The 57,671-nt window shown below is 72.4% G+C and carries 46 protein-coding genes and 2 pseudogenes (2 of these 48 only partly in view); 27 read left to right on the plus strand and 21 right to left on the minus strand.

The genetic code is table 11. The features are described from left to right. From ACFWBB_RS00250 to ACFWBB_RS00275, 6 genes are all read left to right on the plus strand, one after another. Positions 1 to 197, plus strand: the final stretch of a protein-coding gene (locus tag ACFWBB_RS00250) for an ROK family transcriptional regulator (protein WP_385264744.1). Its footprint begins 937 nt before the window's first position; only the last 197 of its 1,134 coding nucleotides appear in the window; its start codon lies off the left edge, out of view; the stop codon is at positions 195 to 197. Between the two features lie 277 nt (positions 198 to 474). Then, positions 475 to 1,797, plus strand: a complete 1,323-nt coding sequence (locus ACFWBB_RS00255) for an extracellular solute-binding protein (RefSeq protein WP_385264746.1) — start codon at positions 475 to 477, stop codon at positions 1,795 to 1,797. Positions 1,798 to 1,919: 122 nt separating this feature from the next. Continuing rightward, a complete protein-coding gene (locus ACFWBB_RS00260; protein WP_385264749.1) occupies positions 1,920 to 2,831 on the plus strand; it encodes a carbohydrate ABC transporter permease in 912 nt (303 codons plus the stop codon). After that, complete coding sequence (locus ACFWBB_RS00265) at positions 2,828 to 3,730, plus strand: carbohydrate ABC transporter permease (RefSeq protein ID WP_385264752.1); 903 nt, start codon at positions 2,828 to 2,830, stop codon at positions 3,728 to 3,730. The genes ACFWBB_RS00260 and ACFWBB_RS00265 overlap by 4 nt, the downstream gene beginning before the upstream one ends. A 2-nt stretch (positions 3,731 to 3,732) precedes the next feature. Further along, entirely contained in the window at positions 3,733 to 5,451 is a 1,719-nt protein-coding gene (locus tag ACFWBB_RS00270; protein WP_385264754.1) for a hypothetical protein, read from the plus strand. Between the two features lie 70 nt (positions 5,452 to 5,521). Beyond that, positions 5,522 to 7,354, plus strand: a complete 1,833-nt coding sequence (locus ACFWBB_RS00275) for a hypothetical protein (protein WP_385264757.1) — start codon at positions 5,522 to 5,524, stop codon at positions 7,352 to 7,354. 254 nt (positions 7,355 to 7,608) lie between these two features. Here ACFWBB_RS00275 and ACFWBB_RS00280 read toward each other — a convergent pair whose 3' ends face one another. After that, positions 7,609 to 8,250 carry a nucleoside/nucleotide kinase family protein gene (locus tag ACFWBB_RS00280; RefSeq protein WP_385264759.1) on the minus strand — a complete coding sequence of 214 codons (642 nt, stop codon included), beginning with the start codon at positions 8,248 to 8,250 and terminating at the stop codon, positions 7,609 to 7,611. An 84-nt stretch (positions 8,251 to 8,334) separates the two neighbouring features. Between ACFWBB_RS00280 and ACFWBB_RS00285 the strand changes: the two genes are divergently transcribed. From ACFWBB_RS00285 to prcB, 4 genes are all read left to right on the plus strand, one after another. Then, the gene (locus ACFWBB_RS00285) at positions 8,335 to 8,730 is read left to right on the plus strand and encodes a nuclear transport factor 2 family protein (RefSeq protein ID WP_385264761.1); all 396 of its coding nucleotides are present in this window, start codon (positions 8,335 to 8,337) and stop codon (positions 8,728 to 8,730) included. A 70-nt stretch (positions 8,731 to 8,800) separates the two neighbouring features. Continuing rightward, on the plus strand, positions 8,801 to 9,571 hold the full coding sequence (locus ACFWBB_RS00290) for a beta-phosphoglucomutase family hydrolase (RefSeq protein WP_385264763.1): 771 nt from the start codon (positions 8,801 to 8,803) through the stop codon (positions 9,569 to 9,571). After that, positions 9,568 to 11,910 carry a glycoside hydrolase family 65 protein gene (locus ACFWBB_RS00295; RefSeq protein ID WP_385264766.1) on the plus strand — a complete coding sequence of 781 codons (2,343 nt, stop codon included), beginning with the start codon at positions 9,568 to 9,570 and terminating at the stop codon, positions 11,908 to 11,910. The genes ACFWBB_RS00290 and ACFWBB_RS00295 overlap by 4 nt, the downstream gene beginning before the upstream one ends. A gap of 90 nt (positions 11,911 to 12,000) precedes the next feature. Next, a complete protein-coding gene (prcB, locus tag ACFWBB_RS00300; RefSeq protein WP_385264769.1) occupies positions 12,001 to 12,855 on the plus strand; it encodes a proteasome subunit beta in 855 nt (284 codons plus the stop codon). A 388-nt stretch (positions 12,856 to 13,243) separates the two neighbouring features. Here the strand turns inward: prcB and ACFWBB_RS00305 are convergent, their stop codons facing one another. Both ACFWBB_RS00305 and ACFWBB_RS00310 read right to left on the minus strand, forming a co-directional pair. Then, positions 13,244 to 14,203 carry a hypothetical protein gene (locus ACFWBB_RS00305; RefSeq protein ID WP_385264772.1) on the minus strand — a complete coding sequence of 320 codons (960 nt, stop codon included), beginning with the start codon at positions 14,201 to 14,203 and terminating at the stop codon, positions 13,244 to 13,246. Between the two features lie 11 nt (positions 14,204 to 14,214). Then, positions 14,215 to 15,687 carry an APC family permease gene (locus ACFWBB_RS00310; RefSeq protein WP_385264775.1) on the minus strand — a complete coding sequence of 491 codons (1,473 nt, stop codon included), beginning with the start codon at positions 15,685 to 15,687 and terminating at the stop codon, positions 14,215 to 14,217. 329 nt (positions 15,688 to 16,016) lie between these two features. Here ACFWBB_RS00310 and ACFWBB_RS00315 point away from each other — a divergent pair, with 329 nt between their 5' ends. Continuing rightward, positions 16,017 to 16,481 carry a DUF5709 domain-containing protein gene (locus ACFWBB_RS00315; protein ID WP_385264777.1) on the plus strand — a complete coding sequence of 155 codons (465 nt, stop codon included), beginning with the start codon at positions 16,017 to 16,019 and terminating at the stop codon, positions 16,479 to 16,481. Between the two features lie 56 nt (positions 16,482 to 16,537). On the opposite strand, the gene sthA is transcribed toward ACFWBB_RS00315, so the two are convergent. Continuing rightward, a complete protein-coding gene (gene sthA, locus ACFWBB_RS00320; RefSeq protein WP_385264780.1) occupies positions 16,538 to 17,941 on the minus strand; it encodes a Si-specific NAD(P)(+) transhydrogenase in 1,404 nt (467 codons plus the stop codon). Between the two features lie 91 nt (positions 17,942 to 18,032). Beyond that, positions 18,033 to 18,239: a hypothetical protein gene (locus ACFWBB_RS00325; protein WP_385264782.1), complete on the minus strand. Its 207-nt coding sequence runs from the start codon at positions 18,237 to 18,239 to the stop codon at positions 18,033 to 18,035. 229 nt (positions 18,240 to 18,468) lie between these two features. On the opposite strand from ACFWBB_RS00325, the gene ACFWBB_RS00330 reads away from it, so the two are divergent. After that, positions 18,469 to 20,712 carry an MMPL family transporter gene (locus tag ACFWBB_RS00330; RefSeq protein ID WP_385264785.1) on the plus strand — a complete coding sequence of 748 codons (2,244 nt, stop codon included), beginning with the start codon at positions 18,469 to 18,471 and terminating at the stop codon, positions 20,710 to 20,712. Here the strand turns inward: ACFWBB_RS00330 and ACFWBB_RS00335 are convergent. The 4 genes from ACFWBB_RS00335 to ACFWBB_RS00350 all read right to left on the minus strand — a co-directional run bounded on the left by ACFWBB_RS00335 (position 20,669) and on the right by ACFWBB_RS00350 (position 24,659). Then, on the minus strand, positions 20,669 to 21,760 hold the full coding sequence (locus ACFWBB_RS00335; protein ID WP_385264787.1) for a PP2C family protein-serine/threonine phosphatase: 1,092 nt from the start codon (positions 21,758 to 21,760) through the stop codon (positions 20,669 to 20,671). The genes ACFWBB_RS00330 and ACFWBB_RS00335 overlap by 44 nt on opposite strands. A 243-nt stretch (positions 21,761 to 22,003) precedes the next feature. Further along, positions 22,004 to 22,891, minus strand: coding sequence for a Gfo/Idh/MocA family protein (locus ACFWBB_RS00340; RefSeq protein WP_385264790.1), 888 nt, complete (start codon positions 22,889 to 22,891; stop codon positions 22,004 to 22,006). 115 nt (positions 22,892 to 23,006) lie between these two features. Beyond that, positions 23,007 to 23,207: a hypothetical protein gene (locus ACFWBB_RS00345; RefSeq protein ID WP_385264793.1), complete on the minus strand. Its 201-nt coding sequence runs from the start codon at positions 23,205 to 23,207 to the stop codon at positions 23,007 to 23,009. 84 nt (positions 23,208 to 23,291) lie between these two features. Further along, positions 23,292 to 24,659: a diaminopimelate decarboxylase gene (locus ACFWBB_RS00350; protein ID WP_385264796.1), complete on the minus strand. Its 1,368-nt coding sequence runs from the start codon at positions 24,657 to 24,659 to the stop codon at positions 23,292 to 23,294. Between the two features lie 599 nt (positions 24,660 to 25,258). On the opposite strand from ACFWBB_RS00350, the gene ACFWBB_RS00355 reads away from it, so the two are divergent. The 12 genes and pseudogenes from ACFWBB_RS00355 to ACFWBB_RS00410 all read left to right on the plus strand — a co-directional run bounded on the left by ACFWBB_RS00355 (position 25,259) and on the right by ACFWBB_RS00410 (position 38,889). Next, positions 25,259 to 26,614 (plus strand): helix-turn-helix domain-containing protein, encoded by a 1,356-nt coding sequence (locus tag ACFWBB_RS00355; RefSeq protein WP_385264799.1) that lies wholly within the window; start codon positions 25,259 to 25,261, stop codon positions 26,612 to 26,614. Between the two features lie 451 nt (positions 26,615 to 27,065). Next, a complete protein-coding gene (locus ACFWBB_RS00360; RefSeq protein WP_385264801.1) occupies positions 27,066 to 27,791 on the plus strand; it encodes a hypothetical protein in 726 nt (241 codons plus the stop codon). Positions 27,792 to 27,843: 52 nt separating this feature from the next. Next, entirely contained in the window at positions 27,844 to 30,060 is a 2,217-nt protein-coding gene (locus tag ACFWBB_RS00365) for a glycosyltransferase (RefSeq protein ID WP_385264803.1), read from the plus strand. Then, complete coding sequence (locus tag ACFWBB_RS00370) at positions 30,057 to 31,334, plus strand: acyltransferase (RefSeq protein WP_385264806.1); 1,278 nt, start codon at positions 30,057 to 30,059, stop codon at positions 31,332 to 31,334. The genes ACFWBB_RS00365 and ACFWBB_RS00370 overlap by 4 nt, the downstream gene beginning before the upstream one ends. Positions 31,335 to 32,050: 716 nt before the next feature. Continuing rightward, a complete protein-coding gene (locus tag ACFWBB_RS00375) occupies positions 32,051 to 32,833 on the plus strand; it encodes an ABC transporter ATP-binding protein (RefSeq protein WP_385264808.1) in 783 nt (260 codons plus the stop codon). Positions 32,834 to 32,907: 74 nt separating this feature from the next. Next, positions 32,908 to 33,669, plus strand: a pseudogene (locus tag ACFWBB_RS00380) (ABC transporter ATP-binding protein); the annotation flags it as partial. Between the two features lie 329 nt (positions 33,670 to 33,998). After that, complete coding sequence (locus tag ACFWBB_RS00385; RefSeq protein ID WP_385264811.1) at positions 33,999 to 34,895, plus strand: branched-chain amino acid ABC transporter permease; 897 nt, start codon at positions 33,999 to 34,001, stop codon at positions 34,893 to 34,895. Next, a complete protein-coding gene (locus tag ACFWBB_RS00390; RefSeq protein ID WP_385264813.1) occupies positions 34,888 to 36,006 on the plus strand; it encodes a branched-chain amino acid ABC transporter permease in 1,119 nt (372 codons plus the stop codon). Before ACFWBB_RS00385 ends, ACFWBB_RS00390 begins: the two co-directional genes overlap by 8 nt. Continuing rightward, positions 36,003 to 37,280 (plus strand): ABC transporter substrate-binding protein, encoded by a 1,278-nt coding sequence (locus ACFWBB_RS00395; protein WP_385264816.1) that lies wholly within the window; start codon positions 36,003 to 36,005, stop codon positions 37,278 to 37,280. The genes ACFWBB_RS00390 and ACFWBB_RS00395 overlap by 4 nt, the downstream gene beginning before the upstream one ends. Positions 37,281 to 37,449: 169 nt before the next feature. After that, complete coding sequence (locus ACFWBB_RS00400; RefSeq protein WP_385264819.1) at positions 37,450 to 38,310, plus strand: aldo/keto reductase; 861 nt, start codon at positions 37,450 to 37,452, stop codon at positions 38,308 to 38,310. 91 nt (positions 38,311 to 38,401) lie between these two features. Beyond that, positions 38,402 to 38,536 (plus strand): annotated as a pseudogene (locus ACFWBB_RS00405) (ABC transporter ATP-binding protein); the annotation flags it as partial. A gap of 107 nt (positions 38,537 to 38,643) precedes the next feature. Further along, entirely contained in the window at positions 38,644 to 38,889 is a 246-nt protein-coding gene (locus tag ACFWBB_RS00410) for a DUF5133 domain-containing protein (RefSeq protein ID WP_385264822.1), read from the plus strand. Positions 38,890 to 38,954: 65 nt separating this feature from the next. Here the strand turns inward: ACFWBB_RS00410 and tgmB are convergent, their stop codons facing one another. From tgmB to ACFWBB_RS00450, 8 genes are all read right to left on the minus strand, one after another. Further along, on the minus strand, positions 38,955 to 39,941 hold the full coding sequence (tgmB, locus tag ACFWBB_RS00415; protein ID WP_385264824.1) for an ATP-grasp ribosomal peptide maturase: 987 nt from the start codon (positions 39,939 to 39,941) through the stop codon (positions 38,955 to 38,957). A gap of 16 nt (positions 39,942 to 39,957) precedes the next feature. Continuing rightward, entirely contained in the window at positions 39,958 to 40,149 is a 192-nt protein-coding gene (gene tgmA, locus ACFWBB_RS00420; protein ID WP_385264826.1) for a putative ATP-grasp-modified RiPP, read from the minus strand. Between the two features lie 223 nt (positions 40,150 to 40,372). Beyond that, the gene (locus tag ACFWBB_RS00425; RefSeq protein ID WP_385264828.1) at positions 40,373 to 40,660 is read right to left on the minus strand and encodes a DUF1232 domain-containing protein; all 288 of its coding nucleotides are present in this window, start codon (positions 40,658 to 40,660) and stop codon (positions 40,373 to 40,375) included. 322 nt (positions 40,661 to 40,982) lie between these two features. Continuing rightward, the gene (locus ACFWBB_RS00430; protein ID WP_385264831.1) at positions 40,983 to 43,088 is read right to left on the minus strand and encodes a xanthine dehydrogenase family protein molybdopterin-binding subunit; all 2,106 of its coding nucleotides are present in this window, start codon (positions 43,086 to 43,088) and stop codon (positions 40,983 to 40,985) included. Then, positions 43,085 to 44,080: an FAD binding domain-containing protein gene (locus ACFWBB_RS00435; protein WP_385264833.1), complete on the minus strand. Its 996-nt coding sequence runs from the start codon at positions 44,078 to 44,080 to the stop codon at positions 43,085 to 43,087. Before ACFWBB_RS00435 ends, ACFWBB_RS00430 begins: the two co-directional genes overlap by 4 nt. A gap of 51 nt (positions 44,081 to 44,131) precedes the next feature. Further along, entirely contained in the window at positions 44,132 to 44,695 is a 564-nt protein-coding gene (locus ACFWBB_RS00440) for a (2Fe-2S)-binding protein (RefSeq protein ID WP_385264836.1), read from the minus strand. A 122-nt stretch (positions 44,696 to 44,817) separates the two neighbouring features. Continuing rightward, positions 44,818 to 45,969 carry a hypothetical protein gene (locus ACFWBB_RS00445; RefSeq protein WP_385265547.1) on the minus strand — a complete coding sequence of 384 codons (1,152 nt, stop codon included), beginning with the start codon at positions 45,967 to 45,969 and terminating at the stop codon, positions 44,818 to 44,820. 549 nt (positions 45,970 to 46,518) lie between these two features. Next, positions 46,519 to 46,932 carry a hypothetical protein gene (locus ACFWBB_RS00450; protein ID WP_385264838.1) on the minus strand — a complete coding sequence of 138 codons (414 nt, stop codon included), beginning with the start codon at positions 46,930 to 46,932 and terminating at the stop codon, positions 46,519 to 46,521. Between the two features lie 440 nt (positions 46,933 to 47,372). Between ACFWBB_RS00450 and ACFWBB_RS00455 the strand changes: the two genes are divergently transcribed. Together ACFWBB_RS00455 and ACFWBB_RS00460 are read left to right on the plus strand one after the other, a co-directional pair. Then, positions 47,373 to 47,873, plus strand: coding sequence for a roadblock/LC7 domain-containing protein (locus tag ACFWBB_RS00455; RefSeq protein WP_385264841.1), 501 nt, complete (start codon positions 47,373 to 47,375; stop codon positions 47,871 to 47,873). 1,273 nt (positions 47,874 to 49,146) lie between these two features. Beyond that, positions 49,147 to 50,796, plus strand: coding sequence for a serine/threonine-protein kinase (locus tag ACFWBB_RS00460; RefSeq protein ID WP_385264844.1), 1,650 nt, complete (start codon positions 49,147 to 49,149; stop codon positions 50,794 to 50,796). A 15-nt stretch (positions 50,797 to 50,811) separates the two neighbouring features. Here the strand turns inward: ACFWBB_RS00460 and ACFWBB_RS00465 are convergent, their stop codons facing one another. Next, entirely contained in the window at positions 50,812 to 52,398 is a 1,587-nt protein-coding gene (locus ACFWBB_RS00465; protein ID WP_385264846.1) for a serine hydrolase, read from the minus strand. Between the two features lie 215 nt (positions 52,399 to 52,613). On the opposite strand from ACFWBB_RS00465, the gene ACFWBB_RS00470 reads away from it, so the two are divergent. Then, positions 52,614 to 52,847: a hypothetical protein gene (locus tag ACFWBB_RS00470; protein WP_385264848.1), complete on the plus strand. Its 234-nt coding sequence runs from the start codon at positions 52,614 to 52,616 to the stop codon at positions 52,845 to 52,847. Positions 52,848 to 53,013: 166 nt separating this feature from the next. On the opposite strand, the gene ACFWBB_RS00475 is transcribed toward ACFWBB_RS00470, so the two are convergent. The 3 genes from ACFWBB_RS00475 to ACFWBB_RS00485 form a co-directional block, all read right to left on the minus strand. Then, complete coding sequence (locus ACFWBB_RS00475) at positions 53,014 to 54,378, minus strand: FAD-dependent oxidoreductase (RefSeq protein WP_385264851.1); 1,365 nt, start codon at positions 54,376 to 54,378, stop codon at positions 53,014 to 53,016. A 104-nt stretch (positions 54,379 to 54,482) separates the two neighbouring features. Next, positions 54,483 to 57,230 carry a SpoIIE family protein phosphatase gene (locus ACFWBB_RS00480; RefSeq protein WP_385264853.1) on the minus strand — a complete coding sequence of 916 codons (2,748 nt, stop codon included), beginning with the start codon at positions 57,228 to 57,230 and terminating at the stop codon, positions 54,483 to 54,485. 83 nt (positions 57,231 to 57,313) lie between these two features. Beyond that, on the minus strand, positions 57,314 to 57,671 hold the final stretch of the coding sequence (locus ACFWBB_RS00485) for a SpoIIE family protein phosphatase (RefSeq protein ID WP_385264855.1). 2,237 nt of this gene lie beyond the right edge of the window; the window shows 358 of its 2,595 coding nt (coding positions 2,238-2,595); its start codon lies off the right edge, out of view; it ends in the stop codon at positions 57,314 to 57,316.

Consider the following 57,671-nt stretch of genomic DNA (forward strand, 5'->3'; position numbering starts at 1 on the left):
TGATCGTGCTGGGCGGCAGCACGGGCGCGGATCCGCAACTCCTGCCCGGCGTGCGGGCCGAGCTGGGGCGGCTGAGCTGGCCCACCGAGGTGGTCAGCAGCACGGTCGGGGACACCGGCACCGTCGCGGGTGCCGCACGGCTCGCGGTCGCCCGGGGAGTCCAAACCGTGACCCAGGCCGCGCAAGCTAAGGATTGACGGCTTCCGGCCCGGTCTGCCAATGTCCGGACAAGCGCTTTCTAAGTCGGTCGGGACGCCGACTCCGGATGAGCCTCCCGCTCGTACTCGAAGTACGGCAGCCGCACGAGGGCGTGCTTGTGCGACGACGGCCCTCATGGCCGGGGACCCCATCCGTCAAGGCGACGCGGCCGGGCGAGGCCGCGCCCCCGGAAGGCGAAACTTCCTGCAAGATGCACCCGTGCCGCCTCGATCGGCGCCGTGCTCCGTCCCCTACGACGAAAAAAAGGGATCGAAGATGACCACTGTGGGTGTGCGGCGCTCCCGCCGACTCGGCCGCGGCGGCATAAGCCGCCTGGTTCCCCTCGCTGCCGGGGTCGCGGCAGGTGCCCTGCTTCTCTCCGCCTGCGGGTCGGGATCCGGCTCGGGCGGGACCTCCAAGTCGCTGACGTTCTGGATCTCCACGGTTCCGGGGCAGGACGCGGGCTGGAAGAAGATGGTGGCGCAGTACAAGAAGGAAACCGGCGTCAACGTCAAGCTCGTCAACATCCCCTACGACGGCTACACGACGAAGCTGCACAACGCCGCGCAGGCGAACTCCCTGCCCGACGTGGCGGCCGTGCCGGCGCTGGACCCGATCTGGTCGAGCAAGCTGCTCGACCTCAGCTCCATCGCCAACAACAAGACCAACAAGATCAACGCCAACTTCCTCGCCAAGGACTCGTCCGGAAAGGTGCTGTCCATCCCCTCGGACGTCACCGCGTCCGGCCTGTTCATCAACAAGACGCTGTTCGAGAAGGCCGGCGTCGCCGTCCCGACCTCGCCCCAGAACACCTGGACCTGGACGGACTTCATCAAGGCGGCGAACACGGTCCGGGACAAGACCGGCGCCAAGTACTCCCTGACGTTCGACCAGTCGCCGTCCAGGCTCCGCGCCATGGTGTACGAGATGGGCGGGCAGTACGTCCACGCGGACTCCTCCGGCAAGTTCTCGGTGGACGCGGCGACCAAGAAGGCCGTCAACTACTTCGTGGGACTGAACGACGACAAGACCATGCCGAAGTCGGTGTGGACCAGCGGCGCCGACCCGTCGGCCATGTTCCAGAGCGGTGACGTGGTCGCCTACTGGTCCGGCGTGTGGCAGGTCGCCTCCTTCGCGGACAGCATCAAGAAGTTCGAGTGGGCGAGCGTCCCGACTCCCGCCCAGCCGGTGCAGGCCAGCGACGTCAACAGCGGCGGCATGACCGTGGGCTTCAACAACAACGGCGACGCGGCCACCGCCGCGACGAAGTTCCTGTCCTGGCTGTACGAGCCGGCCCACTACCAGGCGCTGTGTGAGGCGTCCGGGTTCCTGCCGGTCGAGAGCGGTCTGAACCCGAAGTACCCCTTCACCTCCGAGGCGGCGCAGGCGGCGTTCAAGCTGTACAACGAGTCGATCCCGCTCTACGCCCCGATCTCCGGCTACTTCAGCGGCGCGCAGACGAACTGGGTGCTGAAGGGCAAGAGCCTCACCGAGGACCCGACCAAGACGGAGCTCGGCAAGGCGATCAACGGCCAGCAGTCGGCCGACAAGGCCCTGGAGAACATCGTGGCCGGCTACAACCAGCAGGTCGGCGGCTGATCGTAGGCCACGGGGCCGGGCGGCGGGGTCGAGACGCCGCCGCCCGGCCCGGGCGCCCACGCAATGCCGGGCTCATGGCGTGAGCCCACAGGAATCCATTCGACCAGCACGGAGTCAGGAAGATGACAAAACGCGCCTCGGACGTGACCGCGAGCCCGCCCAGGAGACGCAGTAAGTACACCCTCGCGCCGCTCGTCCTCATCGCGGCCAATGTGGTGCTCTTCTCGCTGTTCTTCGTCTGGCCGGCGGTGATCGGGCTCGTCTACTCCTTCACGAACTACACGGGCGTGGGGGCGTTCCAGTTCATCGGACTGGACAACTACCACAACCTGTTCGGGGATTCCGCCTTCTACGACGCGCTGACCCGGACGCTGTTGTACGCCGTGCTCTTCGTACCGCTGAACTTCGCGGTCTCGCTGCTCACCGCCAACCTGCTGGTGAGCAAGCACGCCAAGGGCGCGTCGGTCGCCCGCGTCCTCTTCTTCATCCCATGGCTTCTGTCGCCCATCGTCGTGGGTGTCCTGTGGCGGTGGCTGTTCGGTGAGAACTTCGGACTGGTCAACTACGTCATCGAGAAGCTCGGCGGAAGCGCCGTTCCGTGGCAGTCGAACGCGGACCTGTCGCTGATGGTGGTGGTGATGGCGGCATCCTGGGCCTGGACGGGTTTCTCGATGCTGCTGTTCATCGCGGCGATCAAGAACGTGCCGGTGTCGTACTACGAGGCGGCCTCGCTCGACGGCGCCGGTCCGTGGCGCCAGTTCTTCAGCATCACGCTGCCGAGCATCGCGCCCACCTCGTTCATCGTCATCCTGCTGAACACGATCAACGCGATGAAGGAATACCCGGTGTTCGTCGCCCTCAACAACGGCGGACCCGGCACCTCGAACAACCTCCTTGTCCAGTACATCTACGAGACCGGCTTCAAACGGGGCCAGATCGGCTACGCGAGCGCCGCGTCGTTCGTGCTCATGCTCATCCTGATGGCCGTCGCGGTCGTCCAGCTGATCGTCAACCGGCGGGTGGAGAACCGATGACAACCACAGACATGCCCCGCCCGGTCGACGCCGACCCCCAACGGTCCGTCTCCAAGAAGGGGTCGAGCAGAGCGGGTAGTGGTGGGTTCCGGCGGGCGGTGGCCCCGACGACACTGCTGTGGATCCTGGCGTGCCTGTACGGGCTGCCGGTGCTGTGGTTCATCCTCAGCTCCCTCAAGCCGGCCAGCGACCTGTTCTCCTATCCGCTGACGCTGGTTCCGCACAACCCCACCCTGTCGGGTTACCTGACCGCGTGGCGCAGCGCCAACTTCTCCCAGTACTTCGTCAACACGGCCCTCGTGTGCGTGATCACGACGATCCTCACGGTGGGAGTCAGCTGCTGCACCGGGTACGCGCTGGCCAAGTACGACAACAAGTGGCTCAAAGTCTTCTTCATCTGCATCCTGGCCACCACGATGCTGCCGTCCGAGGTCATGCTCGCCCCGGAGTTCCTGGTGGTCCGCAACCTCGGCCTCTACAACTCGTTCGCTGGCATCATCCTCCCGGCCGTGCTCACCGCGACCGGATGCTTCATGTTCCGCCAGTTCTTCCTGACGGTTCCCGACGAACTGGTGGAAGCCGCACGCATCGACGGCGCCCGTGAACTGTCGATCTTCCTGCGGATCATGGTGCCGCTCTCCCGGCCCATCATGCTGACCCTCGCCATCCTGTCCTTCCAGTGGCGGTGGAACGACTACATCTGGCCGCTGCTGATGCTCAACGACCCCAACAAGTTCACCGTGCAGATCGGCATCCAGAGCATCGTCGGCGCCCAGAACATCAACTGGTCGGTGCTGCTCGGCGCCTCGGTCATCTCCATGATCCCGCTGATCGCCATCTTCCTGGTCTTCCAGCGCTACGTCATGGGCGCCGACATCAACGCCGGACTGAAGGACTGACCTTGCCCACCCCGCTCGACCACGAGTTCGTCCGCGCGGTGGCCGGCGCCGCCGACCGGCTGGCCGCCCCGCTGGCGGCCGACCCCGGCGAGGAACCCGCCGGTGTGCCGCACCGTGGTCTGGCGCGCAGGGTGAAGACCCTGGTCGCGGCGTACCGTTCCCCGGACTCGGCACTGCACGGCAGCGGTCGGGCCGTCGCCGCCGCGATGACCCATCTCCGCGCCCTGCGGGCCGCGCAGACCACCACCGGCCTCTTCGCCGGCGGCGACAACGTGCAGTCCCCGCCGGACTCCGCCTTCACTGTCAACGACGTGTGCGACGCGCATGTCCTCGCCGCCGGCGCGGGGCCCGAACTGCGCGAGGTCACGGCCGCGCTCGCCGAGATCGCCGGCGCCGCCTCCGGCAGTCTCCTGACCGGTGGGGCGCACACCCCGAACCACCGCTGGGAGCTGTGCGCGGCGCTCGCCCGGCTGCACCGGTCGTTCCCCGACGACCGGCTGCTCGACCGCGTCGAGGAGTGGCTCCTCGAGGGCGTCGACATCGACGCGGAGGGCCTGTACTCGGAACGCAGCGCCAACTACGCGGCCCACGTGTCCAATCCGTCGCTGTTGCTGCTGGCCGATGTGCTCGGCCGCGCCGACCTGCTGGACGCCGTCGAACGCAATCTCGCCACGACCCTGGACCTCATCAGGCCGGACGCCACGGTGGAGACCGTCCACTCACGACGGCAGGACCAGAACCACCCCTTCCCGCTGGCGCCCTACCTGCCGCACTACCGGCTGCTCGCGGTCCGCACCGGCCGGGGAGACTTCAGCCGGGCGGCGCGACTGGCGGCCGCCGGCGGCATCGACGACCCCGACCTGCTCGCCGAGACCCTCCTCACCCCGGACCTGTCCCGCGCACTGCCCGCACCGGCCGTGGAGACACTGCCCCGCGACCGGTACCTCACCACCGCGCGCCTCGCCCTACGCGCCTCGGCCACCGCGCAGACGGTGGTGTACGGCGGCTCCGACGTGCCGGGGCACCGGCGCATCCGCTCGGGCCTCGCCTGCAATCCCACCTTCCTGCGTCTGTTCGCCGGCGACGCAGTCCTCGACGCGGTCCGTCTCTCACGGGGATTCTTCGACCTCGGCCCGTTCCGCGCCGCCGGCATGCAACAGCCCGCCGACAACCAGTACCGGCTCACAGAAACCCTCACGGCCGCCTACTACCAGCCGCTGCCGCCGGACCGGCGACGGGACGACGGTGCCTACCGTATGGCGGACGAGGGACGCTTCTCGGCGGCGATGGCCTTCCCGGACCGGCCTCGGGACGAGGTCTCACACACGACCCGCGTCGAGGTGGACCTGAGGGAGGACGGTGCCGACCTGCGGATCGACATCAGCGGACCGCGCGTGCCCTGGGCGCTCGAACTGACCTTCCGGCCGGGTGGCGTGCCCGAGGGGGCCGTACCGATCGGCGACGGGCGCTGGTGCCTGACGACCGGGCCGATGACCTACCGGGTCGGTGACGACGAGATCCGGGTCGAGGCCGAGGTCGAGGCAGGCGAACCGCCGGCCGGACCGGAGCGGAGCGACGTACTGCGGTACGACCCGGGGCAGGACCACACCCTGGTGGGCGGTACCGATGCGACGACCGGGAACCGCGTCTACATCGGTGGACACGGCCCGCACACCCTGACCGTCGCACTGCGCGCCCGCCGGCCCGCACCTGTCACGTGACTCCGACGATCCACGCCATGGCCATCTCAGGTATGAAGGGCTGATCCCCGTGCACCTCACGTCCCCTCCCGTGCACCTCACGCACCAGCGCGGACCGCTGCACGACCTGCCCGACACCCCGCAGGCGTACGACGCCGTCCTCGCCGACGTCACCGAGCAGGCCCTGCGCCGCCTGACGCCGCAGGGCAACCTCGAGCACCCCGACTGCCTCGACGACATCGGCGACACCTCTCTCGGCATCACCTCCCTGCTCGCGCTGGCCTGGCAGCGCGGCAAGGACCCGCGCCTGCCCGAGGCGGTGCGCCGCAGCCTCGCCTTCCACCTGCGCGAGCGGGTCTACCGGGACGACAACCCCGGCTACCCGAACCTGCGGGTGCGCGGCTCCGGGCTCCCGTACGCGCGCTACACCCTGGCGGCCGGCGCGCACCCCATCGGCGACTGGCCGAGCACGGTGTGGGCACTGCTCCAGGCCGTGAACGTCCTCGACACCGCCGACGGTCTGGTCGCGGACGAGCAGCGTGCCGAGCTGCTGGAGGTGGCGCGCGGCTACTGGAGCTGGCTGACCGGGGCCACCTTCTTCAACCCGCAGGAGGCCGGCAACCAGGCCATCGGCTGCGTGGTCGGCGGTCTGATGCTGGCCCGTCATCTCCCGCCCGGGGAGGGCGAGCAGGTCCGCGCCCGGGCACTCGCGCTGTACTCCGACGAGATCCGCGCCCACCGGGTCCGCGACCGGGGCGCCCTGCTGCCTCCCGAGCACGGCGGCGCCTACGACAACAACTACGGCCCCATCTCCCTCTCCTTCCTCGCCCAGGCCCATCGCATCAGCGGCGAGGAGGTCTTCGCCGAGGACGGCGAGGCGCTCGCCCGGTACCTCGACGCCCGTCTCACCGGCGGCGGCTTCGACAACGGCGGCCCCCGCTACAGCGAGCAGCACTCCGCCTTCGAGTCGGTCCTCGGCCTGCGCTACTTCGGCGCCCGCATCGGCGCCGACCTGGGCCGTTACCGGGGCGACAGCCGCTGGGCACGGCACGCGGTCAAGGCCGACGGCGGGGTCGACGGCCACTTCGCGTGGATGCTGGTCTGGCAGATCCAGGACACCACGCGCTGGCACCGAGAGCCGTCCACCGCGACCGCACGGCACCAACTGCGCGCCGGCACCGTCTCGGTGGCCTTCGACGACCGGATGACACCGGCGGTCGTCGAGGCGGCCGGAACCTACTACCTGGCCGCGGCCGTCAACCGCCAGCACGGCTTCGGCCCCGTCACCGACGGCTTCCTGCTGTGCCGCCCCATGGGCGAGGTGCGGGTCCGCGACATCCGTGCCGACGGCCTGACGGCCAAGCTGGTCACCAAGCCGGTCGTCGGCCGCGACCACGTCCTGCGGTACGTGCGCTCCCTGTACGTCACCGACGGCGCCACGCTGTGGACGACGGTCGCCGTGGAGCGCCTCGACGGGACGCCGTACCTGCTGGCCGGTCTGCCGTACGCCGAGGACGACGGCGACCGGGTCCGGCGCACGGCCCACGGCGCCGTCTCCTCGGCGGGCGCCCTGCGCCTCACGCATCCCGACGCGCAGGGCGCCGAGCACTTCGACGCGCGCGCCGAACTCACCCAGGAACAGGCCGCGTTCGCACTCGCCGCCGACCCGCGCGGCTACGGCAACCCCGACGAGGGCTGGCGCCATCTGGTCACCTCGACCGCACTGGAGGCCGGCCCGATCGCCGACGCGCCGGACGACCTCCACGTGTTCGCGGTGTGCCACGGCTCTTCGGAGCCGCTCACGGCGTCGGCCGCGCGGGGCGAGAACGGCCTGACCGTACGGACGGACGCCTTCACGGCCGTCCTCGGACCGGACGACGCGCACGGCGAGCCCACGCTGAAGCTGCGCGCCGTCAGCCGCTGAGCGTCATCCGCGGGGTGCCCCGCACCGCGTACGCGGGCAGCCGGGCGTCCTCCAGGAACGCCGGGGAGAGGGACAGACCGAACCGTCGCTCCACGACACCGAGGCAGCGACGGTAGCCCGTCCTGGATCCCGCGCGCGAACACGACGCTGGACATCCAGCCGTCCGGATCCACCAGCCACACGATTCCGTCGCCCATGGTCCCGAAGCCAACGCGAGGCACTGACGAGCAATAGGAGCATCAACGACCCGGACGTCACCCGGGCGGGGGCACCACCAGATCGGCCCGCGCCCTCGTCGACGCCACCAGTTCGGCGTTGCGCTGATCGCTCCTCAGCACCCAGGCCACCGCCTCCTCGTGCCGCTTGCCGAACTCCTCGTGCCGGGCGACCAGCCGGCGCACCCGCTCGTCCTCGTGGCTCTCGCAGAACCACACCTCGTCCAGAGCGGCCCGCACCCGCGCCCACGCGCCCGTGCCGACGAGGAGGTAGTTGCCCTCCGTGACGACCAGCCGGGCCGTCGGCGGCACCGGCACGGCCCCGGCGATCGGCTGCTCCAGCACCCGCTCGAAACCGGGCGCGTACACGATGTCCTCGCCGTCCGTCTCCTCCCGCAGCCGCCGCAGCAGCGCCGCGTACCCGGCCGCGTCGAAGGTGTCCGGCGCGCCCTTGCGGTCCCGCCGGCCGAGGCGCTCCAGTTCGGCGTCGGCGAGATGGAAGCCGTCCATCGGGACGTGCGCGACCCAGGGGTCCCCGCTGCCGTTCAGCTCCCGCACCAGCCGCTCCGCGAGGGTCGTCTTGCCCGCGCCTGGACTGCCCGCGATGCCGAGGACCGCGCGCCTGCGGCCGTCCCCGGCGAGCGCACGGGCACGCACGAGCAGATCGTCGAAAGTGAGCACACAGCAGAGTGTCGCACTCTCCTGGAAGGAGACCCGCAAGGCCGCAGGGATCAAGGAGCAGGGATCAAGGAGAGGAGGACGACCGTGTCCGACGACGAGTGGCAGATCCGCGCCCTGATCACCCGCTGGGCCGACGCAGTGCACCGGGGCGACCTCGACACCGTCCTCGACCAGCACGCCGAGGATCTGGTGATGTACAACGTGCCGGCGCCGTACGAGGGCCTCCGGGGCCTGACCGCCTACCGGGCGATCTGGCCGCCCTTCTTCGCCTGGCAGGCCGCCGGCGCCCGCTTCGACATCGACACCCTCGACGTCACCGCCGGTCACGACGTCGCCTACGCCCACGCCCTGCTGCGCTGCGGCACGCCGGAGGAACTCGCCGAGTGCCCCGGCCTGCGGCTGCGGCTCACCTTCGGCCTGCGCAAGGAGCGCGGCCGCTGGCTGATCGCCCACGAACACCACTCCTTCCCGCACGACTGACCGAGCCCGGCCTTCGGATGTGGCGTGCGACACACCGGTGAGAGACCCGATGTGGGGGAAGCAGGGCGGTATGACGACGACGCTAGGTCTCCCCGGAACGATCCAGGCCTGTCTGTTCGACCTCGACGGAGTGGTCACCCGGACGGCCGTGGTGCACGCGGCCGCCTGGAAGGAGACCTTCGACGCCTTCCTGTACGCGCACGGAGGCAAGGACTTCCGGCCGTTCGACGAGGGCCACGACTACGACGAGTACGTCGACGGCCGCCCCCGCGCCGACGGCGTCCGCACCTTCCTCGCCTCCCGGGACATCGAACTGCCCGAGGGCGAACCCGGTGACCCACCCGACGCGCGGACCGTCAACGGGCTCGGCAACCGCAAGAACGAGCTCCTCCTCGAGAAGATCCGCACCCAGGGCGTCGAGGCGTACGACGGCACCCTGCGCTATGTCGAGGCGGCACGCGCGCGTGGCCTGCGGACGGCGATCGTCTCCTCCAGCGCCAACACCCGCGACGTACTGCGCTCGATCGACGCCGAGCACCTCTTCGAGGTACGGATCGACGGCGTAGTGGCGGCCGAGCGGGGCCTGCCGGGCAAGCCGCGCCCCGACACGTTCCTGGCCGCCGCCCGCGACCTCGGTGTCGAACCGTCCGAGGCGGCCGTCTTCGAGGACGCGCTGGCCGGGATGGACGCGGGCCGCGCCGGGAACTTCGGGTACGTCGTCGGCGTTGACCGGGTCGGACAGACCGACGCGCTGTACGCGCACGGCGCGGACGTCGTCGTGAAGGACCTCGCGGATCTCGCGGACCACGCGGGCCGCGGTGAAGGGGGAGGGCGGGAGTGATCACGAACCGGTCGTACACCGTCGAGCCCTGGTGCGTGCGCGAGACGGAGCTCAACCTCGACGTCCTGGCGCAGAGCGAGTCCGTCTTCGCGCTCTCCAACGGGCACGTCGGCTGGCGCGGCAACCTGGACGAGGGCGAACCGCACGGCCTGCCCGGCGCCTACCTCAACGGCGTCCACGAACTGCACCCGCTGCCCTACGCCGAGGCGGGCTACGGCTATCCGGAGTCCGGGCAGACCGTCATCAACGTCACCAACGGGAAGATCCTGCGGCTGCTGGTCGACGACGAGCCCTTCGACCTGCGCTACGGACGGCTCGTCACGCACGAGCGGGTGCTCGACCTGCGGCGGGGCGTCCTGGAGCGCACCTGCGAGTGGACCTCGCCGGCCGGCTCGACGGTCCGGGTGCGTTCGACCCGGCTGGTCTCGCTCACCCAGCGGGCCGTGGCCGCCGTCGCCTACGAGGTGGAGGCCGTCGGCAGCCGCTCCCGGGTGGTGATCCAGTCCGAGCTGGTCACCAACGAGAGCCTGCCCGACCCGAACGGCGACCCACGCGCGGCCCGCGCCCTGAAGTCGCCGCTGGAACCGGAGGAGGACGTGGCCGTCGGCCGGCGGCTGCGGCTCGTCCACCGCACGAAACGCAGCGGGCTGCGGGTGGCCGTGGCCGCCGACCACGAGGTCACCGGTCCCGAGCGGACCACCGTCAGCAGCGAGAGCAATGTCGACGTCGCCCGGCTCACCGTCACGTCCGTGCTGGAGCCCGGTGAGCGGCTGCGGGTGGAGAAGCTCGTCGCCCACGGCTGGTCCGGCGCCCGTTCCAGGCCCGCGATGAGCGACCAGGTGGAGGCGGCCCTCGCGGCGGCCGGACACAGCGGCTGGACCGGCCTCCTGGAGGACCAGCGCGCCTACCTCGACGACTTCTGGTCCCGCGCGGACGTCGAGGTCGACGGCGACGAGGAGATCCAGCAGGCCGTCCGCTTCGCCCTCTTCCACGTCCTGCAGGCCGGCGCCCGCGCCGAACAGCGCGCCATTCCCGCCAAGGGGCTGACCGGCTCCGGCTACGACGGCCACGCCTTCTGGGACACCGAGACCTTCGTGCTGCCCCTGCTCACCTACACCGCGCCCCACGCCGTCGCCGAGGCGCTGCGCTGGCGGCAGAACACCCTGCCCGCCGCCCGCGAGAGGGCCACCCAACTCGGGCTGAGCGGCGCCGCTTTCCCCTGGCGGACGATCGAGGGATCGGAGGGCTCGGCGTACTGGCCGGCCGGGACCGCCGCCTTCCACGTCAACGCCGACATCGCCGACGCCGTGGTCCGGTACGTCACGGCGACGGGGGACACCCACTTCGAAGAGAGCACCGGCGTCGAGCTGCTGGTGGAGACCGCCCGGCTGTGGCGCTCGCTCGGCCACCACGACGCGCACGGCATCTTCCACATCGACGGCGTCACAGGACCCGACGAGTACAGCGCGGTCGCCGACGACAACACGTACACCAACCTCATGGCCCGGGCGAACCTCCTCGCCGCCGCCGACGCCGTCGAGCGGCACCCGGGGCAGGCCGCCCGGCTCGGCGTGGACGAGGAGGAGAGCGCGGCCTGGCGGGACGCCGCCGAAGCGGTGCACGTGCCCTACAACCACGACCTCGGCGTGCACGAACAGCACGCGGGCTTCACCCGCTACCAGCACTGGGACTTCGCCGGCACCCGCCCCGACCAGTACCCCCTGCTGCTCAACTTCCCGTACTTCGACCTCTACCGCAAACAGGTCGTCAAACAGGCCGACCTGGTCCTCGCGATGTACACCTGCGCGGGCCACTTCGACGAGGAGCAGACAGCCCGCAACTTCGCCTACTACGAACCGCTCACCGTCCGGGACTCCTCCCTGTCGGCCTGCTGCCAGGCGGTGATCGCCGCGCAGGCCGGCCACCTGGGGCTGGCCTACGACTACACCACCGAGGCCGCGCTGATGGACCTGGCCGACCTGGAGCACAACACCCGCGACGGGCTGCACATCGCCTCCCTCGCGGGCACCTGGATGGCCCTGGTCGCCGGGTTCGGCGGGCTGCGCGGCGACCGCGAAGGGCTGCGCTTCGCGCCCCGGCTGCCCGAGCGGTTCAGCCGCCTGGCCTTCAGCGTCCAACTCCTGGGCCGCCGCCTGCGCGTGGAGATAGGCCCGGACAAGGCCGCGTACACGCTGCTGTCCGGTGCACCTCTGACGATCCGTCACCACGGTGCCCCGCTCCTGGTGAACGGTGACGGCCCGGTCGTACGCGCCGTACCGCCCGCCCCGGCCCGACCCGTACCGCGCCAGCCTCCGCACCGGGGGCCGAACACCCGCTGAGGCCCGGTCCGGCGTCCGGCGGCGGGTTTCCCGGCCGCCGGGCGCCGGTAGGTAGTGGGGGTGTCTCGGGCGGCGGCGAGGGGGAGCGGCATGGCGGAGAGTGGACACGACGGGCGGCTCGCGGACGAGTTCTTCACAGCGGGCGGCTCGTCCTTCAGCGACTTCCTGGCTGTACACCGGCCCGAACTGCTCCCGACGCGCGAGCCGTTCGCCGACGGTGTCCGGGCCGCCCCGGACAGCTTCCCGCACGGAACCACCGTGCTGGCCCTCACCTACCGCGACGGGGTGCTGATCGCCGGCGACCGCCGGGCCACGATGGGCAACCTCATCGCGCAGCGCGACCTGGAGAAGGTGCACCCGGCGGACGACCACACCGCCGTCGCCTTCGCCGGCACGGTCGGACTCGCCCTGGACATGGTGAAGCTGTACCAGGTCGAGCTCACGCACTTCGAGAAGGTCGAGGGCGTCCCCATGACCCTCGGCGCGAAGGCGCGCAGGCTGGCCACGATGATCCGGCAGAACCTCGGCCAGGCCATGCAGGGCCTCGCCGTCGTCCCGCTCCTCGCGGGCTACGACACGGCCGCCGTCCCGGGCGCAGGGGGCCGCATCTTCGGCTTCGACGTGGCGGGCGGCCTGTACGAGAAGGCGCCCTTCCACGCCGAGGGCTCCGGCTCCCCTTACGCCCGCGGCGCGTTGAAGAAGCTGTACCACCCCGGCATGACCCGGCGCGAGGCGGCCCTGGCCGCACTCCAGGCGCTCTACGACGCGGCCGACGACGACTCCGCCACCGGCGGACCCGACATCGGCCGCCGTATCTTCCCGATCGTCTCGGTCATCACCGAGGAGGGCTTCGAGCGGCTGCCCGAGCCCGAGACGGAGCGCCTCAGCCACGAGATGGTCGAGCAGCGGCGCGGCAGGCCGGACGGCCCGCACGCCACCGGCTGACGAGAACCGTGGCGCAGGGCCGGTTTTCCGGCGGAGGCGGGCGGGCCCGTGCTCACCGCTGGGCCCACCCGTACGTCAGTACCGCAACGCCACCGCCACGTCCCGCCCCAGCCGTTCGACCGCCGCGAGATCCAGGCCGTAACGCACCTGCACTCGGCGAACCTCAGCTCCGGCCGCGCGTGGACGGCGAGGCTCCCCCGCTCCGTCCTCGGCCGCAGTGCGGTGAGTCGGTCGGACAGCGTCAGAGGCGACACGGACACGGGTCTCCCCCTTCGTCGTGGGTGACACCCCGTCACCCATGACGAGACTGCGGCCGCCGCGGGCCGCGAGGCCGCCGGTCACCGCGCTCGAGGCAATCGCGGGGCCGACGGCGGGGGAGTGCCCGGAGTCAGCCGCGGACCGCCCACTCCTTGCGCCGCCTGGCGATCTGCTGGACCGGGTCCCCGGTGTACGACCAGGGTGTGCGGGTCGCCCGGTGGCCCAGCATGCGCAGCAGCGGCGCCGCCACGTCGGCGGTGCCCGCCGCACACGCGGCGTGCGCCAGGTAGTTGAAGTCCCGCAGCTCACCCGGGGCGATGGGGTCCTCCTTGCGGCCCGTGATCCAGCGTTCCCAGGTGCGGCGGACGTCGCTGACGGCGCCGTCGTTGTTCCAGTGCTGGCCGAGGCGTACCGCCGTGGAGCGGTCCTGCGTGGTGTCTAGGGAATGGCGGAACTCCTCGACGCGCGCGTACTGCACCAGCACCGGCAGCGGACAGCCCGGCGGGGCGACGCCGGCCGCGTCCCGGGCGAAGTCGTACATCAGCCCGTGCGAGCCGTGCCAGCGGGCGGAGTAGTAGTGCAGAACCTGGAGGTGGCCCTCCATGCTGTACGGGTCCCGTCGGTGCAACTCGTCCCACCAGCGGGCCAGTTCCTGCCGGCGCACCCCGGCCGGATAGAGGCGGGCGACCGAGATCAGCGAGGTCCACGGGGTCGGGTCGTCCAGGTACGCCTCGGCGGCGGACAGACATGCCAGCACCGCGCCGTCGATCCGGGTCGGGTCGATCGGCACGCCCCGGCCCGCGGTGATCGCCACGTCGAACGCCCGGGCCGTCTCCGTGGCCGCCCGCAGCACCAGGGCGTCGGCGCTGTGCGGCTCGGCGGCCAGCCAGGTCTCCACCGTCGAACTGCCCACGCAGGCCTGCGCGAGCGACCGGACCCGGTGACCGCGCGCGAGCCAGTCGGGGCCGGTCGCGCGCAGCAGGTCCCGCAGGCCCTGCCAGCGGCCGATGACGATGTCGTGCCGGGTGGAGGAGAGGGGAGCATCCCCGCAGTCGGGGTCGAAATCGGGAGCGAAGCGGTCCCGCGCCATCGGGTCCCCTCTCAGAAGTCGGTGGAGAGACCCTCGTGGTCGGCGAAGTGCGCGGCCGGGTGCCCGGCGGGTACGTAGTCGGACTCGACGGTGCGCGAGGCGTCCAGCCGGGAGGGCCGGTAGTAGTCGCTGCCCTGCCGCCAGTACCAGAGCATCGGCACCAGTCCCACGGCGAGTCCGCCGATGCCGATGGCGACGGCCGCGGGGTCCAGCTCACCGAGCGACTCCGCGAAGATCCAGAACATGAACAGGGCGCCGAACAGCGGCCACAGCCCGCCGAGAAGGAAGTCGGACGGGGACCTCAGCAGGGTCTTGCGGTACGCGACGACGGCCGCCAGGCCCGCCAGACCGTAGTAGATCGCGATCTGCAGGCCGATCGCCGAGATGGCGTCGGCGAGGATGTCGCCGACCGAGCCCAGGGCGTTGGAGGCGACGAACAGCACCAGTGCCACCCCGCCCACCACCGCGATCGCCACCCAGGGCGTGTTCCAGGTGCGGTGCACCCGGCCCAGCGCGGACGGCATCGTACGGTCCCGGCCCATCGCGAACAGCGAGCGCGTGACCTGGATCAGGGTCGTCTCAAGGGTGGCGACGGTGGACAGCATCACGGCCACGATCAGCAGCTTGCCGCCCCAGCCCGGCCACACCTCCTCGCCGAGGGCGGCCAGCACGTTGGCGCCGTTGTCCTCGATCCGCCGAGAGCTCAGGACGACGTTCACCGCGATGGTGAAGACCTCGAAGAGGAGAAAGACGATGCCCACCCCGATCAGCCCCGCCAGGCCGGTCGTCCGGCGGCTGTTGCGGGTCTCCTCACTGAGGTTGCTGGTCACGTCCCAGCCCCAGTAGTAGAACGCGGCGACCAGCGCGCCCGACGCGAAGCCGGACACCCCGTCGAAATGGCTGAACCCGAGCCACGACCAGTCGAACGGCAGCGCGTTGTCCGTGTGGAAGAGGGCGAGCACCGCGAAGAGCGCCAGAATCGCCAGCTCCACACCCGACATGATCAGCTGCGCGCGCACGGTGAGCCGGGCCCCGCCCAGCACCACCGCCAGCATCACCACGAACCAGGCGGCGCCGACGACGGTCGACAGCGCGGTGTTGTCGGCGAGGCCCTCGTCGAACAGGGCGAGCGTCATCGAGCCGGCCGGCAGCGAGCCCGCCACCATGAAGATGGTCGCCGAGATCACCAGCGCCCAGCCGCTGATGAAGCCCAGGAAGGGGTGGAGCGTGCGCCCCACCCACGAGTAGCTGGCGCCGGCGTTGACGTCGATCCGGCTGAGCCGGCTGAACGCCAGCGCGATGCCCAGCATCGGTATCGCGCAGTACAGCAGTGCCGCCGGTCCTGCCAGGCCCACGGCCCCGGCCAGGACCGCGGTGGTGGCGGCGATGGAGTAGGCCGGAGCACTGCCGGCGACCGCCATCACCACCGTGTCGAAGGTACCCAGCACATTCGCCTGGAGCCCTCTTCCGGTGCTGTTGCTCATGGGTGCGCTGCTTTCCGTCGTGCACGCCACCCGAGCGGGGAGGACCCGGCGGCGTATGGGGGGTGAGGGTGGGGAGCCGCCGTGCGTCGAGAGGGGTGACCTCGGGAGACGTCGGCGGAGCAAGGCGCGGAGGATACCGTTCCAGCACTGCGTCGGCGGACGGTCACGCCGAGTGTGCGAGTGACTATAGCCCTAACCATTGAGCTTTCAAGATTGACGGATGGGTAACGTCCGGGGCCGCCCGTGCGGATGGCATGTGCCGCGATTGGAGCGGGCCGCAGGGGAAACGCGGTGGGGGACAGAACAGCCGCTGCCGCGAGGAGGCACCCATGGGTACGGAGTCCGAGGCGACGATGGGCGACGACGTCTACCAGCCCACCGGAACGAACGAGGAACAGGAGGACGGCGCCCCGCTCGACCTCCAGGACGCCCTCGACGAACGCACCTACGACGACACCCTGGACGAGGGCTACTCCCCGCCGGAGAAGCCGCTCGGGGTCACCAAGTACGGCACCACGGCGGCCGAGCAGCACGACGGCGAGAGCCTCGACCAGCGCCTGGCCCAGGAGGTCCCGGAGGTCTCGGAGCCGGCCGGGGACGGTGTCGGCGACCTCCCCGGCGGCGACGGCGAACCCGTCGACCCCGAGGCCGGCGACCGGCGGGCGGGCCGGCTCGTAGCCCCGGACGAGGGCGCCCACCCCGACGCCGTCAAGGAGGAGGTCGCCCGGGACGTGGGCGTCGACGGCGGCGCCGCGGGCGCGGAGGAGGCCGCCGTCCACATCGTCGAGGAGTGAGCGCCCCCGCACCCCCCTGCGCCCGCGTCCGCCCTCTGTGCCTGCCCTTGCGCCCCTCAGTCGCCGATGCGGTCCAACTGCCGTAGCCGGTTGGTGGCGTCGAGGGCGGCGACCTTGTACGACTCCGCCAGCGTCGGGTAGTTGAACACCGCGTTGACCAGGTAGTCGACGGTCCCGCCGCAGCCCATCACCGACTGCCCGATGTGGATCAGCTCGGTCGCTCCGGTGCCGAAGCAGTGCACGCCGAGCAGCGTCCGGTCCCGGGGCGAGACCAGCAGCTTCAGCATGCCGTGCGCATCGCCGATGATCTGCCCGCGGGCCAGTTCGCGGTAGCGGGCTATGCCCACCTCGAACGGCACGCTCTCCTCGGTGAGCTGGTCCTCCGTCCGCCCCACGAAGCTGATCTCCGGGATGGTGTAGATGCCGATCGGCTGGAGGTGGTCCATCTGCCCGACGGGCTCGCCGCAGGCGTGGTACGCGGCGGCCCGGCCCTGTTCCATCGCCGTCGCCGCGAGCGCCGGGAAGCCGATGACGTCGCCGACGGCGTAGATGTGCGGGACCGGGGTGCGGTAGTACTCGTCGACCTCGATCCGGCCGCGCCGGTCGGCCGCCAACCCCGCCTTGTCCAGGTCGAGTCCGTCGGTCAGGCCCTGCCGCCCCGCCGAGTACATCACCGCGTCCGCGGGGATCTTCTTGCCGCTCTCCAGCACGGTCAGCGCACCCCGGGCATGCCGTTCCACGGCGGCGACGGTCTCCCCGAAGCGGAAGGTCACCGCGAGGTCCCGCAGGTGGTACTTGAGCGACTCGATGACCTCGACGTCGCACATGTCGAGCATCCCGGCCCGCTTCTCCACCACGGTGACCTTGCTGCCGAGCGCGGCGAACATGGACGCGTACTCCATGCCGATCACACCGGCACCGACGATCACCATGGACTGCGGGACCCGCTCGACCGTCAGGACGTTGTCGGAGTCGAGGATGGTCCGCCCGTCGAACTCCACGCTGTCGGGCCGGGCCGGCCGCGTCCCGGTGGCGATCACGATGTGCTCGGCGCTGATCAGCCGCTCCTGGCCGGTGCTCTCACGAAGCGCGACGGTGTGGGCGTCGACGAACCGGCCGGTGCCGGCGAACAGGGCGACCTGGTTGCGGGACAACTGACTGCGGATGACGTCGATCTCACGCCCCACCACATGCTCGGTACGGGCGGTCAGATCGGCGACGGTGATGTTCTCCTTGAGGCGGTAGCTCTGGCCGTACAGGTCGCGCTGGGTGAGACCGGTGAGATAGAGCACCGCCTCGCGCAGGGTCTTGGAGGGAATGGTGCCGGTGTGCAGGGAGACCCCGCCGACCATGTCGGGGCGGTCGACGACGGCCACCCGGCGGCCGAGTTTGGCCGCGGCGATGGCGGCCTTCTGACCGCCGGGACCTGATCCGAGGACGAGCATGTCGAAGTCGGGCATCCTCGGGAGTCTGGCAGCCGCAGGGGCCGCAGCGAAAGAGTGAAGCCCGATTGCCGGCCCCGGTCATCGGGCCGGGTCCGCCACGGGTCCGCTAGGGGAGCACCTTCTCGATCGCGCTGGGTCCCTCCTCGGCGAGCTTGCGCCGCGCCCACTCGAGGTTGCGCGGGGTGAGGTCCCGGCCGGTGGCGAGGACCATGTCCTCCGGCGACACCTCGGTGCCGGTACGCGTGTGGAGCAGTTTGTCCGGGGTGGCGCGGTCCCTGGAGGGCTGGGCGGCGCCGGGTTCTGACGTCGGCATGATGTCTGCTCCTCGCGTCCGAAGGAAGGCTTCGGCCCGGTGCGGTCACCGGGTCCACTAACACCATTCATCCTGGGGCCGCACCCTGCAATCCGATCAGCTCCCGGGGCGGTCCGGCACCGGCTCCCGTCCGGGATGCCGTGATGATCGGGCGGGGGTCTAATGGGCTGTGTCGGGGCGTCCGAACCACTCGTGGGACATACACACGCGCGGCAGGAAGGCCCAGTTCATGGCACCCAGCACCGCCGGGGAACCGAAACGCGGAGGGCTGCGCAGGCTCGGTGCCTGGTGCGCCCGGCACTTCCTGATCGTCATCATCGCCTGGCTCGTGGCCGTCGTCGCCCTGCAGGTGGTCAGCCGGACCTTCGGCGGGACCTACGAGGACGACTTCCAACTGCCCGGAGTGCAGTCCACGGACGGCCTGGACGTGCTCAGGGAGCACGACCCGCAGGCCGGCGGCTACAGCAGCCAGATCGTCCTGCACGACGACCAGCCCGTGAGCACGCTGAGTTCACAACTGTCCACGACCGTCGGCGACCTCCAGAAGCTCCCCCATGTGCTCACGGCCGTGAACCCGCTCTCCGTGACGTCGTCGAAGGTCGGCCCGGTGTCGGGCGACGGCAAGACCGCGTATGTCACCGTCCGCTTCGACGTACAGCCCTCCACCCTCGGCGACGGTTACCTGACCGGCGTCGACAAGGCCGTCCAGCCGCTGCGGGCGGCCGGCACCGATGTCGAGTACGGCGGTTCGCTCGGCGAACTCGCCCGTCCCGCCGCGAACGACAAGATCAGCGAGCTGATCGGCTTCGCGGTCGCCATCGTGGTCCTGCTCGTCGGCTTCGGCAGTGTCATCGCGGCCGGACTGCCCCTGGTCACCGCCCTGATCAGCGTGGTCGGCGGGCTGGCCTGTCTCGGGCTGCTGGCCGCCGCCTTCACCTTCGCGACCGTCTCGCCGACCCTCGCCACCATGATCGGCCTGGGCGTCGGCATCGACTACGCCCTCTTCCTGATCACCCGGCACCGGCAGAACCTGATGGACGGCGCAGATCCCGCCGAGGCCGCAGGTCACGCCACGGCCACCAGCGGCCGCGCTGTGCTCGTGTCCGGCACCACCGTGATCATCGCGCTCTTCGGTCTCTACGCGTCCGGGGTGTCCTTCATCGGCAAACTCGGGCTCGCCGCCGCCACCACCGTCGTCTCCGCCGTCATCGGCGCCCTCACCCTCGTGCCGGCCCTCCTCGGGCTCATCGGCAGACGAATCGACCGCTACCACGTCCGCAAGCCGGTCGCCGAGACCGACGCCGAACCGGGCGCCGTCCCGCACGGCACGTGGCACCGCTACGCCAAACGCGTCGAGCGCAGACCCTGGCAGTACCTCGGCGCCGGTGTGGCCGTCATCGCGATCCTCGCCGTCCCGGTGTTCTCCATCCAGCTCGGCCACATCGGCGACGGCGCCGACCCGACCTCCTTCACCGACCGGCGCGCCTACGACCTGATGACCGACGCCTTCGGGCCCGGCTCCAACGGCCCGCTCACCGTCGTCATCGACCAGACGTCCGTCCCGTCCGACAAGCGCTCCGCCCTCTCCTCCCAGGCGCAGAAGACGATCAGCGCGGTGCCCGGCGCGGCCACGGTCACCCCGCTGACCGCCACCAGCGACGGGGAAGTGCTGCTCGCCACCGTCTACTCCGAGCAGTCCCCGCAGAGCGCGAGCACCACCGACCTGACGAACCGGCTCGTCGACGACACCCTCCCGGACGCGGTCTCCGGCTACGACGCCAAGGGCTACGTCACCGGCACCACGGCTGCCCAGGTCGACTTCCGAGACATCGTCGCCGGCCGGCTTCCCCTGATCATCGGCGTGGTCGTCCTCCTCGCCTTCCTGATCATCCTCGCCGTCTTCCGCGGCCTCCTCGTCGCGGTCAAGGCCGCCGTCCTCAACGTCCTGTCGATCACCGCCTCGTACGGCGTCGTCGTCGCCGTCTTCCAGTGGGGCTGGGGCGGGCCCGCGCTGGGCGTGCACGGCAAGGTGCCCATCGAGAGCTATGTCCCGATGATGATGTTCGCGATCATCTTCGGCCTCAGCATGGACTACGAGATCTTCCTGCTGTCCCGGGTGCACGAGGCCTGGCTGCGCACCGGCGACGCCAAGGACGCCGTCGCCCACGCCCTGGAGATCACCGCCCGGGTCATCACCTGCGCGGCCCTGATCATGGTGAGCGTGTTCGCGGCGTTCATCATCAGCGACAACATCGTCGTCAAGATGCTGGGCCTGGGCCTCGCCGTCAGCGTGCTGATCGACGCCACCGTGGTACGGCTGCTCATGGTGCCCGCCGTCATGACCCTGCTGGGACCGCACGCCTGGTGGACGCCGCGGTGGCTGGACCGGATCCTGCCGCACATCGACGCCGAGGGCGACGCGGAGACCCTCAGCGGCCCGCCGGACGGCCGGGCGCGAGAACGAGCATCGTGACGTCGTCGCGGACGTCGGGGCAGTAAGCCCGGACGTCCGTCCACACCCGGTGGGCCGTGGTCGCCGGGTCGGCGCCGGCGGCCAGCGCGGGCAGCCGGTCGAGCAGGGGGTAGAAGACTCCGGCGGTGTCCCTGGCCTCCGAGACGCCGTCGGAGGCGATGAAGAGTCGGTCGCCGGGGCGCAGCGGCAGGACATGGGCGGCGAGGGGGGCGCCCTCCGGGAGGCCCAGCCCCAGCGGTGTCCACGGGACGAGGTCCACCTCCGTGGCCGTGCCGTCGCGCAGCAGCACCGGCGGGGGATGCCCGCAGACGACGATGCGTACCGCGTCCGCACCCGGTGTGAACTCCAGCAGGACGGCCGTCGCGAACAGTTCCGCGTGCGTGACCCGCGCCGAGTCGGCCACCAGCCGCCGGTCGAGGCGGGCGGCGACCTTCTCCAGGTCCGGCTGGTCCAGCACCGCCTCCCGGAAGGCGCCCAGCAGCGAGGCCACGGTCGCCACCGCCGCCAGCCCGTGCCCCTGGACGTCACCCAGCACCGCCCGCACCCCGTGGCTGCTCGTCCGCACGTCGAAGAAGTCACCGCCGACCAGCGTGCCGCGCTGCGCCGCCCGGTACAGGCCCGCGCAGGCCACCGGTCCGACCCGCTCGGGGACCGGCGGCACCAGGGCGTTCTGGGCCGCCTCGGCGATGGTGCGCTCGGTGTCCAGCTGGACGTCCCGGCGGCGGCTCACGAAGGCCACGAACACGCTCAGCAGGGCGACGAACGACACGGTCAGCACATCGGTCCGGCCCGGCCGGTCGAGCTGGAACGCGGGCACGTCGAGCATCACGACCACGGCCGCGCCGAGCAGCGCGGTCGCCACGGGACCGTACGACAGCACGGCCAGCGGCGGGATCGCGCCCAGCAGGAAGCCGATGTCCAGCGGGTCGGGGCTGGCCAGCGTGGCCGCGCAGACGCCCGCCAGCAGGAGCAGCGGCAGGGCCCGCACCCAGCGCGGCGGGGGCGCGCCCCGCAGCCAGCCCCGCCGTTCCCCGTCCAGTCGTCCCACACCACCACGCTCCCCCTGGGCACCGGACGCCGCACGCCGAAAGACCGTGGACGTGATCGGGACCAGCCCCTAGCGCGTGATCGCCCGCCCGCCCGGACACTCACGGAAGGAGACGAGCGCCATGCGCACCACATCCGTCCCGCGCTGCCACCCCCGTGACCCGGGCATGCCGCGTCTGACCACGTCCGACGCCCCGGGAGCGCACCGTGCCGGAGGAACCCCTACGGCTTCTGGGCACCGCGGTCAGCGGGCTTCGCTCGTCAGCAGGGTCTCGGCGGCGGCCAGGAGCTCCGTGACGCGCAGGCCGAACGCGGCGTCGCAGGGGTGGGGCCGGCCGTCGCGGGCCGAGGCGAGCAGTTCGTCCGCGGCCCGCGTGAGGGCGCCGGCGGCGTCGCCGCCCCGGGGGAGGCGGGTCGCCCCTGCGGTGCCGCGGAGTTCGACGTCCGCGCCCGTCGCCGCGGGCGGGGCCGTCAGGCTGAGCGTCACCGTGCTGGAGGCACCGCTCACATGGTCCAGGACCAGGTGGACGGTGTCGCGGGGGCCATGGGCGGCGGCCGTCACCCGGCGGACGTCGCCGAGGACCGGCAGCAGCACGGACAGCGCGTGCGGGCCCACGTCCCACAGGGCGCCCTTCTCGCCGCGCCAGGGAGTGGCGAAGGGGCTTTCGCTCGCGCCGTGGAAGACGTCGCCCAGCCACTGGGCGTGCCCGGTGAACCACCCACCGGTGTCCGCCTGTTCGGCGATCCAGTCGGCGGCCCCGGGCATGAACCGGGTGGTGAAGAAGACGACCGAGGCGACCCGGGCATCGCGCGCGGCCCGTACCACTTCCCGCGCCCCGGCCACCGTCGCGGCGACGGGCTTGTCGAGCAGGAGATGACAACCGGCCCCGGCGGCCCGCACCGCGAGCCGCGCCTGCACGTCCGGCGGCAGGGCGACGGCCACCGCGTCCACGTCCGCCAGCAGGGTGTCGACGTGGTCGTAGGCCCGCGTCCCGTGCCGGGCGGCCAGTTCCTCGGCGGCCTCCGGGCGGCGGCCCCAGACACCGGCGAAGTCCAGCGCGTCGTGCGCCTCGAGGACGGGGGCGTGGACCATCCGCGCCCAGGGGCCGGTGCCGAGCAGACCGATGCGCATATCGCTGACTCTCCCTGATGCCGACCGACATGGCGGGTGGCGTCCTCACCGGGACGCCGACCCCGTCCGCGAGCCTCGCACACCGCCGTCGTGCAGGACACCCCGGCCGGTACCGTCAGGCCGCCCGGGCCCGCGTCGGGCGGGACTCGTCCGCCGACGGGATGGGAGAGGTGTCCCGGACCAGACGGAGGTGCCGCCCGCGTGCGGCATGGCGCCGCTTGTCCTCGGCGGGCGCGAGCAGGCGTTCCTCGACCCGGTCCATGACCGTCAGCAGGACGGACAGCAGCGGCAGCAGCAGTACGGCGATCCAGAGCATGGCTCTCTCCTCGGCTGGCGACGCGAAGCCGGGTGCTCCGAATCGGGCCGTTGATTCCTGCCGGGACGGTTTCGGCTCCGGGACTCAGGTCCCAGGCGGCGCGCCGAACCCCGTCACCAGGGCGTCCGCCTGGGCCAGACCGCTCTCGGCGGAGATCTCCCGCACCGTCTGGGCCGGCCGGATCGTGGCGAACGTGACCTGACCGCCGTCGAGCAGACAGCCGTACACGGCGGGCCTCGGCAGGCTGTTGTACGACCAGTGCGCCGAGAAGTAGTACCCGCCCGTGTCGTGCAGCACCACCAGGTCCCCCTCGGCCAGCGCGGGCAGCGGCCGGTCGTGCGCCACGACGTCCCCGGCGAAGCAGAGCGGCCCGGCGACGTCGTGGCGCACGACGGGCGTCCGCTTGGGCGTGCCGTCCGGGCCGTACGCGGATACGCGCAGCGGCCAGGCGTCCGGCATGAAGACGGTACGGGTGGCGACCTGGCCGCCGGCGTGGGTGAGGGCGACCCGGCGGCCGCCGGCCTCCTTGACGTACTCGACGAGGGCCGCCGTGAAGCCGTTCTTGGCGACCAGGGAGCGGCCGAACTCGGTGACCACCTGGTAGCGGCCGTCCAGCAGCGCCGGTTCGGCGGCGGTGAGCGCGGCCACGTACTCCGCGTAGGTGGGTGTGACCGTGTCGTCGGCGAAGTTCACCGGCAGCCCGCCGCCCAGGTCGAGGCTGGTCACCTGGCGGCGGCCGACGTGCGCGTTGATCTCCTCGGCGAGCCGGTGGACCGCGGCGAGGCCCTCCGCGATCAGTGGCAGCGGGCAGCCCTGCGAACCCACGTGCGCGTGCAGCCGGGTCAGCCACGGCCGCCGGGCGAAGGCCTCGACGACACGGGTGCGGGCACCGGGATCACGCAGCGCCACGCCGAACTTGGAATGCGCGGTCGCCGTGCTCATCGCGCCGATCGACCCGCCCCCCACCTGGGGATTGACCCGCACCCCGAGCACCGACGCGCAGTCCTCGGGGCGCAGGACGTCGATCCGGTCCAGCTCGTCGAGGCTGTCCGCGTTGAGTGCCACGCCGAGCGCGAGGGCTTCGCGGATCTCCCGGCGGGTCTTGGCCGGCGAGTCCAGCACGATGCGCGCCGGGGCGAACCCCGCGTCCAGCGCCATCCGCAGCTCGCCCGGGCTCGCCACCTCGCAGCCCATGCCGGTGTCGGCCAGCAGCCGCAGCACCGGCACCAGCGAACAGGCCTTGGCGGCGAAGGTGTGCAGGACGTCCGGCACGCGCGCGAACGCCTCGTGCAGGCCGGCGACGCTGTCGCGCACACCCCGTACGTCGATGAACCCGGCCAGCGGCCGGTCCTCGCCGAGCAGCCCGTCCATGACGGCCTGACGGACGGCGAGGTCGACGGGAGAGGCGTCGGGAGAGGCGTCGGGCCGGTGGTTCTCGGTGGGGAGTGGCACGTGCTCGTCTCCTTCGAGGAGGGAGGGGTGTCACGCGGTCGGGTGACCCTTCCAGATTCCTCCCGCACCGGCCACACGTCTTCGGGGGGCTGTCCAAAGAAAAGCGGAACCCTTGTGTCCGCGGACGGGCGAGTGCCCTTCGTGCATCGGCCGACACGCCCTCCCTCGTGGCCCGCCGCGCATCCCCGCCGACGAGAGGTGGCCGGGCCCCGAGGCAGACGGCCGACTGATCCCACTCGCCTCCGGAAGGAGAGCGTGCCGCTGCCCGCTGCCCGCTGCCCGCTGCCCGCTGCCCGCTGCCCGGTACCTGCTGCCCGCGGTCTGCGGCCCACTGCCGTTGTCGCTGTGCCCGCGCACGCGGCGCGGCGGCGGCCGTCGGGCCCCGGCACAGGACGCGTCACGCCTGTCGCGAAAGGTCCTCGCGGCACCGGCTTGCGCGCCCGGGGCGCACCCTGTGCGCAGGCCGGGAAAGCCGGGGCGGGAGCGCTGACCGGACCGAAATCAATCGTGCGCACCCTCTGGAGACCGACCGGACGGTATGCCATCCTTCGGGGCAGGACGAGTCGGACGGCGGGACACAGCCCAGGGGGAGGACCGCGATGCACCAGGCCCTAAGGTCACGGACCGTGTTCCGTCCCGCGTCCGGCACACCGGCTGCGCCCGGCCCCCGGCCGCACCCGCAGCCCGTCCGGTCGCTGATCGACGCCGACGCCCTGCGGGTCCTGCACCGCGCCGCCCGCGTGCTCCTGGCGGACCTGCCCGATCTCACCGACCGGCTGGTGGCCGCACTCCAGGACCTGGAGCCCGCCTACCGTGCGGCCGTGACCAGCGATCCCGCCGCCACCTGGCAGGAGGTGCACCGCTCGCTGCGGCACAGCGTGTCCTCGCTGCTCGACCCGCGCGGCAGCCGGGACGCGGCCCGCCGGTGCTCGTGGAAGATCGGCGCGACCCGAGCGGAGCAGGGCCTGCCGCTGGACGCCCTGCTGCACGCGTTCCGGCTCGGTGGGTCCCTGGTGTGGCAGGGCCTCATCGAGGAGACCTGCCGCACCGCTCCCGAGGACGTGCGGCTGCTCGTGCACATCGCCACCGACGTGTGGAACTTCGTCGACGAGCACTGCTCCCTGGTCGCGGACGCCTACCGCCAGGTCGAACGGCAGCTCGCCTGGCGACGCGAGAACCGGCTGCGGGTGCTCGCGGGCGCCCTGCTCGACGGAGCGAGCCGCATCGCGGACCTGCCGGAGACCGCCCACGCGCTGGACCTTCCCGAAGAGGGCCGGTACGTCGTCGTGGCGGTGGCGGCCGGCTGCCCTTCAGGCGGCGCCGCAGCACGCTCCGCCCATGGCCGGGGCACGCGCGTGTACTGGCACACGGGTGTGGAGGTGGACTACGGCATCGTCCTGCTGGGCGAGGGCGAGGGCGAGGGCGAGGGCGAGGGCGAGGGCGAGGGTGAGGGTGGGCGTGGGGGTGCGGGCGAGGGCGTGGATGCCGGGAGCCGCCCGCCGCTGTCCGCCGTTCCCCCGGTCGCCGGGAGCGCGCGGACGGGGGTCAGCACGGTCGTGTCGGGACTGGCCGCGGTCGGGGACGCCCGCCGTCTCGCGGACATCGCACTGGACATGTGCCCGCGGACCGGCGGCACGGTCCGGCTGACGGAGCACCTTCCGGCGGCGCTGGTGGTCTCCGCCCCCGGCCTGGGCTCGGCGCTGGTCGAGCGGGTTCTGGGGCCGCTGGGCGGTCTGGAGCCCGCCGACGAGGCCGTCCTGCTCGACACCCTGGCCACCTGGCTGGCCTGCGACGGCTCCGCCCAGCGGGCGGGGGAGCGGCTGTACTGCCACCGCAACACCGTCCTCAACCGACTGCGCCGCTACGAGCAGTTGACGGGCCGCTGCCTGTCCCGCCCGGCCGACCTGGTGGAGGTCAGTCTCGCCCTGACGGTCCGGGGCCTGAGGGCCCGCTGAACCGGCGAGGCGTGCGGTGAGCAACCGGCCTGTGAGCGCCGTCCACCCCGTGAGGTCCCCGTCTGTCCGTGGCGGACGAATGTGCAAGCACCATTTTCAGCCACCGCAGAAAGGCCGGACGCTTCACCTATCTGACACAAACTTTACGCTTTTAGCAATTGAGCTATAGTCACCGTCCAAGCATCAACTATTCGGGGGGGCGCTCGGACCAGGTGGGGGCCTGGTTCGGTCGACGTGTGCTGGGCTTCGTCTGCGCGGCCCCCGTGGCAGTCTCCTGGGGGACGGGTAAGTGGAACATTGGCTGGATGACGCCCAACCTGAAGGGTCTGACAGCGCATCAGGGCTCGACGGCACCCTGTTCGCCGGGCGTCGAACCGGCACGCGGACGAGGACGGTACGAGCCGGGAGCTTCTGGGAGGCCCCGGACGAACCGGGGGCCGCGCGAACCGGAGTGGCGGCCCTCCTGCCCGGCGGCACCGCGGTGTACCCGGCCTTCACGGACGCCGGTGCGGCCGAGCCCCTCCACGACGCTGACGAACTGACGGTGCAGCTCGGGAGCGTCGACCCGGCGTCCCCGCCAGGCACTTCCGAAAGTCGGCTCGCGTCCCAGGACGGCGCCGGCAGGCCCGTCTTCGTCGACGAGTCAGGCCGCCGCAGCCGCCGGTTGCGGTGGCTCGGCGCGGCCATCGGCGTCATCTGCTCCGGGTACGCCCTCGTCATCGTCGCCACCCTCGTCTCCGGCAACTCCAGCGCCCCCTGGCTGCCCCTGCCGGGACAGGGCGACGACACGCCTGCCGCGAAGGTCGAGACCTCGTCCGTGCCGTCGGCCCCGGCGAGCCCCTCGGGCTCGTACGGCGCCGCTCCCGGGGCGGGGACCTCGGCCTCCGCCGCGACGGTGTCGTCCGCGGGCGGCGCCGCCCACGTGCCCGGTGCCACCGCGAGCCCCACTCGGCCGGAGGCGTCCGCGCTGCCCGAGGCGTCCACCACCGGGACGACGACCGTGAACACCACCGCCCCGGCGACCACGTCCGGCCCCACGGCCCCGGAATCCGCCGCCGCCTCGCCCGAGGCGAGCCAGCCCGGCGGCGGGGGCGAGTCCTCACCGACCGCCGTCGAGGACACCGGCGGCACGGGCGAGGTCGTCGGCGACGCGAACTCCGTGTTGTCCGCCGGCTGACACCCCCGCCGCGCAGCCCACGCCTTCTTCCCTTCCTGGAGCACACCTTCCGATGGCATTTCCCGCCCGCCGTCGCACGCCCGCAGCCGCGACCCGTGACAGCGCCGCGACCCGTGACAGCGCCGTCCGGCGCCGACTGCCGATGCGCCTGACGCTGCCCGTCCTCGTGCTGGTCGCCCTGATGGCGATGCTCATGGTGCGCGGATACGTCCACAGCGAGATCCTCGCCGACCACCGCGTCCGGCCCGAGGCGACCACCGACAAGGTGCCCGACGAGATCCTGGACGGCGGCCCGGTCATCGACACCCGCGGCGGCCGCATCGCCAGCCGGGAGGTGCCCGACCACCGTCTGGTCCTGACCTTCGACGACGGCCCCGACCCGGTCTGGACCCCCCAGGTCCTCGACGTGCTCAAGAAGCACCACGCGCACGCCGTCTTCTTCGTCACCGGGACCATGGCCTCCCGCTACCCGGACCTGGTCCGGCGGATGGTCGACGAGGGTCACGAGGTCGGCCTGCACACCTTCAACCACCCCGACCTCTCCTACCAGTCGCAGAAACGTATCTCCTGGGAGCTCTCCCAGAACCAGCTCGCGCTCGCCGGCGCGGCGGGCATCCGCACCTCGCTGTTCCGTCCGCCGTACTCGTCCTTCGCCGACGCGATGGACGACAAGTCCTGGCCCGTCACCCGGTACATCGGCTCACGCGGCTACCTCACCGTCGTCAACAACACCGACAGCGAGGACTGGAAGAAGCCCGGCGTCGAGGAGATCATCAGGCGCGCCACGCCGAAGGGCGGCAAGGGCGCGATCGTCCTGATGCACGACTCCGGCGGCGACCGCCACCAGACAGTGCAGGCGCTGGACCGGTTCCTGCCCGAGCTGCGGTCCCGCGGCTACGAGTTCGAGAACCTCACCCGAGCCCTCGGCGCGCCCAGCGCACACACTCCTGTCACCGGTCTCGACCTGTGGAAGGGCAAGGCCTGGATCTTCCTCGTCGGGGCCGCCGAGAACATCACCGGGGTCCTGGTGGTGGGCCTCGCGGTGATCGGTGTCCTGGTCATCAGCCGGTTCGGGCTCATGCTGCTGCTGTCCGCCCTGCACGCCCGCAGGGTGCGCAGGCCCGGATTCGGCTGGGGCCCCGCGGTCACCGAACCGGTGTCGGTGCTGGTTCCGGCGTACAACGAGGCCAAGTGCATCGAGAACACCGTCCGCTCGCTGATGGCGAGTGAGCACCCCGTGGAGGTACTCGTCATCGACGACGGTTCCTCCGACGGCACCGCGTCGATCGTGGAGACCATGGGTCTGCCGAACGTCCGGGTCGTCCGCCAGCTCAACGCGGGCAAGCCCGCCGCCCTAAACCGGGGCATCGCCAACGCCCGGCACGACCTCATCGTGATGATGGACGGCGACACGGTCTTCGAGCCGGCCACCGTCCGCGAACTGGTGCAGCCCTTCGGCGACCCGAAGGTCGGCGCCGTCGCCGGCAACGCCAAGGTCGGCAACCGGAACTCGCTGATCGGCGCCTGGCAGCACATCGAGTACGTGATGGGCTTCAACCTCGACCGCCGGATGTACGACGTGCTGGGCTGCATGCCCACCATCCCCGGCGCGGTCGGCGCCTTCCGTCGCACCGCCCTGGAGCGGGTCGGCGGCATGAGCGACGACACGCTCGCCGAGGACACCGACATCACCATGGCCATGCACCGCGACGGCTGGAAGGTGGTGTACGCGGAGAATGCCCGCGCCTGGACCGAGGCCCCGGAGACCGTCCAGCAGCTGTGGTCCCAGCGCTACCGCTGGTCGTACGGCACCATGCAGGCGATCTGGAAGCACCGCCGGGCCGTCGTCGAGCGCGGCCCGTCCGGCCGGTTCGGCCGCGTGGGACTGCCGTTCGTCTCGCTGTTCATGGTCCTGGCCCCGCTGCTGGCCCCGCTCATCGACGTCTTCCTCCTCTACGGAGTGGTCTTCGGCCCCACCCAGAGGACGGTCGTCGCCTGGCTGGGCGTCCTCGCCGTCCAGGCGGTGTGCGCGGCCTACGCCTTCCGGCTCGACCGCGAACGCATGACCCACCTGGTCTCGCTGCCCCTGCAGCAGATCCTCTACCGCCAGCTCATGTACGTCGTGCTGCTCCAGTCCTGGATCACCGCCCTCACCGGCGGCCGGCTGCGCTGGCAGAAGCTGCGCCGCACCGGCGCCGTCGAGGCACCGGGGGGCCCGGCGCCCGGTCGGCGCAGCAGCAGCACCTACGACCGGAGGCCTGTCGCATGACCCAGGGTTACCCGACCGGGACGAACGCGGATGCCGAGTGGACACCGGCCTTCGGCGTCCCCCGGCAGCGCACCGCGAAATCCGCCCCGGAACCGCCCGCCACGGCCGGGGCCGAGGTCGCGTCCGCAGCGAAGAAGCCGGGACGCGACCGCTACCTCGACCTGCTGCGCACGATCGCTCTGGTCCGGGTGGTGGTCTACCACCTGTTCGGCTGGGCCTGGCTCACCGTGCTGTTCCCTTCCATGGGCGTCATGTTCGCACTGGCGGGCTCGCTGATGGCGCGCTCGCTGAAGCGTCCGGCGCTGGGTGTGATCCGGGACCGGGTCCGTCGACTGCTGCCGCCGCTGTGGCTGTTCGGCGCGGCCGCCCTGACGCTGATGTTCGCGGGCGGCTGGAATCCGCTGAAGGATCCCGACCACGGGGGCGCCCTGGGCGTCGTCGAACTGCTCAACTACGTCGTCCCGCTCGGCGCGCCTCCGTTCCCCTGGGACATCGGCTCCAAGTCCGGCCTGCTGGAGAACACCTGGGCGGTGCAGGCAGCCGGTGTGCTGTGGTACCTGCGGGCGTACCTGTGGTTCGTGCTGGCCTCTCCGCTGCTGCTGTGGGCGTTCCGCAGAGCGCCCTGGGTCACGGTGTTCGCACCGCTGGCGCTGACGGCCGTGGTGGGCACGGGCCTGGTGTCCATACCCGGCGAGACCGGCAACGCGGTCAGCGACTTCGCCGTCTACGGCAGCTGCTGGGTCCTCGGCTTCGCCCACCAGGAGGGGCAGCTCGCGCGGATACCCCGTTATGCCGCGGTCTCCTGCTCCGCACTCGTCATGGCCTTCGGCCTGTGGTGGGCCTCGGGGCACCTGGGGCCGGACGGCTGGGACCTCAATGACATCCCGCTGGCACAGGCGGCCTGGTCCTTCGGGTTCGTGGTGATCCTGCTCCAGTACTCGCCCTCCTGGCAGGAACTCCCGCGCAGGCTTGCCCGTTGGGACAAGCTGATCACGCTTTCCAACAACCGTGCCGTCACGATCTACCTGTGGCACAACATGCTGATCATGGCCACCGTCCCGATCATCGACCTGGCGTACGGGCTTCCCTTCATGGAGAACGAAAGCGCCACGGCGGCCCTCGACACCACCTACATGCTGTGGATGTTCGTACTGGTCTGGCCCCTCATCGCGGTGATGATCCTCGCGACCGGCTGGATCGAGGACATCGCGGCGAAGAGGAAGCCGCGTCTGTGGCCCGACGGACGCAGGAGCAGCGCGCGGCGCGCGAGGTGACGCGACGGCGGGCCGGTCGTCACGGGGGCCGCCGCTGAGCGCGGCGGCACCCGCATCGGTCCCGGTACCCGCGCTGCCCGCACGAACCGCACGTCGACAGTGACCGGCGGGGCCGTTCCCCGGCCCGTCGGCATCACCCCGACTCTCCGCGCCACCACCGAACCACCGACCACGAGGGCGCCTCAGGCCCGCACACCTGGGCACACCCGCGTTCCGCCTCTTGCGGGTGCCCGTGGTCCTCCTGGCTGAGCACACCCGCGTCGCGCTGCCCCGTTCCGGGTGCCTGCGGCCCGCACACCTGGGCACACCCGCCTTCCGCCTCTTGCGGGTGCCTGTGGCCCTCCTGGCTGAGCACACCCGCGTCGCGCTGCCCCGTTCCGGGTGCCTGCGGCCCGCACACCTGGGCACACCCGCCTTCCGCCTTTTCCGGGTGCCTGTGGCCCTCCTGCCCGGGGTACATCCGTGTCGCACCTTTTCCGGGTGCCCGTGGCCCTCCTGTCTGAGTACACCTCCTGGCTGACTACACCCGCGGCGTACCTCCCCCGGGTACCCGCGGCCCGTCCCCCTGGGCAGCCGCACAAGCCTGTCTGCCTCCCGTTGGGGCCGCGCAGCGACCCCGCTTCCGGCTCTGTACCGCCGCTTGTCCCCCGTGCTGTCGTGAGCTCCCCTTCCGCCGAAACGCCGTGCCCGCCCCGGCACGGATCCGAGGAGCCGCGATGCCCGGAGTACCCCCGCAGGAGCGGCCCGCGCTGCACGTCGAAGGTCTCGACGTGACGTACGGGCGGGCCCTGTCGGCCCTGCGTTCCGTGTCCCTGACCGTCCCGCACGGCGCGGTCGTGGCGCTGCTGGGCGCCAACGGCGCCGGCAAGTCCACGCTGCTGCGGGCGGTGTCGGGCACCCTGCGCCTGCATCGCGGCACCGTCACGGCCGGCCTCATCCGCTATGGAGACACGGTCCTCGACGGCCGTGACCCGGTCGCGGCGGTACGGGCCGGCGTCGTGCAGGTCCCGGAGGGCCGGAGGGTCTTCGCCGGCCTGACCGTGGAGGAGAACCTCCGCTCCGGCGGCCTCGGCCTCGGCCGTCGGGCGCCCCAGCTGCTCCGGGAGGCCCGCGACCGCGTGTACACGCTGTTCCCCGTGCTCGCCGAACGCGGTCGGCAGGCGGCCGGTCTGCTGTCCGGGGGAGAGCAGCAGATGCTGGCCATCGGGCGGGCGCTGATGGCCGCGCCCCGGCTGCTCCTGCTCGACGAGCCGTCCCTCGGCCTGGCCCCGCGCATGGTGTTCCGGATCGCCGAGGTGATCCGCGAGATCAACGGCCAGGGCACGGCCGTCCTGCTGGTCGAACAGAACGCGGGTATGGCGCTGTCCCTCGCCGACCACGCGCACGTGCTGGAAGTGGGCGAGGTCCGGCTGTCCGGTCCGGCCGACGACCTCGCGCGCACGGACGCGGTACGGCGCCTCTACCTCGGTGACGACGCCGGTGACCAGGGGGCCGCGTGAACATCCGCCCCGCCACGCGTACCGCCCCCGCCACGCGTACCGCCCCCGGCCGTGCCCCGGCGGACACCCCCGAGCTGCGGGTGCGGGACGTGACCGTGCGCTTCGCCGGTCTGACGGCCCTGGACGCGGTGTCGTTCACCGTCGCCCCGGGTTCCGTGCACGCCCTGATCGGCCCCAACGGCGCCGGGAAGTCCACCTGCTTCAACGTCCTGTCGGGCCTGTACCGTCCGGCGTCCGGGCAGGTCCGGCTCGGCGACGCCACCCTGACCGGACTCGCGCCCCACCGGATCGCCGCCCTCGGTGTGGCCCGCACGTTCCAGAACATCGTCACCACCGAGGGAACCGTCGCCGACAACCTCATGCTCGGCCGGCACGTCCTCTCCCGCGCGGGCTTCGCCGCGACCGCCCTGCGCCTGCCCGGCGCCGTGCGCGAACAGCACGCCCATCTCGCCCGGGCCCGTGAGATCGCCGAACTCACCGGACTGGCCGCCCGTTTCGACACGCCCGTCGCCCTGTTGTCGTACGGCGACCGCAAACGCGTGGAACTCGCCCGAGCGCTCTGTCTCGAGCCGCGGGTCCTGCTGCTCGACGAGCCCGTGGCCGGCATGAACGGCGCCGAACGCCTCCGGACTGCCGAGGTGATCGACGCCGTCCGCGCGGAACTCGGTCTGTCCGTCCTGCTGGTGGAGCACGACATGAGCCTCGTGATGCGCCTCGCCGACGAGGTCACGGTGCTCGACTTCGGGCGGTGCATCGCCCACGGCACCCCCGACGAGGTCCGCCGCCACCCCGAGGTACTGCGCGCCTACCTCGGCACCCCGGGCGAGGAAGCCGCTCCGGGGCAGGACACCGCCCCAGGAGAGAACACCGCCCTCGAAGCGGACGCCGACTCCGAAGCGGACATCGACTCCGAAGCGGACATCGACTCCGAGACGGACGCCGACTCCGAGGCGGACCGCCACTCCGGGGCGGACGCCGACTCCGGGGCGGACGCCGACTCCGGGGCGGACGCCGACTCCGGGGCGGACGCCGACTCCGGGGCGGACGCCGACTCCGGGGCGGACGCCCACTCCGAAACGGACGCCGACTCCGAGGCGGATGCCCACTCCGAAGTGGACGCCGACTCCCGAGCTGACGCCGACTCCGAAAAGGACAAGGACTCCGAATGACCGCCTTTCTGGACAGCGTCCTCACCGGCCTCGCCCTCGGCGCGGTCTACGCGCTGGTCGCGCTCGGCTTCGTCGTCATCTTCAAGGCGTCGGGGGTGCTCAACTTCGCCCATGGCTCGCTGCTGCTGTTCGGCGGCTACCTGATCGCCGTCCTCCACGACGACCTCGGTTTCGCCGGCGCCCTCGCGGTGTCCGTCCTGGCGACCGCCGCGCTCGCCGGAGCGCTGGACCGGCTGCTGCTGCAACGCGGCGACCCCGATCCCAAGGCCGCCCATGTGCAGACCATCGTCACCATCGGCGTGGACATCGTGCTGCTCACCGACCTGTCCCGGCGCATCGGCGGCGACCTGCTGACCCTCGGTGACCCGTGGGGGGCCTCGGTGACCCGCCTGGGCCCGGTGACCGTCGCCGACAGCCGGCTCGCCGCGATCGCCGTCTCCGCGCTCGCCATCGGCGCCGTCTTCGCCCTGTTCCGCCACACGTCCTGGGGTCTCGCCCTGCGGGCCGCCGCCGAGGACACGGAGGCGGCCGCCCTCATGGGCGTACGGCTGAGCCGGGTGCGCATGCTCGCCTGGTGTCTGGCAGGCGCCCTGGCCGCCCTGGCCGCCGTGTTCCTCGCGGCGTTTCCCGCCCCCGGGCTGGAACGGACCACCGGTCAAATCGCCCTCAAGGCCTTCCCGGCGGCGATCCTCGGCGGTCTGACCTCCCCGCCCGGCGCCCTGGCGGGCAGCCTGCTGATCGGTCTCACCGAGGCTCTGGCGGCCGGCTACCAGTCCGAACTGCACTTCCTGGGCGAGGGGTTCGGCGATGTCGCCCCGTACGCCGTCATGGTGGCCGTCCTGCTGGTGCGGCCCACCGGACTGTTCGGCGCGAAGGGAGCGGCTCGTGTCTGAGCGGATCCCCAAGGGCGCCGTCGTGCTCCTGACCGCCCTTCTTTTGTGCGCGCTGCCCTTCTACCTGGACGCCTTCTGGCTGCGCATCGGCCTCTTCTCGATGGCCGCCGCGATCGGCGCCGTCGGCCTGGGCCTGCTCACCGGCACCGCGGGCCAGCTCTCCCTGGGGCACGCCTTCTTCCTCGCCGTGGGTGCCTACGGCTACACCTGGCTGGCGGGCGAACCCGGGCCCGGGCTGCCCACGGTGCTCGCCGCGCTCCTCGCTGTGCTGCTCGCCGGGGCGGCGGGCGGGCTGTTCAGTCCCGTCGCCGGACGGGTGCGGGGCATCTACCTGGGTGTCGCCACGCTCGCCCTGGTCTTCCTGGGCCACCACGTGCTGCTCACGGCCGACTCCGTGACCGGCGGGTTCAACGGCCGCTCCGTGCCCCCGCTGAGCCTGGGCGGGTTCTCCTTCAGCGACGACGGCCCCGGACTGGTCCTCCTCGGCGTGCCGTTCGGCGCCGAGGAACGGCTGTGGTACCTCGGCCTCGTCCTGCTGGCCGGCACCTGGTGGACCGCGCGCGGTCTGCTGCGCGGACGCCCGGGGCGCGCCCTCGCCGCCCTGCGCGACAGCGAGACGGCGGCCGCGGTGATGGGCGTCGACGTCGCCCGTCACCGCTCGGCGGCCTTCGTCGTGTCGTCGATGTACGCCGGCCTGGCCGGAGTCCTGCTCGCGCTGGCCTTCCGCCGGGTCGTCCCCGACTACTTCGGCCTGGCCCTCTCGGTCGACTACCTGGCGATGATCGTGATCGGCGGCCTCGGCTCGGTCGCCGGCGCCGCCGCGGGCGCCGTCTTCGTCACCGCCCTCCCCCTGCTGATGACCCGTTACGCCGACCAGTTGCCCCTGGTGACCACCCCCGGCACCACCGACGGCGGGGTGGGCCCGACCGAGGCCGCCCGCTACCTCTACGGCGCCGCGATCGTCCTGGTCCTGCTGTACGCCCCGGACGGACTGCGCGGCCTCGTCCGCCGTGTCCGCACCCGCCTGCGCCCCGCCTCCGGGGCCTCCGCCCCGCCGCCCACCGTCCGTCCGACCGCTTCCGCCGTCCGAACCAAGGAGCACACCCCGTGAACCGCACGCACCACAGGCACCGCACCCCCGCCCCCGTACTCGCCGCCGCGCTCGCGGCCCTGCTCGTCGCGGCCACCGGCTGCAGCTCCAAGGCGGACGGCGGCAGCGGCTCCGAGAGCGCCGACGGCGTCAGAACGGGCCCGGGGGTCACCGCCAGGACCATCAGACTCGGCGCCCTCACCGACCTGACCGGCCCCTACGCCACCCTCGGCAAGTCCATCGTGCAGGCCCAGCAGATGTGGGCCGACGAGACCAACGCGGGCGGCGGCGTCTGCGGCCGCAAGGTCGAGATCGTCGTCAAGGACCACGGCTACGACGTGCAGAAGGCGGTCACCGCCTACGCCGACCTCGCCCCGGACGTGGTCGCGCTGCCGCAGGTCATCGGATCCCCCGTGGTCGCCGCCCTCCTCGACGACATCGAGAGCGACCACCTGCTCACCTTCCCGCAGGCCTGGGCGGCCTCCCTGCTGGGCAAGGACTCCGTCCAGGTCATCGGCACCACCTACGACGTCGACATGCTCGCGGCCGTCGACTTCCTCACCCGCACCAAGGGTCTCGCCAAGGGCGACGCCATAGGCCATGTCTACTTCGAGGGCGACTACGGCGCCAACGCCCTGGAGGGTTCGACCTGGGCGGCCGAGCGGGCCGGCCTGAAGATCGTCCCGCAGAAGATCAAGGCGACGGACACGGACCTGACCGCGCAGGTGTCCGCGTTGCGCAAGGCAGGCGTGAAGGCCGTCCTGATCAGCGCGGGCCCGGCGCAGACGGCCTCGCTGGTCGGCGTCGCCGCCTCCCGCGGACTGAAGGTGCCCGTCGTCAGCAGCGCGCCCGGATTCGCGCCGCAGTTGTTGAAGACGCCCGCGGCACCGGCCCTGCTGGGCATGCTGAACGTGGTCGGCGCGGCGCCCGCCGTCAGCTCGGACCTGCCCGGTGTCCGGAAGATGGTGGCCGCCTACGGGAAGAGGTACCCGGCCTCCCCGGTGGACTCCGGGGTGCTGTCCGGATACAACGCCGCCCAACTGCTGGGCGCCGACCTGAAGAAGGCCTGCGCGGCCGGCAGCCTCGCGCGGGAGGACGTGGTGAAGGCGCACCGCGCCCAGAAGAACGCCGACACCGGACTCGGCTCCCCGCAGGACTTCTCGGACGTGTCCCGGCCCGCCGCCCTGGAAACGTACGTGCTCAAGCCGGACGCGAAGGCGGTCGGCGGTCTGGTGGGCGTGGAGGACGCGCACCGGGCGCCGGGGGTGACGGAGTACCTGGCGGACCGCTCCTGACCGGCCGCCCGGTGATTCAGCGGCCCCGCTGCTGAATGCGTTCGCTCATCTCCATTGGACCCGCGGCCGACAGCGGGGCCAGGCTGGAGGACGTCCGGTGCGCCGCCGTCACCTTCGGTGGCACCGGACTTCCACCTGCCCGCCCGCATTCGAAAGAGGTCGCGAGCCCATGCAGAACCGCCGTATCGGTGACCTGGACATCAGCGCGATCGGCCTCGGCGCCATGCCCATGTCGATCGAAGGACGACCCGACGAGGCCCGGTCCCTCGCCACGATCCACGCCGCGCTGGACGCCGGCGTGACACTGATCGACACCGCGGACGCCTATCACCTCGGCGCCGACGAGGTCGGCCACAACGAGACCCTCATCGCCAAGGCGCTCGCCTCCCACGACCGGGGCCGGGACGTCCTGGTCGCCACCAAGGGCGGCCATCTGCGCCCCGGCGACGGTAGCTGGACCCTGGACGGCAGCCCCGCACACCTCAGGGCGGCCTGCGAGGCGTCGCTGCGCCGGCTCGGCGTGGAGGCCATCGGCCTGTACCAGTTCCACCGCCCCGACCCGCGGGTCCCCTACGCGGAGTCCGTCGGCGCGGTGCGCGACCTGCTGGACGAGGGCAAGATCCGCGCCGCCGGCATCTCCAACGCGAACCCCGAGCAGATCAGGCAGGCGAACGAGATCCTCGGCGGACGCCTGGCCGCCGTGCAGAACCAGTTCTCCCCGGCCTTCCGCTCCAGCGAGCCCGAACTGCGCCTGTGCCACGAGCTCGGCATCGCGTTCCTGCCGTGGAGCCCGCTCGGCGGCATCTCCCGCGCCCGCGAACTGGGCTCCTCCTACGCGCCGTTCGCCCATGTCGCCGAGGCCCACGGGGTCAGCCCGCAGCGGGTGTGCCTGGCCTGGATGCTCGCCAGGTCGCCGGTCGTGGTGCCGATCCCGGGAGCGAGCCGCCCCGAGACGATCCTCGACTCCCTCGCCGCGACGGACCTCGTCCTCACCGCCGGCGAACTCGGGGCTCTGGACGCCGCCGTCTGACACGACCACCGGGAGGACCGCCGTCCATGGCGTCGTCGTACGAGAGACCGCTCGACCACAACTACCGGGGCGAGCACCCGATCCGCACCCTCGCCCGTCCACCGTGCGCGGCGCGGACCGGATCGTGGTGATGGGGGAGGGGCGGATCCTGGAGACCGGCACGCACGACGAACTTCCGGGCCGCGGCGGCGCCTGCACGGAGCTGCACAGCGGGCAGGTCGCGTGACGGTGCGTGGCCGGATCATGACCCTGGAGGGTGACTTCTTCGCCGGCCGCGCATGAACTGCCCAGGCCCGGGCACACGCAGCGCAACACACGTAGAGAGGGGCGCTCGTGATCGTTCCGGACCAGAAGGTCGCCAGGACGTTGCTCACCCGGTACGCGACGCTGAGGATCGCCCAGGCGGAGCGGGACACACCGCAGACGGCTCGTGAACTGCGGGACGTGACGTACACCTTGTGCGTGCTGATGGGCACGTCCGACGTCAGGGAGGCGGTCGCCGCGGCCGACGCCCTGCTCGGGTCCGCGGCGGCGGTGCCCGCGGACGACGCGGAGAGCGGACTGTCCCTGGCCGTCTGACTGCGGCCCCGGGCCGGACCCGGCGCGCGGCGGTGCCCTCCGGGCTCCCGCCGCGCCCGGCTGTCTCACGTGGCGGCGGAGCCGCACCGGTCGGCGCGCCGGGCATCGCGCTCCGGGGGCGCCCCGGCCAGCCACTCCGCGATGGTGCGGGCGATCGGCTGCCCGGTGTCCACCTCCACGAAGCCGAACTGCCCCGACTGGTTGCACTCCAGGAACCACCACGTCCCGTCGGCGTCCTCCGCGAAGTCGAAGGCTCCGTAGGCCAGTTCCGCCTCCCGCAGATATCTCAGCACGGCCTCGGCGAGGCGCGGCGGGACGTCGGCGGGACGCCACGGTGTGGTGGAGGGCGAGTAGCGCACGTCCACCACGTCGGGGTCGCCGCCGGGGGCGGTCTCCTTGCGGGCGGCCAGTATGCGCTCGCCGACCGCGGTCAGCCGTATGTCGGCCCGCTTGGCGACCCTGCGTTGCAGCAGCGTCGGACCGTAGGCGACGGCGGTGAAGTCCGCGCCCGGCGGAACCCGGGTGGTGGGCACCGCCCGGGGCGGATCCTGCGGATGCGCCCCGGACACCGGCTTGACCACCAGATCCGGGTACCGGTCCGCGAACTCGCGGGCCGCCTGCGGGAACGTGGTGACGATCGTGGCCGGCACGGGCAGCCCGCTGAGCTGGGCGAGCCGGAGCTGCCAGGGCTTGTGCCGGGCGCGCAGGGACGCGTCCGGGTGGTTCATCCAGCGTGCCCCGGTGCCGCGGAGCATGCCGTACAGCGCCTGCGAGGCCTCCTCCGTGAGCCATGCGGACGGCTGGGGTGCCCGGGCCGCCGCGGTGCCGGGCCGCCGGACCCACACCGAGCGCAGTCCGTCGAGGCTCACCAGCCGTCCGGCGGACGACAGGTGGCCCCGGAAGGCACCGTGCACGTACTCGCCGGACAGCGCGACGGAGTGGGTCAGATCGGCCGGATCGAGCCGGACGACGGGGACGCCCGCGGCGTTCAGGTGCACGACCACCATGTCCGCCGTGACGTCCTCTTCACAGGTAAGGATGAGCACGGTCATTTTCGTCGGCCCGTGTTCAGTCGTCGAAGTGGGTCTTGGAGCCCGCAGTCGAGGTCGTCGTCCCCAGTTCTCTCAGGAGGGCGTGGTCACGAGCGGCGATCCGGCCGTCGAGGAGTACGTTCAACTGCAGTCCGGGGTCATAGGCGTACGGAGCGCTGAACTCCAACTCGGCCGCAGGGCGTGCGTAGTTGAGCGTGAACGGTTGCATCGTCTCTCCCTCGTCGGTACTGCCTCGATCAAGCGGTGCCGCTGTGCGACGTCACTCGGGCCCGCTGCTTGGTGCTGGATAGGTGCGTCCTTCAGTCACTTATACGAATCGAACGGGTGGTTGGTTTCCTTACTCTCCGTGATCATCGCGGAGTTGGGCACCGATCAGGGCGCGGAGCAGGGGAGATCGGCTCGAGCGGGGGTGAAAACGTCTTCCTGGACGGTCAGTCGGGGAGGCGTTCGGGTGCGTTTTCGGGGGCGCGGCGCAGTGAGCGCAGCGCCAGCAGGAGGACACCGATGTCGTCGAGATAGACGGGGTCCGGCAGTACGTCGGTCGGCAGCACGAAGTACAGGACCGCACCCCAGAACACCCAGCGCGGTCCGGTGGGAAGTCCCGCTCGCCTCAGGCCCCGGCGGGCCCGGACTAGACGCACCAGCACCGCGGCGGCCACGGCGAACAGGGCCGCGGCCCCCAGCACGGCGACGACGACAAGCGTGGTTGGCGCATCCACGGGCCCTCCCGATGGTCCGTCGCGCGGCGTCTGCTCCTGGCGGCCCTCTCAGTACCGGACCCGGTCCGTGGCCCCTGACTGTCGATTGCCCCGCTTTCGGTTTCCGGATTCCCGTTTCCGGCGGGATTACCGCATCGGGACGCGGCTCACCCGGCTGACGCCCCGAATGGCGCAGTGCGCCGTCCCTCCCGCGCAGTGGGCGGCGTCACACCTCGTGACCCTGCCGGGCCGCCGAAAGCCGTTTCATCCCGGCACACCCCACGACGGGCGCAGGCCGATGCCGTCGAGCACTCCGGACCGACGTCGGCTCGGGGCGGCCTGGTCAGAGCCGGGTCGGCGGGTGCTTCAGCAGGCCCGTCAGCACCCGGTCCGGGGTCAGGGGCAGCTCGCGGAAGCGGATGCCCGTGGCGTGGTGCACGGCGTTGCCGATGGCGGCCGCCGTGCCCACGATTCCGATCTCACCGATCCCCTTGCCGCCGAGCGGGTTGAGATGCGGATCGTCCTCGTCGATCCAGTGCGCCTCGATGTCCGGCACGTCGGCGTGCGCGGGCACGTGGTACGACGCGAGATCGGACTCGGCGAAGTCACCGAAGGCGGCGTCCATGGTGCTGCCCTCGGTCAGCGCCATGCCCAGGCCCATGGTCATCCCGCCGACGAACTGCGAGCGCGCGGTACGGGGGTTGAGGATGTGTCCCGCCGCGTACACCCCGAGCAGCCGGCGCACCCGCACCTCTCCGGTCACCGTGTCCACGGAGACCTCCGCGAAGTGTGCCCCGAACGCGTGCCGCGCGAAGGCGCTTTCGGCGTCGGCCGCCCCCGCCGTGTCGGCGTGGACCTCCAACCCCTCGCCGGGCAGCGGGCCCTGACGTCCAACCAGTTCGGCGGCGAGCCGCACACAGGCCTCGTGCACCGCCCACCCCCAGGAGGCGGTGCCCGAGGAACCGCCCGCCAGCGGGGCCGCCGGCAGATCACTGCTGCCCACCCGGATCCCCACCCGCTCCAGCGGCACGCCCAGCGCGTCCGCCGCGATCTGCGCCAGCACCGTACGGGCGCCGGTGCCGATGTCCGCGGCGTTCACCTCGACGAGGAAGGACCCGTCCGGCAGGGCACGGGCCGCCGCGGTCGACGGATACACCTGCGCCGGGTACGTGGCGGCGGCCACGCCCGTCCCGAGCAGCAACGGGCCCGCGGAGCGCGTCCGGGGACGGGGGTCCCGGCCCGGCCACCCGAACCGGCGGGCGCCCTCCCGCAGGCACTCGACGAGGTGCCGGCTGCTGAACGGCTTGCCGCTGTCCGGCTCGGTCTCCGGCTCGTTGCGGATCCGCACCTCGACCGGGTCCATGCCGAGCGCCTCGGCCAGCTCGTCCATCGCCGACTCCAGGGCGTACATGCCGGGCGCCTCGCCGGGCGCCCGCATCCAGGACGGCGTCGGCACGTCGAGCCGGACCACGCGGTGCAGGCTGCGGCGGTGCGGGGCGGCGTACATGACACGGGCCGGAATCCCCGCGTACTCGACGAACTCCTTGATCCGTGACGAGTACGTGGTCACCTCGTGCACGAGGGACGTCAGCCGGCCTCCGGCGTCCGCGCCCAGGCGCAGCCGGTGCAGGGTGGCCGCCCGGTGGCCGACCGTGGTGGGCAGCATGCGGCGGGGGAGGACCACGGTGACCGGACGTCCGGTGTGCCGTGCCGCCATCGCGGCGAGCACCACGTCCGGCCGGGGCGTGCCCTTGGAGCCGAAGCCGCCGCCCACATGTTCGGCGACGACCGTGATCCGGTCCTCCGCCAGCCCGAACATCTGGCCGAGCACGGCGCGTACGGCCGTGGTGCCCTGGCTGGAGGTGTGCACCGTGAGCCGTTCGCCGTCCCACTGCGCGGTGCTGGCGTGCGGCTCCATGGGGTGGTTGTGCAGGGGCGGCACCCGGTAGCCGACGTCGACCCGGACCTGCGCACCGGCGAAGGCGCCGTCGGGGTCGCCCTGTTCACGCACTCCCGGAAAGCTGCCGTTGATCTCCTCGGGGGCGTACGCCCGCGGGTGCTCGGCGGTGAGTGTGACGTCGTGCGCCTCCTCGGCGCAGGTGACCCGTACGGCGGCGGCGCCGGCCCGGGCCGCCTCCGGACTGTCGGCCACCACCAGGGCGGTGAACCAGCCCCGGTTCGGCACCTCGGGGCTCTGGAGCACGGCGAGGGTCACGTCGTCCGGTTCGGCGAGGCGGGGCGCGTTCTCATGGGTGAGCACGGTCACGACACCGGGCTGCGCCAGCGCCGCCGTGACGTCGACGCCGGTCACCCGGCCCCGTGCGATCGCCGCCGGCACGGGACGGGCGAAGAGCCGCCCGGGGTAGGGCTGTTCGGCGGCGTAGCGGGCGGCTCCGGTGACCTTCTCCCGGCCCTCCCGGCGCTCGGCGGGAGCGCCCACGGCGGTCATGACTCCTCCTCGTGCGGCACGAGCCGCGTCAGGACGTCGACGGCGAGGCTGCGGGCCAGCGGGACCTTGTACGCGTTGTCCCGCAGCGGTCGGGCGTCGGCCATCTCCAGCTCGGCGGCGCGTTCGAACGCCGCCCGGGTGGGAGCCGCGCCCAGGAGTGCCTGCTCGGCCCGCCGGGCCCGCCACGGGCGGTGTGCCAGCGCCCCGAAGGCGATCCCCGCGTGCGCGACGACACCGTCGGCGACCTCCAGCACCACGGCGACGGAGGCCAGCGCAAAAGCGTACGAGGCCCGGTCGCGCGCCTTGCGGTAAGCGGACGGCAGCCCGGCCGTGGCGGCCGGCAGCAGGACGGCGGTGACGATCTCGCCGGGTTCGATCACGGTGTCCCGCTCGGGTTCCTCCCCGGGCAGCCGGTGGAACCCGGCCGCCGCCACCCGGCGTACGCCCGCCGTGCCGTACAGCTCGACCTCGGCGTCCAGGGCGGCCAGCGCCACGGCCATGTCCGACGGGTGGGTGGCGATGCACCGCTCGGAGTGGCCGAGCACCGCGTGGTCGCGGTGGACGCCATCCAGGGCGGAGCAGCCGCTGCCCGGCTCCCTCTTGTTGCAGGGTTTGGAGACGTCCTGGAAGTACGGACAACGGGTGCGCTGGAGCAGGTTCCCGCCGGTCGTGGCGGCGTTGCGCAGCTGGCCCGAGGCGCCCGCGAGCACCGCCTGGGAGAGGGCGGGGTAGCGGTCCCGGACGCTCGGGTGCGCGGCGAGGTCGCTGTTGCGCACCAGCGCGCCGATCCGCAGCGACCCGTCCGGCAGCTCCGTCACCTCGTTCAGCGGCAGCCGGGTGACGTCGACCAGGGCGGTCGGCCTTTCCACCCCGAGCTTCATCAGGTCGACCAGGTTGGTGCCGCCGCCCAGATAGCGTGCCCCCGGGTGCGCGGCGAAGGCCTCGGCGGCCTCCGCGAGACTGGCGGCCCGTACGTAGGCGAAGGTTTCCACCGGATCACGTCCTCTGGTTGCCCCGGTCGTGGCGCCGGGCCGCGGGCCCGGTCATGGCGTGCGGCCCGCCCCGGTCACGTCCTCGACGGCGTCGACGATGCGGGGATACGCGCCGCAGCGGCAGAGATTGCCGCTGAGCCGCTCGCGGATCTCGTCCCGGTCCAGTGCGACGGGCCGTCCGGAGGGCACCGCCGGGTCCGTGACGTGTGAGGGATGACCCGTCTCCGCCTCGGCGAGCGCGCCGACCGCCGAGCAGATCTGTCCGGGCGTGCAGTACCCGCACTGGAAGGCGTCGCGTTCCATGAAGGCCCGCTGGAGCGGATGCGGCGCCTCACCGTCACCGGACAGGCCCTCGACGGTCGTGACGTCGCAGCCGTCCAGGGCGACGGCCAGCAGCAGACAGCTGTTGACGCGCCGGCCGTCGACCAGGACCGTGCACGCGCCGCACTGCCCGTGGTCGCAGCCCTTCTTCGCTCCGGTGAGGTCCAGATCCTCCCGCAGGACGTCCAGCAGCACCCGCCGGTGGTCGACGGTGAGGGTGTGCGGCTTGCCGTTGACGCGCAGGGTCGTGTCGGAGCGGTGGGGCGCCGACCGGGGGCCGTGCTCGCTGCCCATGTCCTGGTCCCTTCCGGGGCGGTCCGTCGTGCCGTGGGGACCGCGTATCCAGATGTGGGCGTGTGACACGTCCCGGGGCCGGGCAATTCGGGCACGGCGTCTGCCGACCGCCCGCTGTATGCCTACCGGTCGGTCACCTCGGGCTCGTCGCCGCCGGTGGTGCCGGTGGTGTGCTTGTGATCCGGTGACCCGCCGGGAGCGGCGGTAGCCGCCGGTGCCGACGGGCGCAGGCCCTTGGTCGTCTCACGGAAGCGCTCCAGGGTCCGGCCCAGCTGCTGGAACGGCGAGCCGCTCTTCCTGGCCGGCGCCTGCCGCGGTTCCCCGGCCTCGGCGGCCATCTCCCGGTATGCGGCCAGTGCCTCGTGGGCGTGCTCGGCGGCCTCCCGGTACAGGTCCCGGGACTCCGTCATCGCCTCCAGCGCCTCCTTGTACATCACCACCAGCTTGCGTTCCCGGGCGAGCTCCTCCTCCAGGGTCAGCAGCTGCCACTCCTCCCGCAGCGCGGTGAGCGCGGCGTCGGCGTCCTGCGGCAGCGGCCTGGGCAGGGCCGCGAAGCGCCGTACCGCGTCCAGCAGTTCGGTGGGATGCGTACCGTCCAGGAACACGCTGCGCACCGAGAAGTCGGCGGCGTCGTAGTCGGCCGGAGCGGGAGCGCCCGGCAGCACCAGCGCCCCGCCGCGCGGCACCTCGACCCTGCTCTCCTTGAGGGCCCAGTTCACGGTGCGCAGCTGATGCGGGGCCGCGCGGTGCTCGATGACCCGGTGGTGCAGGCCGGGCGGCAGCAGCGGGACCAGCGACCGCCGGCCGTGCTCGTCGGGCGTCATGGCCTCATGGACGACGAGGTGGACGGTCCAGGTGTCCCGCAGGGCGGCCCGGAGCGTGCGCCGCAGCTCCTTGTCGTCCGACGGCAGCGCATTGGTGACGAGGAAGCGCTCACCGGTGACGGTCTCCTGACCCCAGGGGGTGTCCGTCTCCCAGGGCCAGAACATGCCGGCGGGCGACGGCCAGCGCAGGTCCCACGGCCGCTCCGCCTCCGCCGTCAACGTCCACTCCTGGCCGGGGCCGGACCACTCGGCGAGCCGGAGCCTGGCGCGGACGGTGACCTCCTCCGCGACCTGCCACCGGGCTTCGAACGCCGATTCCCCCTCGGGGGTGTCGGCGTCGGGCAGCTCCATGAAGTCCTGGACGGTCCCGGCGTCCTTGAGGGCCTGAAGGTGCTTGCGCAGGACGTCCGGCGCGGCGGGGCCGGTGTGACGACCACGGGTCTGCCACACCGTGGAGGGCGTCGTGGGCGGAACGGTCGCGGAGATGTGGATGAGTCCATTCGTGAGGGCGGTGACGACGTGGCGACGACGTGCGAAGGCCAGTATCACTCGCCGCGGGGCGGGCGCGATCAAGCGGGTCATGGCGCGGGCACCCGGAAGTGCCTCGCCGCGGTGCGCCTTCCCCGGCGCGGGACGCGTCACGCGTCCGGATCCGTAACGTCGCCCGTACGGGGTGTGCGCCACTCGTACGGGGTGTGCGCCGTTCACCACGGCCGGTGCCCCCGCGCTCATGGGCTCGTCTGCCTCCGGACCCGAGAATCGGAGCCGGCGGACAGGACTCGCCCTCCATCCGCGTCGGGGCGAGCCCTGTCCGCGCGCCCCCACATCTGTCCCGCGCCCTCTTGTATGACCGGTCGCAGTCCTGCCGGATCGTGAGCGGGGAGTGAACGCTCACCAAGCGGCCGCGGATCGGACCGTCCCGGAAGGGGATTGTTCGACCGAGATCGCGAGAGAGGGGGCGGGCCCGCGTCGGGGACTGCCCCCTTCTTGCCGGTGGCGTCAGGACCTGGCCCAGGCGACCCACAGGACGAAGGTCGTGCCGATCCCACTGCCGACAAGTTCCAGGGTCGCGTGACAAAGCAGGCGAGAGCGGTCGGTGACGGCCCAGTCCGGCCCGGCGAAGAGGGGTATGTCCGTCATGGCCTCTTCATCGGCCGCGAAATCCAGTCCTTCGATCCCGCCCGCGCCGTACTGCCCGCCAGGCAGAATCCACTCGCCCTCGCATGGGCCGTCCCACTCGCAGCGCACCTCCCCTTCCGTCTTCGTCCGGTGCCCCTCGACGAACCGGTAGGTGTTCTTCGCGGCGAACCACAACGGCACCATGAGCGCGCACAAGCACACGCCCAGCACCACCCGTCGCCACGGCTTGAGCCCGGTTACCAGTTCACGGGCGCTCCACGACCATGGGCTCACGCCCCCACCTCACCCTCCGCGACCACCACATCGATACCGGATCGCCGACCGCGTGTCCCGCGTGGCGATACGGCGCGACTCCCGGCGGGCGAGCACCGCTCACTCACGGAGCGGCCAGGCCGGCGTGAGACCGCCGCCGGTCGGAAGTGCCGTTCGTGAACGGCACGTTCATGCGCGGCAGGGTACGCAGCCGCACCGGCGGGCGCATGCGGATATCGGTTGTCAGGTACCGCGTTCGGAGGCGCGCCCCGAGGCCCGACCGAGTTGTCCGGGAAGCCCGTCCCGGTGGCAGCATCCGGTGCGCGGCATGTCCGTAAGGAATGTGCCGAAGGCATCGCTTCCGGCCGCCACTTTCCGTAACCTCAGGGGCACCTGAACCACCGCGCGCCGCACCGCACTTGATCCGTGTCAGCCGACAACGCGCCGAAGGGACAACGGTCATGACCGTCGAGGCCGAGGTTCTGAACGAACTGCACCGGTTGCGCTCCCGATTGCCGGAGCTGACGGGCGCGTTGGCGGCCGGCGCCGACGGTCTCGTCCTCGCCCAGGACATGCCGGACGTGCAACCGGAAGGGCTGGCCGCGCTCACCGCGGCGGCCCTCGGCGTCGGGCGCCGGATGGTCGACCTGGCGGCCCGCGGCGAGTTCCGCGAACTGCTGGTCCGCGGGGCCGGCGGCTGTCTCGCGACGTACGCGGCCGGGCCGTCCGCCGTTCTGACGTTGCTGGCCGACGACGGGACCAACATCGGCCGTCTGCACCTGGAGGGGCGGCGCAGCGGTGCGCGGATCGCCGAGCTGGTGGCGGGGCGGTCGGCGGACGACCGGCCCGCCGTCCGCCGCGGCGAGCCACCGACGTCACCGCCCGCCCCGTCGCAGGCCCACGGCCGGATCCTCGGCGCCCTGCCCGTCCGCATCCCGCCGCAGTCCCGATACCACCCCTGACGGAACCCGACGGCCGTTCCGGTCCAGGCCGCCCGTCGCCAGACCTGTTCCCGCCCGAGCCGGTCCGCGTCCGAGCCGGTCCGCGCCCGAGCCGGTCTGCGCCCGAGCCGGTCTGCGCCTGGGCCGGTCTGCGCCCGAGCCGGTCTGCGCCTGGGCCGGTCCGCGGCCCAAGCGGGTCCGCACCGGGCCTGGTCCGCGCCGGGCCCGTTCTGTGCCAGGCGGTCCGTGCCCAGGCCGCTCCGCACCAGGGTCCTTCCGCGCCGCTCCCGATCTGTGGGGCCGGACGTCACGCCGCGGTGTCGGCCACCGTCAGGGCAGGGGAACCGGGGATCGACGCCCCACGCCTGCGCGCGGGGCCTTGGATCGGTTACGACCCTGTGGGCCGCCCGCGTCGTCCGCCGGGCCCGCGCCGTCGGCCGGCGCTCCGCTCCGGGCCCGCGCCGACACCAGAGGAGGGTGCGCTGAAGCCGCCCGGGACGAGTCGCGGCGGTCCCACGGTCGGCGTCGCCGGGCCGGACGGGGCCGGACGGCCCGCGCCCGGACCCGTGGCCGAACCGGGGCCCGTGCTCGCGCCCGTAGCAGCCCCACTCTGGGCGGTTTCGGTCCCCCTGCTCGTCACCGTTCCGGTGCCGGTGTCTCTCCCCGCGCCCGCCTCCGGTCCCGGGCCCGTCGCCGGGGCCGGAACGCGGGGCGGTGGGGGAGCCGCCCGGCTCAGCACGCGCGCGTGTGGCATCAACGCGGCGCACGCGGCGCAGACTTCGCTGAGCGTCCATACCTGACCCACCGCCGGATCGTGCCGCAGGACGAGGACGACCGTGCCCGCGCAGGCGGCCCGGGTGCCCTCGTGCAGCGCGCACCGCTGCCGCCGGCACCAGCAGGAGGCGTCGGAATGCACCGCCGCCGCTCTGGCGTGCGCGGCCGCGTGGGCCTCCGCGAAGCGGCGCAGGGCCGCGATGTCCCGGGAGCGCGGCGGCATCACACACGCCGAGGAGCAGGTGACCGAGGCGGAGCGGTCCCGGTGCCCGACCACACGGATCGTCCAGCAGCGGCCCGGGCGGCGGGCCGAGGGGGCGTCAGGGTACATAAGAGCCAAAGCACATGTCCTTAGTGGGGGAGGGCGATGGGCGAGGAGGGCGCGGTCCGGAGACGGTTCCGGCACGGCCCGCCCGAAGTGACCTCGTTCACAGCATGCCCGTGGCCTTCGCGGACCATTCGCGCTGTGCCCCCTCCGGCCGACGGAATGCCGGCCGGCCCGTACCCCTAAGCTCCCTCCATGAGCACAGCGGAACCCCACAGACGCGTCGTCGACGGCCGTTTCGAGCTGGTCGGGCGACTGGGCGGCGGAGGCATGGGCCTGGTGTGGCGCGCCCACGACCTGGCGCTGCGCAGGGACGTGGCCGTGAAGGAGGTGCGCCCCCCGGACCCGGACCTGGCCGAGTACGACCCCGAGGGCGCGCGCATGCTGCGCGAGCGCGTCCTGCGGGAGGCCCGCGCGCTGGCGCGCGTCCACCACCCCAACGTCGTCACGATCCATCACATCGTCGACGGTGGCGAGAACACGTATCCGTGGATCGTGATGGAACTGGTCGAGGGCGGCTCCCTGCAGGACCGGCTCGACCGGGGCGTGATGCCGCCGGCCGAGGCCGCCCGGCTGGGCCGCGAGGTGCTGTCCGCGCTGCGCGCCGCGCACGCCGTCGGCATCGAGCACCGTGATGTGAAGCCCGCCAACGTCCTGTTGCGGCCCGACGGGCGGCCCGTGCTCACCGACTTCGGTATCGCCGCGGTCCGGGATTCCGTGGGTCTCACCGCCACCGGCGCCGTCATCGGCTCGCCCGACTTCATGGCGCCGGAACGGGTCAGCGGCAAGGAGGGCGGTCCCGCCGCCGACCTCTGGTCGCTGGGGATGCTGCTGTATGTCGCCGTGGAGGGACACCATCCGCTGCGCCGGGCGAGCACCCTCGCCACGCTGGCCGCCGTACTCGGCGAGGACGTGCCCGCGCCGCGCCGTGCCGGACCGCTGACCGGTGTTCTCGGGGCGCTGCTCGTCCGGGACCCACAGGCCCGCCCCGACGCGGCGGAGGTCGACCGGCTGCTCGCGGCCGCGGCCGCGGACGCGACGGGGGACGCACCGCGTCCGGCAGCGCCGGTGCCGGCGTCGGCGTCGGCCCACGGCGTCCCGCAGGCCCCGCCGACCTCCTATCCCCTTGCTCCGCCCGGGGTCGCCGACGTCACCCCCACCGTGCCGTACTCGGGTGCCACGCCCCGAAGGCGCCGCAGCCGCGGCCCGGCCGTCGTCGGAGGCGTCGTCGGCACGGCCCTGGCGGGTGTTCTGGTGTGGACGCTGGTTCCGCACACGAAGGACGGCGGTACCGGTCGCGCGGGCACGTCGGCTGCGTCCGTCTCGCCGTCCGTGTCGCAGAGCGCCCGGTCGGCGCCCTCCTCCGGCGGCGCCGTCGCCGTGGGAAAGGTGGATCTGCTCAGCGCGGACGGCATCAGGACGGCCGTGGCGAAACTGACCGCCGCGATGGGCGGGACGAAGGTCACCAGCCTCGTGGTCTACGGGGAGTACGCCATCGCCGACGCCCCCGTCGCCGGACACCCCAAGCTCTACGACCGGTACATGTACCGCGGCGGGGACGTGGCGGTGAAGGACGGGCCGGGCGGCAGTGTCATGAACGGCGCGATCCCCGTCGACCTGGACGTCTACGACTGGGACGCCGTGCCGACGCTGCTCACCCGGGCCGCCAGGTCCCTGGGCGTTCCCGAGCCGACGAGCCGCTACCTGGTGATCAACCCGGGCTCCACGATCTTCGACAGCGAGCCGACGATGAGTGTGTATCTCTCCGACGACTACGGCAGCGCCTACCTTCAGGCCGACGTACACGCCCAGGTGATCCGGACCTACCCGCGCGACGACGGCTGACCGGGGGCGGGACGTCTATTCGCGGGTGAAGGTGCCGAGGCCGTTCTCGTCGAAGGCCTCCACGGTCACCCGCGTCGCCCGGCCGTCCCGGTTGCCCTTGAAGGTGACGCCGGACAGCCCGACGGCGTTCTCGCCGACCGTCCGGAAACTGAACGTGTCCCCGGCGTAGTGGGTCAGCCGGAACGTCGTCGGCTTCGGGCCCAGCCGCATGGTCAGTTCGCCGCCGGACGCGGAGACCGTCAGCGGACCGTAGTAGCTGTTGGCGTACGTCCCGGTGTACGTGGCGTCGGGGCGGGCGGCGGCCGCGTTCGCGGGCGGGTCGGTGTAGTCGGTGGGTGAGCGCCCCGCCGCTTCCTCCTGGGCGTAGACCTTTCCGATCAGGTCGAGCCAGTCGGCCGTGGGCTTCCCGTGCTCGGCGGTGTCGAAGAAGCTCTGCGCGATGGCGTCCGGAAGTCCGAGGGGCTTGCCGTTGGTGAGGACGACGATGCCCAGGTCCTCGCCGGGAAGCATGGTGACGTTGGTGTTGGCGCCGAGCGCGAAGGCGCCCGAGTGGCTCAGGCGCAGGCGGCCGAGAGTGTCGTAACCGACGTTCCAGCCGAGGCCGTAGAAGCCCGCGCGCCCTGCGGGGGCCGGCGGGGGCGCCGAGACGATCGCCGGGATGTGGGTGTGTTCGAGCTGCTCGGCCGGGATGATCTGCCTGCCGTCGAGTTCGCCGTTCGCCAGTTGCAGGCGCAGCCAGCGGGACATGTCACGGGCGGAGGAACTGGCACCGCCCGCCGGGGCCTGGGCGTCGGCGTCGCGTACATAGGCGGCCCGCCAGGTGCCGTCGGCGGCCTGGACGTGCAGGTCGGCCCGGTTCTTCGCGGCCTCGTAGTCGGCGAAGCGGGAGCTGGTGGAGGTCATCCCGGCGGGCTTGTACAGGGTGTCCTCGGCGAGTTTCTCCCAGGTCGTGCCCTTGGCGTCGGCGACCGCCTGACCGGCCGCCGTCGGACCGTAGTTGGTGTAGGCGTACGCGGCGCGGAACGGGGCCAGCGGCTCGTATCGCAGGTGGTTCAGGATGTACGCGCGGTCGTAGCCGAGGTCCTCCAGCAGGTCACCCGCGTGGTCGGGCAGGCCGCTGCGGTGCGCGAAGAGATCGGCCACCGTGACCTGCCGCGTCACCCACGGGTCCCTGAGGGCGAAGCCGGGCAGGTGCGGGGCCACGGGGTCGTCCCAGCCGATCTTGTCGCCCACCGACCCGGCGACGACGGTCGACGCCAGCGGCTTGGACAGCGACGCCAGCTCGAACACCGTGTCGGGGTCGATGCTGGCGGACTGTCCCTCGTGGCGGACGCCGAAGCCCTTCAGGTAGGCGACCCGGTCCTTGTACACGACGGCGACCGCGACCCCGGGCACACCCGTCCGCCGCATCCCGTCGCGCACGATGCCGTCGAGTTTCCCGACGGCCGCGTCCACGCCCGACGACGTCAGCTGCGGAGGCGGCTGGGGCGGGGGAGCGGCGGCGAGGGCACCGGGGACCAGTAGGAGCGGAGCCAGAGCCAGGGCCGCTCCGGGCCTCCCTAGGTGGCGTCTTGTCTTCTGCCGAACACCCATGAGCCCCATTGAACGCCTCGCCGGGAACGGTGTCCTGCGGAGCTGTTCGTGCCGGCCCGCCGGGACGGCAGGGCTCGTGTACGCGGGCCGCTGTGTCGTCATGGGCGCCCTGCGTCGTGTTGCTGTGTCGTCATGGGCGCTTGCGTCGTGGTGCGGCCCGCCGCCGCCGACTCCGTCTGGGCGCCGACCACCTGCTTCTTCGTGGGCGCGCTCGGCCGGCCGGTGTGGCGGATCCGCAGGGCGGGGCCGGCGGGCGGGGAGCTGCCCCGCCCCTGGCCGCGCTCGGGCTGCTGGTCCTGGTGCTGCGCCTCGCGGCCGTGTACACGTGGCTGGACCTGTCGGTCCCCGACCCCGCGGTGCTGCTCGCCGGCATCGCGGCCCGGGCGGCGGCTCTGTTGCTGCTGACCGCGGCCATGGCGGTCGTCGGTGGCCGCGACCTCGCCACCCGCTACCGCTGAAGCCCGGGCCGCCGCCGCCGCCCGCACCGCAGGCCGCGGTGCGGGTCAGACCTCGGTGCGGCAACGGCCGGGGGCGGTGGGCGGGTCGGGGTCCGGGGACCTGGTGCGGCCGCCTGAGCGACCGACGTGGTCTCCGGACCCCACGCGCCGGATCTGCGTGCCGGACCTACGCGCCGCTCTCCCGCAGCATGTCCTCGCGCTCGACGATCTTGACGCGCTCGCGGCCCTGCGGCTCGCCCAGCGCCTTCTCGGCGGCGTCCAGCTTGTACCAGCCCTCCCAGGTGGTGAAGCGGACCTCGCGCTCGGCGAGAAACGCGTCCACGGCCTCCGGCTCGGGCGAACCAGGCGTGTGCAGACGGCCGCCCGCGTGGTCGGCCAGCAGGTTCGACACCGTCTCGTTGGCATCGCCCTTGGTGTGGCCGATCAGACCGACCGGGCCGCGCCGGATCCAGCCGGTGACATACGTGGACTGCAGGTGCTCGCCGGACTCCTCGATGACGCGGCCGCCCTCGTCCGGGACCGTGCCCGAGTCGAGGTCCCAGGGCAGCTTCGGGAGCTTGTCGGAGAGGTAGCCGACGGCGCGGTAGACCGCCGTGACGTCCCAGTCCTTGAACTCGCCGGTGCCCTTGACGTTGCCGGTGCCGTCGAGGGCCGTGCGCTCGGTGCGCAGGCCGACGACCTTGCCGTCCTCGCCGAGGATCTCGGTCGGCGACTCGAAGAAGTGCAGGAACAGCTTGTGCGGGCGGTTGCCGACGTCACGGATCGCCCAGTTCTCGAGCGTCTTGGCGACCATGTCGGCCTGCTTGTTGCCGCGCCGCGTCGCGATAGAACCGTCGTCGTAGTCGATGTCCTCGGGGTCGACGATCACCTCGATGGTGGGGGAGTGGTCCAGCTCCCGCAGCTCCATCGGGGAGAACTTGGCCTGCGCCGGGCCACGGCGGCCGAAGACGTGGATCTCCAGCGCCTTGTTGGCCTTGAGGCCCTCGTAGACGTTGGCCGGGATCTCCGTCGGCAGCAGCTCGTCCGCCGTCTTGGCCAGGACACGGGCCACGTCGAGGGCGACGTTGCCGACACCCAGGACCGCGACCTTCTCGGCCTCCAGCGGCCAGGCGCGCGGCACGTCCGGGTGACCGTCGTACCAGGAGACGAAGTCCGCGGCGCCGTAGGAGCCGTCGAGCTCGATGCCCGGGACGGACATCTCGCGGTCGGCCGTCGCGCCGGTCGAGAAGATCACCGCGTCGTAGAAGGCGCGCAGGTCGTCCAGGCTGATGTCGGTCGGGTAGTCGACGTTGCCGAAGAGGCGGATCTGCGGCTTGTCGAGGACCTGGTGCAGGGCGTTGATGATGCCCTTGATGCGGGGGTGGTCAGGGGCGACGCCGTAACGGATCAGGCCGAACGGGGCCGGCATGCGCTCGAAGAGGTCGATGGAGACACCCGGGTCGGCGGCCACATCGGACTTGAGCAGCGCGTCGGCGGCGTAGATCCCGGCGGGGCCGGCTCCGACTATGGCTACCCGCAGGGGGCGGGGCATGATCAGGTTCCCTTCGAGTGGCGACAGATCGACTCGAGGGAAGCCTAAACTAAGGCAAACCTTACTCGGTACGCGGGTCCGGTCTATGGACTCATAAGCATCATTTATGAGTCCCGGCGGAGGCCGGCTCGCGGCCGATCCGCGGCCGACTCGCCTCCCGGCAGCGGCTGTTCGGCCCAGATCACCTTGCCCTTGGAGGTGTACCGGGTGCCCCAGCGCTCGGTGAGCTGCGCCACGAGGAACAGACCGCGGCCGCCCTCGTCGGTCATCGCCGCGTACCGCAGATGCGGTGAGGTGCTGCTGCCGTCGGAGACCTCGCAGATCAGGGTGCGGTCCCGCAGCAGACGGACGCCCACCGGGCCGCTGCCGTAGCGGATCGCGTTGGTGACCAGTTCGCTCAGGATCAGCTCCGTCGTGAAGGACAGGTCGTCCAGGTCCCAGCGCGCCAGCTGCCGCACCACCGCCCCCCGCACCTGGCCGACCGCCGCCGGATCCACCGGCACGTCCCACTCCGCGACCCGGTCGGCGCCCAGCGCCCGGGTCCGCGCGACGAGCAGCGCGATGTCGTCGTTCGGGCGGGGCGGCAGCAGAGCGTCCAGGACCGCCTGGCAGGTCTCCTCGGGCGGGCCGTCGGCGCTCCGCTCCAGGGAACTGCGCAGCAGCTCGAGACCGGTGTCGATGTCCCGCTCCCGGTCCTCCACCAGCCCGTCGGTGTACAGCACCAGCGAGCTGCCTTCGGCCAGCTCCAGCTCGACCGTCTCGAACGGCAGCCCGCCCAGCCCGAGCGGGAGTCCGGCGGGCACCTCGACATACTCGACCCGGCCGTCCGGGTGTACCAGCGCCGGCGGCGGATGGCCGGCACGGGCGATCGTGCAGCGCCGGGCCACCGGATCGTAGATGGCGTACAGACAGGTCGCCCCCGAGACGGGCGCGTCGGAGCCGTCGTCCGCCTCGTCCTGGTCGATACGGGCCACCAACTCGTCCAGCAGCCCGAGGAGTTCCTCCGGGGCCAGGTCCAGGGCCGAGAAGTTGTGCACCGCGGTGCGCAGCCGCCCCATGGTGGCCGCCGCGTGCAGCCCGTGGCCCACCACGTCACCGACGACGAGGGCGACCCGGGCCCCGGACAGGGGGAGCACGTCGAACCAGTCACCGCCCACACCCGCCTGCGCCGGCAGGTACCGGTAGGCGATGTCCAGGGCGTTCTGTTCGGGCAGGGTGCGCGGTAGCAGGCTGCGCTGGAGGGTGACCGCCATACCGTGCTCGCGGGTGAACCGGCGCGCGTTGTCGATGGAGATCGCGGCCCGCGCCACCAGCTCCTCCGCGAGCACCACCTCGTCCGGGTCGAACGGGTCGGGCCGTTCCGAACGCCAGAAACTGACCACGCCCAGGATCAGGGCACCGGCCCGCACCGGCACGGTGATCAGCGAGTGGATGCCGAACTCGACGACCTGCTCGGTCCGTTCCAGGTCCTGGGCGCGCCAGCCCGGCGCCTGGGCGAGCCGGGCCTCCAGGACCGCCCGGGCGTCGCCGAGACTGCGGGCCTGCGGGCTGGAGTCCACGAACCGGATCCGCTCGCCCACCGCGTACAGCGGCGCGCCCTTGCGGATCGCGCTCACCGCCGTGCGCCGCAGCGCGCCGTGCGCCTCCGGCTCCTCGCCGTTCAGGACGGCGTCGAACAGATCCACGGTCGCGAAGTCCGCGAACCTGGGTACGGCCAGCTCCGTCAGCTCCTCGGCGGTCCGGGCGACGTCCAGGCTGGTCCCGATGGCCACCCCGGCCGCGTACAGCATGTCGAGGCGCTCGCGGGTCGCCTCCGCCCGGCCCGAGAGGGCGCGCAGCTCCGTGGAGTCGCGCAGGGTGGCGACGCTGCCGGCCGGTCCGCCCGCCAGGTCGGTGGGCCGCTGGTTGATCGCCAGCAGCCGCTCCCCGACCAGGTGCACCTCGTCGGTGACCATCCGCCCGGAGGCCAGCAGCTCGGCGGTGTCCCGGTCGAGCCCCAGCTCGAGGACCTGGCGCCGTTCGGCGTCCGGGGGCAGGTCGAGCAGGCGCTGCGCCTCGTCGTTGGCGAGCAGCAGGTCGCCCTCACCGCCGACGATGATCACCCCTTCCCGTACGGCGTGCAGCACCGCGTCGTGGTGCTCGTACATCCGGGTCATCTCGCGCGGTCCCAGGCCGTGGGTCTGGCGCAGCAGCCGGCGGCTGACCAGCGCCGTGCTCGCGGTGGCCAGGATGAGCGCCACCGCGGCGCTGCCGAGGACGAGCGGCAGCTGGCGGTCGGCGGTGCCGCCGACGTGCGCGGTGGTGATGCCGGACGACACCAGCCCGACCACCTTCCCGTCGGGCGCCTTCACCGGCACCACGGCCTGGACCAGCCGGCCGATGGTTCCGTTGATCTCCTCGACCACGACCCCGCCGTCCAGCGCCGGCTGGATGTTCCCGACGAACTTCTTGCCGATGCGGTCCGGCTTGGGGTGGGTGTAGCGGATGCCGTCCGTGTTCATGACGACGAGAAAGTCCATGTCGGACGCCTTGCGGGCGGCCTCGGCCCTGGGCTGGAGCACGGCCGTCGGGTGCGGGCTGTCCAGCGCCTGGATGATGCCCGGTGAGTTGGCGAAGGTCTGCGCTACCGCCAGGGAGCGGTTACGGGCCTCCTGGGTGGTGTCGTGCCGCACCTGGAGCAGCAGCGCCACCACGGCGGCCACGACGAGCAGCAGCACGATGACCACTTGGAGCACGAACACCTGCGCGGCGAGACTGCGCCTGCCCAGCGCGGACTCGGGCGAGCGCCGGACCCGCGGGCCCCGGGGACGACGGGCCGGCCGGGCATCCGAGCGCCCCAGGAGTCGGACCATGTGCCATGTCTACACTGCCCGGCCCCGCTAGGCGAGGGGCGTCACACACGGTCACGGGCCGCGTCCCGCACGCGAGCCGGGGGTCAGGCCTGTCGCCCGTCGTCCGCCGGCCGCCGGGTGGCCAGGAGCAGGGCGATGTCGTCCGCCCGGTCCGCGGCCTGCCGGGCCGTAGCGGTGAGCCGGTCGGCGACGTCCGCGAGGGAACGGGCGGGAGGGCTGCCGGATGCCGGCCCGAAGGCGTCGGTTCCGGCGGGGGAAGGCCGCCCGGGCCGGGCACCGGCCCCGGCCAGGGCGCGGCGCAGCTCCGCGATGCCGTCGTCGATGTCCTCGCCGGGCCGCTCGACGAGCCCGTCCGTGTACAGGGCGAGGATCGCGCCCGGCTCCAGCCGCAGCTCCGTCACCGGGTAGTGGGCGCGCGGGTCCACCCCGAGCACCACGCCG

Source organism: Streptomyces sp. NPDC060000 (genome assembly GCF_042737375.1).
Classification (GTDB): domain Bacteria; phylum Actinomycetota; class Actinomycetes; order Streptomycetales; family Streptomycetaceae; genus Streptomyces.

Coding starts and splice junctions, on each gene's coding strand:
- ACFWBB_RS00385 (WP_385264811.1), top strand. CDS start 33,999: ATGACCGCCTTTCTGGACAGCGTCCTCACCGGCCTCGCCCTCGGCGCG.
- ACFWBB_RS00260 (WP_385264749.1), top strand. CDS start 1,920: ATGACAAAACGCGCCTCGGACGTGACCGCGAGCCCGCCCAGGAGACGC.
- ACFWBB_RS00255 (WP_385264746.1), top strand. CDS start 475: ATGACCACTGTGGGTGTGCGGCGCTCCCGCCGACTCGGCCGCGGCGGC.
- ACFWBB_RS00290 (WP_385264763.1), top strand. CDS start 8,801: ATGACGACGACGCTAGGTCTCCCCGGAACGATCCAGGCCTGTCTGTTC.
- tgmA (WP_385264826.1), bottom strand. CDS start 40,149: ATGCAACCGTTCACGCTCAACTACGCACGCCCTGCGGCCGAGTTGGAG.
- ACFWBB_RS00365 (WP_385264803.1), top strand. CDS start 27,844: ATGGCATTTCCCGCCCGCCGTCGCACGCCCGCAGCCGCGACCCGTGAC.
- ACFWBB_RS00475 (WP_385264851.1), bottom strand. CDS start 54,378: ATGCCCCGCCCCCTGCGGGTAGCCATAGTCGGAGCCGGCCCCGCCGGG.
- ACFWBB_RS00465 (WP_385264846.1), bottom strand. CDS start 52,398: ATGGGGCTCATGGGTGTTCGGCAGAAGACAAGACGCCACCTAGGGAGG.
- ACFWBB_RS00375 (WP_385264808.1), top strand. CDS start 32,051: ATGCCCGGAGTACCCCCGCAGGAGCGGCCCGCGCTGCACGTCGAAGGT.
- ACFWBB_RS00315 (WP_385264777.1), top strand. CDS start 16,017: ATGGGTACGGAGTCCGAGGCGACGATGGGCGACGACGTCTACCAGCCC.
- ACFWBB_RS00370 (WP_385264806.1), top strand. CDS start 30,057: ATGACCCAGGGTTACCCGACCGGGACGAACGCGGATGCCGAGTGGACA.
- ACFWBB_RS00460 (WP_385264844.1), top strand. CDS start 49,147: ATGAGCACAGCGGAACCCCACAGACGCGTCGTCGACGGCCGTTTCGAG.
- tgmB (WP_385264824.1), bottom strand. CDS start 39,941: ATGACCGTGCTCATCCTTACCTGTGAAGAGGACGTCACGGCGGACATG.
- ACFWBB_RS00330 (WP_385264785.1), top strand. CDS start 18,469: ATGGCACCCAGCACCGCCGGGGAACCGAAACGCGGAGGGCTGCGCAGG.
- prcB (WP_385264769.1), top strand. CDS start 12,001: ATGGCGGAGAGTGGACACGACGGGCGGCTCGCGGACGAGTTCTTCACA.
- ACFWBB_RS00480 (WP_385264853.1), bottom strand. CDS start 57,230: ATGGTCCGACTCCTGGGGCGCTCGGATGCCCGGCCGGCCCGTCGTCCC.
- ACFWBB_RS00265 (WP_385264752.1), top strand. CDS start 2,828: ATGACAACCACAGACATGCCCCGCCCGGTCGACGCCGACCCCCAACGG.
- ACFWBB_RS00400 (WP_385264819.1), top strand. CDS start 37,450: ATGCAGAACCGCCGTATCGGTGACCTGGACATCAGCGCGATCGGCCTC.
- ACFWBB_RS00340 (WP_385264790.1), bottom strand. CDS start 22,891: ATGCGCATCGGTCTGCTCGGCACCGGCCCCTGGGCGCGGATGGTCCAC.
- ACFWBB_RS00355 (WP_385264799.1), top strand. CDS start 25,259: ATGCACCAGGCCCTAAGGTCACGGACCGTGTTCCGTCCCGCGTCCGGC.
- ACFWBB_RS00325 (WP_385264782.1), bottom strand. CDS start 18,239: ATGCCGACGTCAGAACCCGGCGCCGCCCAGCCCTCCAGGGACCGCGCC.
- ACFWBB_RS00305 (WP_385264772.1), bottom strand. CDS start 14,203: ATGGCGCGGGACCGCTTCGCTCCCGATTTCGACCCCGACTGCGGGGAT.
- ACFWBB_RS00455 (WP_385264841.1), top strand. CDS start 47,373: ATGACCGTCGAGGCCGAGGTTCTGAACGAACTGCACCGGTTGCGCTCC.
- ACFWBB_RS00310 (WP_385264775.1), bottom strand. CDS start 15,687: ATGAGCAACAGCACCGGAAGAGGGCTCCAGGCGAATGTGCTGGGTACC.
- ACFWBB_RS00430 (WP_385264831.1), bottom strand. CDS start 43,088: ATGACCGCCGTGGGCGCTCCCGCCGAGCGCCGGGAGGGCCGGGAGAAG.
- sthA (WP_385264780.1), bottom strand. CDS start 17,941: ATGCCCGACTTCGACATGCTCGTCCTCGGATCAGGTCCCGGCGGTCAG.
- ACFWBB_RS00345 (WP_385264793.1), bottom strand. CDS start 23,207: ATGCTCTGGATCGCCGTACTGCTGCTGCCGCTGCTGTCCGTCCTGCTG.
- ACFWBB_RS00440 (WP_385264836.1), bottom strand. CDS start 44,695: ATGGGCAGCGAGCACGGCCCCCGGTCGGCGCCCCACCGCTCCGACACG.